Raw genomic sequence first — 57,671 nt, 5'->3', positions numbered from 1 at the left:
TTGTAGTTATTTTATCAAAGAGAGCAAGATCACTTTGGTCTGTTAATAATCCCTCTTTATATTTTGTTAATGAGAGATCATCCCCCAAATCATAATCTGTTTTTTCAGGCGTAATAGAGGTTAGCTCCGCCGTATCAACATCGACTTGATTATGATGAGCAATTAACCGACCGAATCTTCGTGTCGTAAATACTTTTATTTCACTCTGTTCACTTAATTCAGGACGTTTATCTGAGGTCAGATCGCTATTTTCTTTATATTCCAATAAACCTAATGATAAATCAGTAACCACCTCAAACGGCCCATATTGGGAATGTGAAGTTGAGCTACTCTTCTTACGACCCCCTCGACGTTTACCCGGTCTTTTATGCTTTATTGCTGTACCTTCATGGTATTCAATACGCTGACCTGCGGTTTCCTGATTATTAATATGCATACCATCAATAATCAGCTTGCCACCAGCGATAATATGGCTATCAATATTGTTTAAATTATCACCTTTTAAAGTAATATCTTTACCCGCCAATATTAATGCCGGATCACGATGTAATAATTTTGACTCTTCTGTAATTACCTTATATTTAAATTCATAGAAGTCTTTATATTGACGACCATTGATATTTAATAAATGCTCACGCGTATTGATGTTGTACCAGATTCGCTCATCATCAGAATCAAATTTATCGCCGCTATGATCGACACCAAATTGATACATTGGTACTTCAGATACTTTTTCCGGATCACTGATTTTTAAGTAGAGATCGCGGTTATTAATTTCTGAAATATGAGCAAATAAATTTCCACTCGCTTCAATTGATGCACTTTCATTATTTAATACACCAGCGGCAACACTTTCTGACAGATTTTCTGTTTCAAAACCCGCAATAGCCATATCGCCACCACTGTAAATAAGGGCGTGATTACGGTTATTTATTGTATTACTCAATAGCTGTAGATTTTCACGAGAAGCTAATACCGGAGCAATATCTTCAAACGGTGCATGATTATCAAATTGCTGGCTTTTTAGCTGGATATTATCACCATAAATGCGTCCACCCGCTTGGTTATAAATAGCATCAGCCGTTAATGTGAGTGTGCCACCAAAAGCATCAATCAATCCTGTATTTTGCAGTTTTTCTGAAATAGTTAATGTCAGCTGTTTAGCACTAATTTCGCCATTACGTTTTTCATCATCATCGAGACTTCTTTTGCTACGAGTCGTCACCAAATCATCACTTTCTAATGGTGCTACTGGCTCACTGTTATTTAAGTTCGTCGCTTGAAGTGAAAGCCTCTCACCCGCATAAATAAATCCAGCGTTATGAATTTCATCCTCTGAAGAGAGTGTTAAAGAGTGCTGTGCTTTAATTGTGGCATCTTGTTCTAACTTAAAGGCGGTTTTTAATTGAATTTCACTGCCACCCGCCGAAATAATTTCGCCATTACCACTCAGCTTTTCAGCCCATAAACGAAGCTGTTGTGTCACCGCTAATAGTCCCTTTTTATTATCAATCGCTAATTTATTTTCGTTTTTGCCTTCAATGGCTAACATTGCAGCAGATATTAAGCCACGCTGATTATTAAGGTTTTCAGTAGGAATTAATTTGAGTTGTTCACTGGCTTGAATAACGCCTTGATGATTAAGCAAATCGTTTACTGCAATATGAATATTATTGGCTTTTAATCCTAGGTTTTCATCATCTGTTTGCTGATTATCAAGCTGTTGAGCCGTTACAGTAAGTTGTTCTTGAGATTGGATCTGTCCTATCTGGTTATTTAATCCCTGACTGAGCGTGATTTCAGTATTGTTACCCGCAAGAATAACGCCTTGTTGGTTATCAATACTTTTACCGTCAATCAGTAAGTTATTAGCGGATAATAGTGTTCCTTGCTGATTATCTAACTCACTTTGGTTTAACTGAAGATCCAGTTTGTCAGTTGCCTGAATATGTCCTTTTTGGTTATTAAGTCCTGCAATATTAAGTTGGGTTTCAGTCGCACCAATAACTTTGCCATTTAAATTGATCAGATCATTTTGTCTGGTATTTAACTTAAGCTGACTGTCTGATTGCAATAATCCATCGGTATTAACCAACTCTTGAGAATGGATATTTAACTCTTTTTTGGCGTATATAGTGCCTTGATTGTTCTGTAACTCGCCGCTGTTAATAGTAACTGCATTAAGTGCAGTTATTTTCCCTTGCTGATTATCAATATCACCACTGTTTAATGAAATCGCACCCGCAGAAACAAGCGCCCCGTCACGATTAATAAGTGGTGTATTGGAATGGCTAATCGTTAATAAATCGCCAGCAGAGATTTTTCCTTGATAGTTGTTTAACTGTTCTGTTTGTAGGTCTGTTTTTTGACCTACCGTTATTAATCCTTGCTGATTATTTAATTTTTCAGGACTAATTAGTTTTAGCATACTCGCGACAGAAATTAATCCATTTTGGTTGTCTAGCTGTTTAACCGTTGCATTCAGATTATGTTGAGTAATAATGCCCGCTGTCGCTTTGTTATCCGTATTTGTTAACTTACCATCAGCATTAATGGTGAGCGATTTAACGGCGTAAATTAGCCCTTTCGCATTATTTATATTATTGGCATTAATAATTAATTGATGGCGATTACTGGCTATACTGCCTTTTCTATTATCAAGATCAGTCGCGTTAATCGTTGCTTGCTTATTAGTAGTTATTTTTCCTGTTTGATTAACCAGTTGCCCACTATAAATAGTCAGGTTAGTTAATGCGCTTATTAGTCCATTTTGGTTATTAATATTCTGTTTCTGCGTGTCAATAACGACATTTTGACTCGCACTAATCACACCTTTTTTATTATCAAGTTCAGCTGATTTTAAATTTAATCCACCCTGTTTGCTGCCTAATTGTGCTTGGCGATTAATCAGTTTTGCGCTAGAAATATTTAAGTCATCATCAGAAATCACGCGCCCTTGAATATTATTAAGCTCACCACTTTTTAGATCTAATTTTCCTTGGCTAATAATGCCACCCGATAGCGTCTGATTGTTATTTAATGCATAACCTTGTGTATCTAAAGTGAAATTATCTGCTGAATAAAGTGTGCCTTGTTGATTATCTAACGTTTGAGTCGTTAATTTAAAGCCGTTTGCCTGACTAATAACTTCGCCACTACGGTTGCTCATCCCTAAACTATTAAGCAATAAAGATTTAGCAGAAAAGATATAGCCCGATTGATTATTTAAGTTACCTGTCACAAGGTTTAATGCCCCATGACTAATAATTCCTGCTTGAGATAATGTATTGCTATTATCTAATTGATTATTTTCTGTTGTGATATCTAATTGCGTTTTTGCTGTAATAAGACCATTTTGGTTATTAATTGCACCACTTTCGATTAATACCCGTTCTTCAATGCTACCAATCTTACCTTTTTTATTATTAATATCTTCAACAAACAGTGATTGTTTAGCCGTTGATGTAATTTTACCTTCAAGATTATCAATATTACCGGCATTAATTTCTAATTCGCCTTTACTTATAATACCGCCACTTGTTGCCGTATCACTATTATCAATACGCTGTTTACCAGTGTTAATATTTAATGCTGTATTCGCCGTGATCAACCCAGCATGATTTAACAGTTCATGGCTGGCGATAAGTAACTTGCCTGTTTGGCTAGCTAATACACCTTGCGTATTATCTAGTCGCTGTCCGTTGGTATTAATTACCATCTCTTTTAGAGAATAAATTAATCCAGATATATTTTTTATTGATGCTGAATCAATAGAAATAGTGCCATTATCCGCGGAAATGATACCGTTATTATTGGTGATTTGTTGCTGATGCGTATTGATTATTGCGTCATATTTGGCAACTAACTGACCATCTTGATTATTGAGCGCTCCACTATCAATGGTGATATTTTTTTGGCTAACTATTCCGCCACTTTTTAAAGTTTGCGTGTTATCGATAGCATATTTATTTGGATCTAATTTAAGATCACCTTGGGCAGAAATAACGCCGCTACGGTTGTCAATTTGATGTGTATTTAAAGTCAGTGATGATTTCTCACTTCCTAAACGGCCTTGATAGTTAATTAAGTCACCATAAGATAAAACATTCGCACTATTACGAGCAATTATTTTACCTAGCGTGTTATCTAATTTTCCTTGGGTTTCAATAGATAATGCATTATGGCTAGTGATTTTACCTTTAGTATTATTTAATTCACTCCCCGTCGTAAGCGTCATTAATTTATTAGAGGCAAGCGATCCTTGCGTATTATTTATCGCTTTTTTTGTTTCAATTTCTAATGTCTCATGACCACTTATTTCTCCTTGGGTATTGTTTAATTCGCCATAAGTTAAAATATTAACTGAAGCATTACTGATCAACTTTCCTTTGGTGTTATTTAATTCACCCGTTGTCATATTGAGTGCATTTCTACTAAAAATCTGACTATTGGTTTTCGTACTTTGGTTACTTAAACGCTCACCTTGTGTATTAATGATGATGTTATTGGCACTTATTGAGCCATCATCATTAATCAGTTGTTTACTGGTAATTGATAAATCGCTATTTAGGCTACCTAATATGCCTTGTTGATTGACTAAATTGCCACTTTTAACAGTTAACTGATCAGCAGAAACAATACGGCCTTGTGTGCTATCAATATCCCCACTATTGATTGTCAATGTCCCTTTTGTTTCGATCCCCTTATTACCATCAATTGTTTGACGATTAATCAAGTGATCACGCAAAGTTAATTGTAATTGTTGAGGAGAAAACAGATGTCCTTGGCTGTTATTTAGCGATATTCCTTTTAATGTTAAATTGGCTAACTCGCTAAGGATTTGACCTGATTGGTTAGTCACGATGTTAGTTTGTAAATCAACTTGCTGCTTAGCTAGAATTTGCCCTTGTTGATTATTAAGATCACCACTGTGAATATTTAATCCACCTTGACTCACTATTCCGCCGCTTTTTTGTGTTTCACTATTCGTTATTTTTTGCTGGTGGCTATCAATAATGAGATCTTTACCGGTAATAATCAGCCCAGTGTGATTATTTATCGCACCTGTTTTTAACGTTGCGTGATCAGATAATGTTAATCGACCAAATTGATTGATAAAGCCTAATTTAGCTGTATTTAATTGTAATTGACTCGCACTAATATCACCTTGGCTATTATCTAATACTCCCGTATTCAGTCGTAAGTTTTGTGTTGCTTGAATACCTTGACCTTTTTGTGTATCGCGATTAATTAACTGCTGGTTATTTGAATTAATAGTGATATTAAATGCCTGTATTAACCCTGATGTATTATCCCACCCTTGCGTATTAGCGGTAAAATCACCTTGTGTAACGATTTTACCTTGCTGGCTATTAACTATTTTACTCTGGAGATCAATACTATTTTTAGCATTGATAATCCCTTGGCTATTGTTAATGTCACCAGCGTTTAGATGCAATTCTCCTCGACTAATAATACCGCCAGATTGATGGGTATTTTGATTATTTAACTCTCCATCTTGGGTCGATAACCACAAGGATTTTTCTGATTGAATAATGCCTTGGCTGTTATCAACGTTATTTGCCGTTAATCGCAGTCTGTTTTGCGAAATTATTGCACCTTGTTGATTATCTGCATGTCCCGTTAAAGTGATATTTAATCCATTAGCACCCATTTCACCTTTGGCGTTATTTAATGTATTCGCTTTAATTTCACTATTATTTTTGCTAACAATTTTCCCAGCATTGTTATCAAGCTTATTGTTCAGGGTGAGATCAATAGTTTTATCGGCATTAATATTGCCTTGCTGGTTAGTTAATATATTGGCATTAAGTTTAAGAGTATCCGAGGATATCAATGCACCTTTATTGTTAGTAATGGCTTCTATGGCGGTTATATCTAGGTGACTTTGGTTTAAGGTTCTCACTTCACCTTGGGTATTATCTATCTCTTGGGCATTGAGTGTTAATGCACCTTGCGTCTGAATATTACCGCGTTGGTTACTGAGTTTTTTTTCTACGTTAATTGATGTTAGTTCAGTACCTGTTTGCTTTAAATTAGCGTCATTATGGTTAAGATTAACTGCACTAATCTCTATTTTTTTCGCTTGGGTTGTGGCTTTTTCTAAATCTACATATTGCCCTTGCAGAGAAAACTGCCCGGTTGTTAATAGGGAGCCTTCTTTACCTAATAACGTTTCAGTTTTTAGAGTGATGGCACCTTGCTGAGGCAATGATATTGTGCCTTTCTGATTATTTAGCGCCGTTGTTTTAATGATTAATTGGCGGCTAAGACTTTGAATATCGCCATGTTGATTATTCAGATTTTGATGATTTAAAGCGAGATTTCCAGCAGAATTAATCTCTCCTTTTGGGTTATTAAGTGTAACGGAATTGAGTTTTAAATCATGGCTACCTGATTGGCTTAATTTACCCTCACTATTATCAATCAGGTTAGGCGCAATAAGTTGAAGCTTATCAGCGCTGATCTCACCTTTACGATTAATAATCTCTGTTTTAGCATTAAGCATTACTGTATTGGCATTAACTTGGACAAACTCTGTTTTAATTTGCCCTACTGATGCCGTAATGTGTAGATCTTTACTTTGTGTTTTGCTGTTTGAAATATCAACATTTTTAGCCGTTAAATTAATTTTATCGCCACTTAAATGCTGACCTGCAGAAATAATGTCATCCGCTATATTCAAAGTTAGCGAGGCAGGATTAACGGCGTTACCGCTATTATCAATGCCTGCACCTAGTTGGCTCTTGTCTGTTGCCAAATAGCCTTTAGCATCAATTTGAATATTATTTTGAGCGACTATTTTACCTAATGCAGTTTGAGAAACGTTTTCTGTTGTTTTTAGCTGAATATTATTTTTAGCTTGTAGTATGCCACTATTAACAAGATCACCTGTGGTATTTAGCGCTAGGTTTTTATCGCCTGCGATGATACCTTGGTTATTTAGACTTGCCGTATTAATTTGTAATTGTGCTTTAGACTGAATGAGTCCGATATTTATTAACTGACCGTTTTCATTTAGTGTTAAACCACCCGCTTCAGCACCAATTTCACCTGCATTACGCACACCAACACCATGTTCTGTGCCAACCAATTTAATTTTGTTAGCATACATACCACCGATTAGGGCAACATCGACGGCATAATCATTTTGTTTAGCTACTGAATCATCTTGGCTAATCACATTGCCATTATTATCTAGTGTATTATTACCTGTAGTAATTTCTAATTTATTGGCTTGAATGCGTGAGTTAACTTCTACGGCGCGCGCTAAAATACGTGTGTAATCACTTTGGCTATCATTTAGACCTCGATCAGAAATAACTATTTTTCCGTTGTTAATTTCATAACCAGCAATTGCCCCATCTTGCGTTAAAGCTTTACCTGCAACTAAAGTGGTATTTACCGCATTAATAAAGCCACAGCCTTGGCAACTAATACCCGCTGGATTTGCGATAATAATTTCCGCTCGTTTGCCTGCAACTTCAATAAAACCATTAAGTTGGCTAGGATTTTGGCTATTAATTTCATTTAAAATAACATTCGCTTCGCCTTTAACCAACCACGGATTTCCCGTCACCATTCCAGCTAATTGTGTTTGTGTATCTTGTAGGCTGTTATTGAGAATGGCACCTTTATTATCAACATCGAATTGCGTAAATTGGTTACGTGAAACGCCATGTTGATTCGGTTGCTGGATATTAATTTGAGCTATGCCATTGCTGGTTTGTAATACCGTTGCTTGTTGGTTATTTGGAGCATGCTGATCTGCAATAATTTGACTAGCTTGCACAGAAAAACTTATCATGCCTTGCATCAGTAATAAAATAAATGCCACGCTATTTAGCGAACTTTTAATGGGTGATGAAAAAAGAGTATTGCGCTTATTATTTTCACCACAAGATTTCGTTAATTCAGATACGACAACCATTAATTGTCGAGTACGATTATAAATAACGCGATAACATAATTTATTCATGAGTAAGTTCCTTGCCAAAAAGACAATATAAATTTCATTTAATTATTATTTCTTATTTAATATTTGAGTTAATTCTGTATTTTAATAATTAAAGTTAATACTAAATCCTAAATTAACATGATCCGTTTTAAACCCATCGGGTTTAGATAATGGTGTGCCAATAAATGAATCATATTTTATTGTGGAGGAAAATAACGAACCTTTTATACCCACAACACCACCCGCAAGATGTTTACCTAATAATTGAGGGTTATCTGTATTTGTTTTTAACTCGCCATAATCTGCGCCAAGATAAATAAATTGTTCTGATGCAGGATATCGCCAACTTAACGTATTTTGTATAAACCAACCTTCATTAGCACTCAGTGTTCTTTCACCATCAAATCCACGAATAGTCCAACGATTACCTATTGCAAGCTGATCAATGGGTGTTAATGCATCATGTGTCATTTGTTTACGGTAATTTAATTGATATTTGAATTGCTGCTGAGCAATAGATATTGGAATATCTAATTCGGCACGCCATGTTAAAATATCGGCTTTATCTGTTGCATAATAATTATCACGATATTGTTCTTCATACGCTGCAACTGAACCAAACCAGCGTGTTCCTTTTTGGTAATTAATGCTACCTTCCAAAGTTCCAAAGCTAAAATATTGGCGATGAGAAAGATTCATTAACCAATGACTAACGCGTCGGCGTTGGATTTCAATTTCAGTATTATCAATATAATTTCGTAATACTTTAGCTTGAACACCATAGCGTAATGTCGTTTTACTGCTTTGATTACGAAAAAGGGTATATGACATACCTGCATTAATACTGTCACTTTCACCTGAATAGAGAATGTCTTTAATATGGCCAGCGACTGTTTGAGAATAATCGTATTGAGAGGCGTTAATATCAAATAACCAATAGTCAAAAGGAATTGAATAATGCGCCATAATATTTTGATTATTTTTATTCCCAGCAAAGTCTAAATCACGTTCTGTTGATAAATAAAACAAATCACTCAGTGCTAAAGGATTATCTAATGCTAACATTAAACCACCTTGATAACGCCCCGTTGCGGGTGATCCGGCATCATTGATCCATAATGAAGTATGCCAGAAACGAGATTGTTTTCGCTTTATCACAATATCGCTTTCACCCGCATTTACACCAGGCTTAATTTCCATTTCAGCACTCACAACCGGTAATCGCTGTAGGTTTTCTAACCCTTGTTCAATATCTCGTAAATCGAGTAATTGTTTTTTATGCGCAGGCATACTGGTATATAACAAGGCGTATTTATCAGAGTCATCAGTAAATTTAACATTACGAATAATGCCAGGAACTATTGTTAAATATAATGTTCCACAACTAATATCTTGTTCAGGTACAACAATACGCGTGGTGATCCACCCATGCATTAATAGGCGATTTTGCATACGAGTGACGACGGTATTTATTCCACTTATCCCCAAGCATTGCCCTATAAATTCAGACTTAAAAAGGGCCAAATTAACCCAATGAGGAATAACCTCTGCATTCGTTATTTCAATGTGCTCGATGTGAAAACAGAGTTTTTCTTCTGTTTTATTCTCTTTTTCTTCGTATTGGCTAATATCAAAAGATATATTAGGTCTTTCAGGTATTAATTGCTGATAAAGAGCTTCTTGTTGACTTTGATTATGCTGTTGTTGTTGGCTAAAGATTTCAGTTGTTTTTTCAGAAACGTCTGCTGAAGATATGGGAATATAAAATAGTGCAAAAAAAACCCATAACTTTAAAAAGAATATAATTTTTTTCATATTATGCAATAAATAGAGTCTGTGCTTTTAATTGTATTTATTCAAGATACATCTAATCTTTAACATTATTAATATTAAAATATGTAAAGTAAATATCAAAAATTAAATAACAAATAAAATACCGTGACTTTAACAATATAAAGATTAAAAAAATTAACCTATGTTAAAAAATTAGCTGTATATAATAAGAAAAAAACACTTAATAAATTTATTAATGTTAAACTTAATAAATTATAAAAATTAAAATAAATTATATTTTAATTTGAAAAATTTAAAGTAAAACATTTTATTATTGAAATATTTATTTCATGTAAATAAAAACTTAAATAAAAAAATGGCTTCATTACTGAAGCCATTTCTATACTGTTTTTTTATAACAATTTTTATAGCATTACTTTTCTGGCATTTGTGGCATCGGTCGACGGAATCGACGAGTGATCCACACCATATAAAGTATACCAATTGCGCCCCAAACAAGACCTAACTCCATAGAGCCTGGTTCAAGGTTTATCCACAAGACGCCCATTGTCGCGGCACCAATAAGAGGTAATATCAGGTAATTAATATGATCCATTAATCCTTTATTACGGCGCTCACGAATATAAAACTGTGAAATAACAGACAAATTCACGAAAGTAAACGCAACTAACGCACCAAAGTTAATTAATGCTGTTGCAGTCACTAAATCAAAGAACACTGCACCTAAGGCTAAGAAACCGACTAATAGCACGTTAAATGCCGGTGTACGCCACTTAGGATGTACGTAACCAAATGTCTTCTCTGGGAATACTCCATCACGCCCCATAACATAAAGTAAACGAGCAACACCTGCGTGAGCCGCCATACCTGAGGCTAATACAGTCACACATGAGAACACTAATATAATAGACTGGAATAAAGCGCCAGCAACATACAGCATTATTTCAGGTTGTGACTCCTCTGGATTTTTAAATCGTGAAATATCTGGGAAATACAATTGTAAAAAGCAAGAAACTGCAATAAAGATGATCCCACCAATCAGCGCAGTTAAGAAAATCGCTTTAGGGATAACGTTACCTGCATTTGGTGTCTCTTCTGATAATGTACTGATACCGTCAAAACCTAAGAATGAGAAACAGAGTATTGTTGCCCCGGTTATCATTGGTATCAATTCAGCATCCACAGATGCAAACGGTCTAAAGGTCCATAACTCCCCTACACCTTCTCCGTTATAAACACCGTGAATAAGTAATCCAACAAACACAACCATTACTGCAACTTGCACAATAACAATTGCTGTATTTAAGTTAGCAACAACGTTAATACCACGCAGGTTAAAGAACGTCATTAAAGCGACTAAACCAAATACAAAGATCCACGGTTCAACGCCCGGGAATATTGCTTGTAAATAGATTTTCGCCAATAAAATATTGATCATTGGCATAAATAAATAGTCGAGTAAAGATGACCAACCTACCATAAACCCAACATAAGGACTCATGGATTTTTGAGCATAAGTATACGCAGAACCTGCTGAAGGAAAACGCTTAACTAATTTTCCATAACTTACTGCGGTAAATAAAATTGCAATCAATGCAATCGCATACGAAGTTGCTACGTGACCATTAGTAATGCCTGAAACGATACCAAATGTATCGAAAATAGTCATAGGCTGTAAAAAAGCAAGCCCCATCATGACTACCTGCATTAGTGTCAAGGTTTTACGCAGTTGAACTCGATTGTTAGCACCTGTTTGGTTAGTGCCGATAGAGGAGATAACGTTATCTGACATTAGCGAACCCTCCCATAACTTCGGTGTGAGTATTAGATAAACTCAACCGACAGTTACTGGGAAGACTTCGCATCTGCCTATAAACAGAATAGAATGAAGTTTTTAAGGATGTGTATGTGTTTAGGAGACGCCATGCTCCGTAGTCATCGTTGCCCGCAGTGCCGTTAGGCCCGACTGCGAAAGAGAATAATTGTACCATATTAGCATTCCTCTATCATGACAACCCTTTCTCTAAGGGGCTGGCTGCTAATCAAATTATGTTATCTATTCAGACTCAAATGAATCTGACCTCTTGGTGTAGTAATAAGTAAAAACGCAAAAAAAAACCGATGCACTTTAAACGCATCAGTCATATTTTTAGTGGGCGCATTTTGCACGTCTCAGACTTAAATAGCAATACATTTTCATCAAAAAACCCCCTTTTTTTACGATCTTTTTAATTCTCAAACTAAGTCAACATATAACGCTACATTTTATTAACAACAATTGTGCTTTTATCATAACTTTTAAGTTTTAAACATTTCAAAGGTCATACTTCACTGGAAGAACAAAAATATAATGCATTGATAAATAAGAATTAAATATCATATTAAAATTAATTTCGTCAACAAATCATCAAAATAAAACATTTAAAATACATTAATAAGATTAATGCTAATGTTTTGTTAACTCATACTTCTTTTGAACTCTAAAAATAGACTTTTAATAAAAAGTATCTATTTTTTAACAGCCTACTTTATATAAATTAAAAATAAGAGAATAAATTAAGAAAAAAATGACTGGTAATAAGTAGAAATAACAATCTAATTGTCTGAATAAAGCGATGAGTAAGATGAATTATTGAGCTAAATATAAACCTCAATACTTAAACTTTCCAGTGTTAATTCTGATCAAATGTTAGAAAAGCAGAGATAAAAAAAGACTCCGTAAGTGGAGTCTTAATGACACAAACTGAGGGGAACAAATTAGAAGTTATAGTTCAAACCGATATTGTAACGACGACCTTCTAATGTGGTATTAAAATGCTCTTGGTCAATGCGACGATCTAACACATTATAAACACCGCCAATCACATTGAGTTGTTTGGTTAAGCTGTAGCTGGTCCCAATATCAACAAATGCATACGAAGGTGTACCATGTGACATTGATGTACGTGCTAAGTAATCAGAGGTTTTGCCACGGAAGTTAATACGCGCCCATGTTTCCATCTCTGGAGTAGTTTCCCAATTTAAGGTTGCATTCGCCATATGACGTGGTTGTTTATTTAATGGCTTACCTTTGAAATCACCACTTTTTTGTTCAGTATCCGTAAAGGTATAGTTAGCCGCTAAATTCCACTCTGGTGATATTGTCCAATTAAAGGTAGCTTCAACGCCACGCATATTGGCTTTATCAACGTTAGTTCTATCACTCACAAAGTCATATGCATCACCATCATTACTCACACCATCACTTAAATTACAGTCACGGATCCCTGGCGCCATTTTAGAACCATCTTTATTGGTACGACTATCACAACGGCGAACTTCCATAATCTTATCTTTAAAATCGGTATTGAAAAGACCTAAACTTGCTGTCAGGTTTTCACGATTATCCCAAATAATCGAGATCTCTTCAGTGACTGATTTTTCAGGTTTTAAGCTTGGATTACCATAAATAACCGCATCATAATTACCACCGCCAGTACCTTGACCCCATGATGCTGTTGCTTGACGTAAGTCAGGCGAACGATAACCGGTAGATACCCCACCTTTTAATGTCCACTCATCAGTAAGATGCCATACACCATAAACTCGAGGTGTCCAATGCGTACCAAAGTTTTCATCTTTGTCCATACGCAGACCGCCCGTTAAAGCGAAATCATTGGTCATAGCCCATTCATCTTCAGCAAATAGTGCCCAGCTATAACGGTCTAATTTATTGCTAGCTTTAAGTTTATTACCTTCATCTTTTAACTCTTCGTAACGATATTGAGCACCAACACTTAAAGTATGATCACCGAACATTAAAACGGTCTGATTACGCACAGTTGTGTCGTCATAATCCATTTTACGTGATGGATTACGGCTTTCATCACGCTGAACATAAGTATTCATGGTTCCAAAATCATAAATACCATCATGAGTCAGAGCATAATGTGTTAGTTCATAGTCAGTAAAACTACTTTCAGGGGCTTTTCCTCGGCTAGGTAATCCTGATTTAGAATGCCAAACGCGAGAGTCACGATGTTGATTATCTTTTTTAAACTCAAAATCAATCGTATTTTGCTCATCAGGCGTCCAACTTAAAGTACCGCCACCTGTTGCAGTGATCTGGCGGTTATAGCCATTCACAATTTTATCTTCACTACGATGTGAATATTGACCTTGAATTTTTAAACCCAGCACATTATCAATTAATGGACCAGCGGCATAAAAACTACCTTGATTCGTATTACCTGAGTCTTTACGCTCTGTGATAGTGCTGTCTGCACGTAAACTAAAGTTCCACTCTTTTGCGCTTTACGGGTAATAATATTGATAACCCCACCCATTGCATCTGAACCATATAAAGAAGACATTGGGCCACGTACAACTTCAATACGTTCAATCGCAGGCAACGGCGGTAACCAACCTTGTTCAATACCAGCATTATCACTATTAGGGCGCGTTTCACGCGATGCAACACGCTTACCATCAACTAAGATCATGGTATATTTTGCATCCATACCACGAATACTAATATCAGAGCTACTTCCACCGCCTGTGACTAATACACCCGGTACATCTTTTAGTGCATCAGTTACGTCACGATAAGACTTAGTTTCTAATTGTTCACGAGTGACAACAGAAACCGATGCAGGGGCATCTTCGACGGTTTGTTTAAAACCAGAAGCCGTTGTAACAAGCAGTTTTTCTACATTTTCTGCTGTTGCAGTCATAACAAAACTTGATGCAATAGCAGCAACAACGCCAAGCGCAATTTTATTTTTATTTAACACGACCATTCCCGATTCTCCAAGAATATATTCTTTAAGTTTTATATAGATGGATATATCGACAGTTGCTCAAAAACTAAGGTAATAAATTTAATTACCCTTGGTTATTTTAATATTATTTTTTTATCCCTATTTACTGCATTCCTATATTTACTTCTTCTCTCTTTCTCTTTTACTTCTCTATATTTTATCCACTAAACCATCAATAATAATTTGAGGTATTCCTTGTGAACAATATTCCAATCTACCTTGAACACCATAAACATCAGCAAGGCTTTGTGCCGTAATAACCTTATCTGGCGTGCCTTGTGCAATTAATTGTCCCTGTTTCAACATTAATACATGTTCGCCATGTCGCAAGGCGATATTAATATCGTGAACAACCACGACAGTAATAATATTTCTACGCTGTGTTTCTTTAGCGACTAAATCCATTACATGATATTGGTAATTAAGATCCAGCGCGCTTAATGGCTCATCCAATAATAATAAGGAAGGTTGTCTAATTAATGATTGAGCAAGCCCAACTAATTGTTTTTGACCACCCGATAATTCATCTAAATAACGTAATGCTAAATGCTCAATACCTAATTGACGTAATAAGTGCATTACTTGGGCTTCACTATGTTCATTATGTAATCCACCTGAAGCACGCTGCGCCACAATAATGGATTCTAAAACATGTAAATGAACACCCGCTGGTAATGTTTGTGGCAAATAGACTACATTTTGAGCGCGTTGAGCAAAATTCATCGCCGCGAGATCATTACCATCTAAATTGACAATACCTGATGATTTATTTAATCCAGCCAATGCTCTTAGTAATGTTGATTTTCCGCTACCATTTGGCCCCAACAATACGGTGACCTTCCCTTTTGGTAAAGGCTCAACATCCAGTGCCTTAATGATGAGATGTTTAGCATAGCCAGCGCTAAAATCTTGAATTTTTAAGCCTTCAATCATTAGATATTCCCTCTATGACGCAAAATCATGCTGAGGAAAAATGGCACACCCACCAGCGATGTCACAATACCCACTGGAATAATGACACCCGGTATCAAATTTTTAGAAGCAATAGACGCCAATGATAAAACTAAAGCACCGATTAATGCGCTTGCTGGCAGATAGAATCGATGATCTTCACCGAACATCATACGGGCAATATGAGGGGCAACTAACCCAATAAAAGCAATAGGCCCGACAAAAGCAACAGCCAGTGCTGTTAAAATACTGATCCGTAGCAATGAGCCTAATCTTAAGCGTTTTACATCAATACCAAAGCTAATCGCTCTATCTTCGCCTAATCGCAATGCAGTTAATTTCCATGAACTCATCCATGAAATCACCATAATGATAGCAAAGGCACCCGCCATAACACCGAGTTTTACCCATGTTGCACGTGTTAAACTTCCCATAGTCCAGAAAACCAGACCTTGGAGCGTATCTTCTGTTGCAATAAATTGCATCATTGAGACTAATGCATTAAAGGTAAACACCATTGCAATACCAAAAAGCACCACTCCAGATGTAGGAACACGAGTCCAACGCGTTATTGCGTCTAATAATAAAGCGGATAAGAGTGCAAAGAGAAATGCATTCGCTGAAATAAACCATTGGTCAGGAATACCCGGAATACCAATACCCGAAACTATTGCTAATGCAGCACCAAATGAAGCTGCATTTGATAAACCGAGGGTAAATGGGCTTGCTAACGGATTATTTAGAATAGTTTGCATTTCTGCCCCCGCCAGTCCTAGCGACATCCCTACCACCACCGCCATTAAGGCATAAGGTAAGCGGATATCCCATACAATCACTCGCGAACCCGCATCAACAAGCTCAGGTTGAAACAGGGTTGTTAATAATTTATCAAGTGATAAGCCTGAAGGCCCCATGGTGAAATCTAACACCACAGAACCACAAATAATTAAAGCGATAATTCCCAACCATAGCATGCGTTTATTCATCATTTTTCGATAATGGGTTTTCACATTATCTGATGTGTTTTTTTCATGCTCTTGTGTAGTAAGTCTCTCTGATATAATGCTCATATCAATTATGGTACCTAGTTTTTCTTCTACTCTTTTCTGCTCCTGCCAATACGCTCAATAGGCAAAAACATACCGTATAACTCATCAACGGTGTTTTATGTACAAAAAACAAATTATTAATTTGAGACGACTTATTCATAAAGGAGATGGGTCGCACAATAATTATACGGTGGAAGATATTCACTATATAACTTATTATATTTCGATAAGTTATTGGTTGGTGACATTGAGCACTAAAAAAACTAATTCTCATTAGAACCATTACATTAATCATATAAATTACAACCAATAGCGTCATTATTTTATTTTCAACAAATAAATTACACGCTAACAATAAAGCAAATAATAACTATTATCAATGCGATTGGTAATATAATTAGACTTTTTTGTATCTTTTCTATAATTGATGGGTTAAAAAATAAAAAAACGCCCGTTTTATAGTGATTGTCATCACAAAACGGGCGTTTTAATAACTTGATTTATTGGTTATTTTTTATTCGCAATATGTGTTGGAAATTCCATTTCGTTATAACGAATAAAGCGGGTTTTCTTCACAATCTTATAAGTAAACCAAATCAATAAAAATAATGGGATACCAATATAGGTTGCAATTACACCATACCAATCAATCGTATCTTCTAAGAAAGCTTGGTAATTCTGGCCTAATGTAATAATTAAACATAATATAAAGGCAAAAATAGGACCAATTGGGAAGAAGCCGGAACGATAAGGTAAGTCATTTAAATCACGACCTTGTGCAACATAACCTTTACGGAAACGATAATGACTAATCGCAATACCTAACCAGGCAATAAAGCCCGTCATTCCTGACGTGTTTAATAACCACAAGTAGACAGTTTGGTTTCCATACATTGAGCTTAAGAAACACAGGCCCGCAACAACAGTTGTTGCATAAAGTGCATTACGTGGCACACCATTTTTAGACAATTTACCAAAACATTTTGGTGCTTTGCCTTCTCTTGCTAATGTAAACAGCATACGCGTTGATGCATACATACCTGAGTTACCCGCAGAAAGTACCGCTGTTAAGATAACCGCATTCATGATGGCAGCCGCAGACAATAATCCCGCATTTTTAAAGACTAGCGTGAATGGACTAACGCTAATATCACCTACCTCATTACGCAGTAAACTAGGATCAGTGTAAGGGATAATTAAGCTAATAATTAAAATCGCGAAGATATAAAATAATAAGATACGCCAGAAGACTTTACGCACAGCTTTTGGAATATTCTTAGCTGGATCTTTAGATTCACCCGCTGCAATACCAATTAATTCTGTACCTTGAAATGAGAAACCAACAATCATGGCAACACCAATCATGGCGGCAAACCCCCCCGCAAAAGGTGCATCACCAATTTCCCAATTATGCCAACCTGCGTTTTCGGCACCTTTCATAATGCCAGTGATCATTGCAATACCCACAATAATAAAAATAATTACTGTGGAAACTTTGATTAATGAGAACCAATACTCTGCCTCACCAAATCCTTTTACAGAGATATAGTTGAGCAAGAAAATAACGCCCAGAAATAGAGCACTCCAGATCCACCCATCAACATCAGGGAACCAATAGAGCATCACTAATTGTGCAGCAACAAGGTCAACAGCAATGGTAACTGCCCAGTTATACCAATAATTCCAGCCTAATGCGAAACCAAAACCTTCTTCTACATACTTAGAACCGTATGTTGAGAATGAGCCGGAAACAGGCATAAATGCGGCTAATTCTCCAAGGCTTGTCATTAGAAAATAGACCATTAATCCAATTAAAGCATATGAGAGTAATGCCCCACCTGGCCCTGCTTGAGCAACAGTTGCACCTGATGCGACAAAAAGCCCTGTACCAATTGAACCACCAATAGCGATCATCGCTAAATGTCGCGCTTTTAACTCTCGGCGCAAAGTGCGTACTGCGCCCGAACCAGCAGTACTATTTTGTTGTTCTGACATAACATTCCACTTTTATATTCACTTTTCTGACGAGGATTGTAGCAAATCTGTCGTTCGTGAATAGCAAGGATCTAGGATTATAAGATACCTTCATGATCGAGCGTCCATTATTAGCAATTTATGAAAAATTGCCGATTAAGTGTTCAGCGTTACAATACATCAGCAGTTTTTTCAGTGCATCAGAGACATGTTTTTGACGATGATATACAAGATATAAAGTTCGTTGTAAGGTCAGCCCTTCTACTTTTATCTCTTTTAATGAGCCATTATTAATCTGCTCTTCAATAACTCGGCGAGATAAACAGCTGATCCCCATTTCATACATCACAGCATGTTTAATCGCTTCTGAGTTACCTAATTCCATTTCAATGCGGTAACCCGGTAAAGAAGAAAATAGAAGGTGGTTAAGTACATCTCGCGTTCCCGAACCATTTTCTCGTAAAATCCAAGGTGCTGACTGTAAATCAGTTAAAGTCACTTTTGGAATTTTAGCTAACGGATGTTCGGGTGAGCAAAAAACAACCATTTCATCTAAAAGCCATTTCTGGCTAATCAATTCAGAACTTTGGCAAGCACCTTCAATTAACCCTAAATCAACACGGAATTCGCTCACTAATTTAACGACTTCCTCAGTATTTCCAATGCTCATTTCTAGTGGAATATCAGGATAATTACGATGAAAATTCCCCAGCATTTGAGGCAAAATATAATTACCTATCGTTGTACTTGCAGCAATGCGTAAAGCACCATTTCCTGCTTGGAATAACTGCTCCACTTCAGTTGCTCGTTCAAGTAAAGATAATGCTCTGGGATAAAGTAATCGCCCATGTTCATTTGTGACAAGCCGTTTTCCCACCCTATCAAAAAGCTGTACACCTAGTTGGCTTTCGAGATCAGTTAAAGATGCACTGACAGCAGATTGAGATAAAGCAAGCTGTTGTGATGCTTGCGTTGTAGAACCACTCTTGAGAACTTCAGTAAAGACTTCCAGTTGCCGCAACGTAATTCGCATATCCATTCCACCCTTGAGCCATCATTGTAATAACATACTATCCACAAACCAGTAACATACCAAGTACATTTAAGAAAATACACCTATATTAATTTTACTGGTTATTATTATAAAAATAATGAGTTTAATAAATAAGATTGATTGTTATATGCTTATGCAAAATTCATATAAGCAAGGTTTTTCTATGTCAGAGCAAAGTCAATCTATTACATTGGCGAAAAAATGTTTTACTCCAATCTATCGCTGGCTTCCTGGTTTATTACTAACAGGCGTATTAACTGCGCTTGCTATTTATATTGGTGATATTCCTTGGTTTTCTAGCATGGGGTTAGGCGCATTAACGCTAGCAATCCTATTCGGTATTATTGTAGGTAATACCTTTTATCCTGTTGCAAAACCTTATAGTGAAGAAGGTGTCAAATTTGCTAAACACTATTTATTACGTACAGGTATTATTTTGTACGGTTTTAGACTGACTTTTCAGCAAATTGCAGATGTAGGCGCAACAGGTTTAATTATAGATGCGATTATGCTGGCATCGACTTTTCTTATTGCAATGTGGATTGGTCGAAAATATTTCGGCTTAGATGAACAAACTGTGATTTTGATTGGTGCAGGTAGCAGTATTTGTGGTGCTGCGGCTGTTATGGCAACAGAGCCTGTTGTTAAAGCACAAGCAAGCCAAGTCGCTGTTGCGGTTTCTACTGTTGTGATTTTCGGCACTATTGGTATTTTTCTTTATCCTTGGTTCTATCACTTAAATGCGTTTGCAGGCTGGCTACCATTTACAGAAGAAACCTTTGGCATTTTCTCCGGTTCAACAATTCACGAAGTGGCTCAAGTTGTCGCAGTAGGGCACTCTATTAGCCCTGATGCTGAAAATGCAGCAGTTATTAGTAAAATGATCCGCGTAATGATGCTAGCACCGTTCTTAATTATTCTTTCAACTTATTTAAGTAAAAAGAAAAGTAAGGCAAACAATGGCGCACAAGCTGCTGAAAAAAGCCCTATTACAATTCCTTGGTTTGCTGTCTTCTTTATTTTAATGGCTGGCTTTAACTCTTTGAATTTAATTCCAGCATCTATTGTTAATTACATTGTGACTATCGATACCATTCTATTAGCAATGGCCATGGTGGCATTAGGTTTAACTACACATATTAGTGCTATCCGACAAGCTGGTGTTAAACCGTTATTGTTAGCGTTATTCTTATTTTTCTGGTTAACCCTTGGTGGTGCGATGATTAATATCTTTATTCAAACTGTGCTGATGTCTTAGTAGGAATATCAATTAAAAATAATCTCCCTTTAATTTTCGCCTTGAGAAGTATTTTTAGATTGCGCAACTATTTTTAGTTGCGCTTTTTTGCTTTTATCATCTCAATATGATGTTATACGCGGTATGTTTGTTATCATGGTGTAAAATAAATCTAAGGAGAGAAATAATGAAATTTGTTGGCGCACATGTCAGTGCTGCTGGTGGCGTCGATCAGGCGGTATTACGCGCACATGAAATAAAAGCGACTGCATTTGCCCTTTTTACTAAGAATCAGCGTCAGTGGAAAGCCGCACCATTATCCACAGAAGTCATTGATAAATTTAAAAAGAACTGCGAACTTTATAATTATACCCCTTCTCAAATTTTACCTCATGACAGTTATCTCATTAATTTAGGCCATCCTGAAGAAGATGCTCTCGAAAAATCGAGAGACGCATTTCTAGATGAAATGCAACGTTGTGAACAACTGGGTATCGAATTACTGAATTTCCATCCAGGAAGTCATTTAAATAAGATAGATGTTGATAAGTGCCTACAAAAAATTGCCCAATCAATTAATATCACTTTAGAAAAAACTAAAAATGTCACTGCCGTGATTGAAAATACCGCAGGGCAAGGAACAAATTTAGGTTATCGTTTTGAACATCTAGCCGCTATTATTGATGGTGTAGAAGATAAATCTCGTGTTGGCGTTTGTATTGATACTTGCCACACTTTCGCCGCTGGTTATGATCTAAGAACGATTGAAGATTGCGAAAAAACATTCGCTGAATTTGAAAAGATTGTCGGCTTTCAATACTTAAAAGCGATGCACTTAAATGATGCTAAAAGTGAACTAGCAAGTCGAGTTGACCGTCACCATAGCTTAGGCGAAGGTAATATTGGTAAAGTACCTTTTAGTTATATTATGCAAGATAAACGTTTTGATGGTATTCCGCTGATTTTAGAAACCATTAATCCTGACATTTGGCCTGAAGAAATTGCTTGGTTAAAATCACAACAAGCCTAAATTTGGTATTCTTTGCGGTTTACCTCAAAATAAACCGCAAATAGCATTACTTAATTGCGGTTAACTCAATTTTTGTCATCATCTGAGCAAGTTGACTTCTATCTTTAATTCCAACATCAGGCTGACTGACTGATAGCGCAGAAATAGCGGTGGCAAGACGCAATGTATGCTCACTCGTTTGACTCATTAATAAGCCATAGACTAATCCTGCAACCATTGAATCTCCCGCGCCAACAGTGCTTATCACATCACAATATGGTGGTTTTGCCAGCCATGCACCAGATGCATTTACCCATAATGCCCCCCTTTCACCCAGTGAAATAACGACATGTGCAATACCTTTATCTCGCAGTTGATGCGCTGCTTTAATAATATCTGTCATTTCAGTCAGTGAATGCCCAACCCAGGCTTCTAACTCCCTGTGGTTCGGTTTTATTAACCAAGGTGCGGCTTTTAATCCCGCCACTAAAGCATCACGACTACTATCAAAGATAATACAAGGGCACAACTGCCTTAATTTAATCATCCACTGTGTAAAGGCTTCAGGATCAACACCATTCGGTAGGCTGCCGCTAACAACCACCATATCAAAATGCCCCAGCCAATTAAGTGAGTCTGCTACAAAGCGTTGCCAATCTTGTGGTGATACTGTAAACCCTGAAAAATTAAAATCAGTAACCTGCCCTCTTCCTTCAGTCAATTTCACATTAATGCGAGTACGGCCAGATACCAGATAAAAGCGATTGGCCGTCCCATTTTCACTAAAAAAATGCTGAAACTCTTCTTGATTTTCGCGTCCCATAAATCCGCTGACGGTAATATCTATTCCTAAATCACGTAAGACTTTCGCGACATTATTACCTTTACCAGCAGGATTAAGTCCAGCAGTTCGGACTAAATTAACACCACCTACATCAATAGCTGGACAAGCACCAACAAGATCATAAGCAGGGTTTAAGGTGATCGTAGCGACACGGCGCCTCATGCCTTCTCTCCCCAATCATTTTTTATTATGAATATTTTGAGTGATATATATAGCATCAATTAACTTTTTATTCAGTGAAAATGCATCAGTTCTTCTTGACTCTTACTCTTCTCCAAGGACAATAACGCTCATAAAAAATGACTTAGCTATCCGTGATCAATAACTATATAAAAAATAAGGAGCCTAGAATGTCAGTCGTGGTCGGTGTTGGCGTGATTATTGTAAATGAAAAAGGTGAAGTGTTATTAGGAAAACGCTGTGGAACACATGCACCGTATTGGTCAATTTTTGGTGGTCATGTCGATGATGGTGAAACTTTTGAACAATGCGCCATTCGCGAAATAAAAGAAGAAATTGGCATTACTATTACATCACCTCAAGTAATAGGTATTAGTAATAATTTAGAAACTTACCAATTAGAAGGTAAACACACTGTTTCTATTTGTATGATTGCACAATACCAAGGCGATGAGCCAAAATTAATGGAGCCAGATAAATGTTCTGAGATCCGCTGGTGTTCACCGAATAATTTGCCTGAACCTCATTTTGAAGCCAGCCGTAATTCTATTACATTGTGGAAAAACAAACAGTTTTACCAAGGCTAATTCCCCTCTATCACTTTCATTATTCTGAATATCTTTTGTTCAGAATAATGATTTCAACGTTTAATCTTGCTTAAAAAACCATTTATTTAACTCTCAATTTCTTTATCATTTCTGATAATCCTTACTCTAATCTATTGATTTATATGATCACCCTCTTCTACTGTATTATTTTTACTCACTTTTTTCTTTTATAAAGCACAATAACCTCTATTTACACTCTAAATACAAACGTGTATTCTTTACACCATCAAGCTAGTACATTGATTCAATTTAATAAGGACATCCTATGTCAGAAGTCACATCAATAACAAAGCGTCCATCCATACTTGGTGGCGCAATGATCATTGCAGGTACCGCTGTCGGTGCTGGCATGTTTTCCATTCCAATTGTGACTTCTGGTGTCTGGTTTACTGGGTCTATTTTTCTATTAATTTATACTTGGTTTTGCCTATTTATGTCTGGATTAATGATCTTAGAAGTGAATCTTCATTATCCTTTAGGCTCAAGCTTTCATACCATTACTAAAGACTTATTAGGAAAAGGCTGGAGTACGATTAATGGGCTATCTATTGCGTTTGTTCTTTATATTTTAACTTACGCTTATATTTCTGCAGGCAGTTCCATTATCGTGCAAAACTTTGCAGAAGTGATCAGCCTACCCCAAGCTATCGCGGGTTTAGTCTTTGCATTAATTGTTGCTTTTTTTGTTTGGTTATCAACACGTGCAGTGGATAGATTAAGCACCATTTTAATTGGCGGTATGGTAATTGCCTTTGTATTAGCCATTGGTGGCCTATTTACGGAAGTAAAAATGCCCGTGCTATTTAACACCAATGAAAGCAATGCAAGCTACTTGCCTTATGCTTTAGCTGCATTACCTTATTTGTTAACCTCATTTGGTTATCATGGCAATATTCCAGGCTTAGTAACGTATTACCGCAAAGATGGCAAAGCCGTTATGAAAAGCTTGTTGACTGGTACACTGATTTCACTGGCAATTTATATTTTATGGCAGTTTGTTGTACAAGGTAATATTCCTCGTGAAGGATTCAAGCAAGTGATTGCTGATGGTGGGAATATTGGTAACTTATTGGCACAAATGCGCTCAACAACCGCCAATGCCACTGTATCAATGTTATTAGACTTGTTCTCTTATATGGCATTAGCAAGTTCATTCTTAGGCGTTTCATTAGGATTATTCGATTACTTAGCAGACTTCTTTAAGTTTTCAAATACAGGAAGTGGCCGATTTAAATCTGCACTAGTGACGTTTATACCACCGACAATTTTAGCCATTATTTTCCCTGATGGTTTCTTATATGCCATTGGATTTGCAGGACTGGCAGCAACTATTTGGGCTGCAATTATTCCAGCCTTAATGGCAAAGGCCAGTCGCCAGCGTCATCAAGAGCAGAGCTTTAAAGCTCCTGGTGGTATGTTTATGATTGGATTTGTTATTTTGTTTGGCATCATCAATGCTACCGCACATATTTTAGCAAACTTTAATCTTCTTCCTATCTATCGCTAATCGCTTCACTAAAGCCAGCATTGCTGGCTTTATTTTTTCATCAAATCTTATAAAAAATTGCGTGAATAACTTGCCAAGTTTCTGCACTGCGAGTAATTTTGTCGCCATTATCATCAATGTTATTTAATGGAAGGTTTTATATGGCAAAAGCCAATGAAATTAAACGTGGTATGGCTGTTAGTTATAACAACAAGTTATTACTGGTAAAAGATATCGATATCCAAGCACCAAGTGCTCGTGGTGCAAGTACACTGTACAAAATGCGTTTTACTGATATCCGTACAGGCCAGAAAGTAGAAGAGCGATTTAAAGGCGATGATATGATTGATACCATCAGCTTAACGCGTCGCCCTGTTAGCTTTTCTTACATTGATGGTGATGAATATATCTTTATGGACAATGAAGATTACACACCGTATACCTTCAAAAAAGATCAAATTGAAGATGAATTACTGTTTATTCCTGAGGAAGGCTTGGCGGGAATGCAAGTATTAACAATGGATGGTCAAGTTTTAGCATTAGAATTGCCACAAACTGTTGATATGGAAATTGTTGAAACTGTTCCTGGTATTAAAGGTGCTTCTGCAAGCGCTCGTACTAAACCTGCAACGTTGCCAACAGGGCTAGTTATTCAGGTTCCTGAATATCTTTCCACTGGCGATAAAGTTCGCATTCATATTGCTGAACGTCGCTATATGGGCCGAGCAGACTAATCAATAGTCAAAAAAACTACTTATTAGCGTATAACAGCTAATATTACTTTAAATAGGTCAGATAATCGTAAGAAAGCCAATGTGACAAACGATTATTTGACTTGTTTATCTTTTGAACTCTACCTCTGTCTACCCGCAGACGCCTTAAAAATATTGAACGTCTATCACACCATTCTTTTTGGTATTATCCATCCAACGGATCTCAGCCTTGCCCATATCTTGAGGCAAAATAATAGTTTGTTGGGATTTTTCAAAAGACGCAGGAACAATAGATTGAGTAGATGTAAACACTTTGTTGTGTTTGTAACATTGGTATTCAGCTTTATCAAATGTGAAATTCATCTCACATGCAGGATCCACAATCGCACCCCGTAGATAAATCTGCCCTGTTGTTTGCATGGGATCAGATGCCCAAGCCAATGATATCGAACTGGAAACGAGAAGACTGCATACTACGGTCAGATATTTTCTCATAACGACCTCACTTCTTGTTTGCGCTAGCAGGTATGAGGATCACACCTACCCGACATATTTTCATCATAGCAATAAAACATGACATTTATATAGACATAAGAAGAATATTTGATGTCTATCAAATATAAGTGTTCGATATTTATAAATAAGAAATCAACGTTGATTAAACTTAAGTCAAATATTTTTAACTTTAATAACAGTCCTATAAAGGTATTAAATTTTATTTAATTAATAAAATTATTGTTATTATTAGAACTATGGAAAATTAATTATAAACAATGTTCATTATGGCTAAGTTATCATTAATCCATTTAATATCCATAGAACCTTTATTGTTAATCAATTCAGAGCTAAAATGCTTATTCCTTTCTAACTGATATTGAGATTCTTGCATTTTACTTCCATCCCAACAGCTTGTTTTAAAAATGTTTTTATCTGTATCAATTAGACAATTGCCCTCAACAATTGCACCAACAAAAGTTATTGTTACTGAACCAATGACTTTATTTTCCTTAGCAAAAGTAGGTGTACTAAATAATAAAGTCAGACATGTAGCTGCAATATAAATTTTATTCAAAATTAATCTCCTATGATTATTGGGATGTGTGGATTCCACAAGCCAATATGTTATTAAAGTCATAACTAATATCGGCTTGTTACTTTATTTATTTAACTTTCATCTTTAATTTAATAATAGAAAAACATTATGTAATACTCAAATTAAGAGTATCAAAAAAAAATATTCTAAATTTCGGTTAAGTGGGTACAAAAAAATCCAACAGAAATGAAACCAAAGTGTAACAATTGTATGAACAACTAATTGCAAAGATCTATTTTTTTATTTTGGTTATAGTCCTATAATCAAAATTAGACAATTCGTGATCTAGATCACAAAATATACGGAAATTTGTTATTTTATTACTATGAAACTTTCTAATTTTCACCAAAAAGCACTGGCTATCTTTCTACTTAATCTTGCAGGCTTAATTATTTTTTTCTCTTGGTATCTTCCGGCACAACATGGATTTTGGCTATCAACTGATACCCATATTTTTTATTTTTTTAATCAGCATATTTTGCCTGATACTTTTTTTTGCTTCTTTTGTGGCTTATACCAATAATAGAAAGTTTGATTTGGTTATTTTGTTGGTGATGGGTGCACTTTATTACAATACTTTTCGTCAAAAAGATTATAAAGGTAAACGCCATCTTATAATTGTGGGATTAGTGATGGTAGTCTGCGCTGTACTGATTAATCAAATTGGACAAAATCTTCCAATAGAAAGACCCAGCCCAACACTTTATTTTCAAGATGCACATAGAGTGGGTGTTATAACTGGCATTCCAACAAAAGATGCCTCAGGTGATAGTTTTCCTGGCGATCATGGTTTAATGCTACTTATCTTTTGTAGTTTTATCTTACGTTACCTCTCGTTTCGTTCTTTCGTATGCGCGCTGCTCATTACTGTCATATTTTCATTACCAAGAGTGATGGCCGGCGCACACTGGGCATCAGATATATTAGTCGGTTCTGTTTCTTTAACTTTAATCACAACAAGTTGGTTATTAATTACACCATTATCAGACATTATTGTCAGACAATTAGAAAAACATCTCCCTTTTAAAAAATAAAAGAGAAAACACATCTCATTTATTAAAAGAGAATAAGTGTAATATCGCACTTATTCTCTTGGTCATTTTTTTGACAATTAAATGATATTATTATGACAAAATGAGATCTATTTTAAGTATTAGCACTTTATTATCTAATGTTTTGTAAATTAAGCTTCTTTTCTCTCGCCATTTAGTTCCTCTTTCTGTACACTTTTCTAGTTTCCTCATTATTTATTGTTTAATGTGGATATTTACGTGCTTTAGAGCACGTTTTTCGCGAAATAAGGTTGCCAGAGTTAAATTACACTATATTCTCTGGTTATTTGGTGAATATTCATGTGCACTTTTGCACGTAAGGATGTAAGGGAAATCTGTCACAATGAGAACAAAACCGTATATGAGAATGCTTAAGCTCATACCGGCGTTCATTGTTGTAGCTACACTATCGGCATGTAGCTCACAGAACGCAAATTCACGCTTAGCGAATTCAAGCACCGCCCCACTAAATACATCATCAAGCACATCTATTTCCCAAGCATCGCAAGATGAATTTGAATCATTGGTGAAGAATCTCGATATAAAATCCAAGATACTTGACCAATATGCAGACTGGAAAGGCGTTGCTTACCGTTTAGGCGGAAATACTAAAAGAGGCATCGATTGTTCTGCCTTTGTACAAAGAACTTTTCTTGACCAATTTGGTGTAGAACTTCCTCGCTCAACCTCAGACCAACAGTTCTCCGGTACTCAGGTTAATAAATCAAAATTACAAGCTGGCGATCTCGTTCTATTCAAAACAGGCCGTACTATGCGCCATGTTGGAATTTATATTGGTAATGATAAATTTGTACATGCATCCACCAGTAACGGCGTAACAGTGTCAGAAATGTCTAATACATACTGGAATAAACGCTTTTATGCTGCAAGACGTGTTATTGACAAAAATGATACAGCACTTGCTGAAAACACCCTTTCGCAAAATGTATTAAGATAATTAATTCCCTTATATCTTATTACAATAAAAAAAGCCTCATTAATGAGGCTTTTTTTATATTCTTGACTATGCGTAAACCGCAAATTAATTCCATTAGTTTTATAACATTAATAGGTATTATAAATAAGAATATGCAGTTGGGAATGGCTCAGCAATAGCGACTCCCGCGTTTTTTAAGCAACATAATGCAGCACATTCATCGTCGCTATGAAGGAAAAGGCAAGGAGCACCATCCCACTCAATCACAACACTATCAATATGGAGATTACTCAGATACTGACGCAAATTCTGTATTGCTTCATCCAGTGTCATACCATCATGACTTAATAATTTTAAGCCAATTAGCGTATTTTGCTTTCCAGCATCATTTTCAGGCAGTATTTCTACTCTTGTACCTGCAAAACCTGCTAGCCACCGATAACTCAGCGGCAGCTTATGAACTACCGAAAGTTGTACATTATCCACAAATCAATCCTGTTTCATCAACACGTTAATTTAATACATCATCAATACGAGTTTGAACTGACTTGCTCACACGCATATTAGAACCTTGTTAATCATACAACATGAACGTTACAGTTATTTTACAAATAAGCAAAGGGACATATCAAACCATTCATTTAGCTTAGTGTGTTTGCAGATATTCATGTCTGCAATACTTAATCTCTTCAATTATTCTTTCATTTATTTAACATTTTATCAACCATATAAAATAATTGTATAAAATATTACGTATTAAAGTAAAACAATCCATCAATTTTTATCACGATGCTTCATATCGACAAAACAATAGTAGATGAATATTAAAATAAATTTCACTTAATTTAACAAAAAAACAACATCAAATATTGATTCAAATCAAAAAAACGCACTAATTTGAAACGATTCATGAAATATAATAGAGGAAGATGTGATGTTTTTAGAAAAAATAGAAGAAAGAAAAGATAAACACGCTATAAATTTCTGTTATTTATAGCGTGATGTGCTTATTTATAACGACGAGCAAGCAAAATAAAACCCATAGCAAACAGTACACAGAATGCCATAGAACTAACCATTGGCCATTCTGATTTAGCTGGTAGCATAGCAATAGCCGTTCCAACTAAAGCACCCACACCAAAACGCACTGTTCCTGCAAGAGAAGAAACTGTCCCGGCCATATGGGGATAATCATCAAGGATAACGGCCATCGCATTCGATGTGATCATCGCAATCCCTCCCACATACATTGCTACCCCCACAACAAGGAAATAGAAATGTAAATCAAGAGCAACCACCAACAATAAAAAAAGCCCCATACAACATTGAATCGTTAATCCTAGGCGTAACATATTCAACGCACCAAATCGACGAACATATCGCCCATTAATGCTTGTCATCAAAATTAAGAAGATGATATTAAAACCAAAATATAATCCAAATTGATCAAATGGAATGCCATGTAATTCGATATAGACAAAAGGACCAGCACTAAGGAATGAAAACATGCCAGCAAAAGAAAAACCTGAAGCCAAAATATAGCAAAGGACACGACGTGTTCTAAACAGACTAATAAATTGGCTAAATGTCACTCTTAAGCTTAAGCGTTGGCGACGCTCTTTGGGTAATGTTTCTGGAATATAAAAAGCAATTAATGCCGATGCAATCACAGCAGCTATCGCGATACTCCAGAAAATAGCATGCCATGAAAACCAATTCATCACCCAAGCGCCTAATAGTGGTGCTAATAATGGCGCGATGGTCATGACAAGCGCAACAAAAGACATACTTCGAGAGAAGTCATCTCTAGAAAACATATCTCTCATCAATGCATTAATCACAACACTTGCCGCAGCAGCAGCAAAACCATGTAAAAAACGCATGCCAATTAGCATATCTATTGATTCAGATAATGCACATGCACTAGAGGCAAAAGCAAAAACAATTACGCCACCCAAAATGACAGGCTTACGCCCCAAACTATCAGCCATAGGACCATAGACTAATTGTCCAATAGCAAAGCCAAAAATATAGATACTTAATGTCATTTGCACTTTGCCACTAGGCACACCAAAATCTTGCGCAATAGTTGGTAAACTTGGCAAATACATATCTATAGCCAATGGCATAAGCATGGAAATAAGTCCCAATATTAAAATGAGACCAAGGTACGACGAACGTTGCTGTTGCACGCAGATAAACTCCCAAAGACGACAGAACAGATAATAATTATTGAGGTAAGTGAATGCTGTTGATCTCTTCTTCTGTTAATGGACGATATTCTCCCTCAGCTAAAGTCTCATCTAATGTGATATCGCCAATACGCTCACGATGTAATGCACTGACATGATTCCCCACTGCTGCAAACATACGTTTCACTTGATGGTATTTGCCTTCACTAATAGTGAGTTTCACTTCTGTTGGTGTAAGAATTTCTAATTTGGCGGGTTTAGTCAGATCTTTTTCACCATTGAGTTGTACACCTTTTTGGAATTGTTCAGCAACACCCTCTCCAATCGGCTCTTCTAATGTAACCAGATAAGTTTTTTCACAATGATGTTTTGGCGCCGTAATACGATGTGACCATTGACCATTATCTGTTAATAAAACAAGCCCTGTTGTATCAATATCTAAACGACCAGCAGCATGTAATTTATGAGCTAACGGTTCATCAATAAAATAGAGAATAGTTGGATTGACAGGATCGTCTGTTGAACATACATAACCAATTGGCTTATTCAACATAAAGTAACGAGGCCCTAAAATTTGAGTTAAAACCTTACCGTCGTAAGCTACTTCTTGCTCTGGTGCAATTTTAGTTGAACCGCTTTTCACCATTTCGCCATCAATTGTTACAAGCCCAGCTCTTAATTCACGAAGGATCAAGCTACGGCTAATACCCAATTGCTGGGATAAAAATTTATCTAATCGCATGAATTTCTCTGAAAAATGGAAGAATACCATCTGATATGAGGCATCTATTAAAAATGAATATTAACAATAAAACAACTAATTAATTTATAAATAAACTATCACGCTCTATACTCCTCCTTATTCGCGCTACCCATAAAAAAATGTTACGCTGACGCTCCGTTTGATTTCTTATGTAGAGTTATGGCTTTTACACTCAGACCTTATCAACTTGATGCTGTTAGCGCGACCATCTCTTATTTTCGCCAATACAATACACCTGCGGTAATTGTATTACCTACTGGCGCAGGAAAAAGTTTAGTCATTGCTGAACTTGCTAAAAGAGCGCGCGGACGCGTATTGGTGCTAGCACACGTAAAAGAATTAGTAGAACAGAACCATAGCAAATATGAGGCTTATGGTCTATCTGCGGATATTTTTGCTGCGGGCTTACAACAAAAAGAGAGTAGCGGAAAAGTTGTTTTTGGTAGTGTGCAATCTGTTGCCCGTAATTTATCGCAGTTTAATGATACTTTTTCCCTTCTTATTATTGATGAATGCCATCGCATTAGTTTGTCTGAAGATAGTCAATATCAGCAAGTCATTAAACAATTACAATCTATTAATCCACAATTACGGATCTTAGGATTAACTGCAACACCTTATCGTTTACCTACAGGGTGGATTTATCAATATCATTATCACGGTATGATCAAAGGCAATGAAGACTGCTTTTTCCGTGATTGTATTTATGAATTACCTTTGCGCTATATGATAAGCAATCATTTTCTAGTACCCCCAACTCGATTAGATATGCCTATTTTGCAATATGACTTTAGCCAAGTCCGAACAAGTCAAAATGGAATATTTAATGAAGAAGATCTTAATCGTGAAATAAAAAGACAAAAACGTATTACGCCTCATATTGTTTCACAGATTATTGAATATGCAGAAAGCTGTCGTGGCGTCATGATATTTGCAGCCACCGTTGAACATGCAAAAGAAATTCTTTCTCTTTTGCCTCAAGATGAAGCGGCATTAGTGAGCGCGGATACGCCACCTTATGAACGTGATGATCTTATTTCTCGTTTTAAGCAGCAGCAATTACGTTATATGGTCAATGTGGCCGTACTAACAACTGGCTTTGATGCACCTCATGTTGATTTAATCGCTATTCTACGCCCTACTGAGTCTGTAAGTTTATACCAGCAAATTGTAGGGCGAGGATTAAGATTATTTGCAGGAAAAACAGAATGCCTAATTTTAGATTATGCAGGTAATCCTCATGATCTTTATCTACCCGAAGTCGGTACTAAAAAACCCAATCCAAATAGTAAACCTGTACAAGTATTCTGCCCTGTTTGCCAATTTGCTAATACATTTTGGGGAATAGTGGATGCTGATGGCGATATTATTGAACATTATGGTCGACGCTGCCAAGGCTGGGAACTCAATGAACATGGGCAAAAACAGCAGTGTGAATTTCGTTTCCGCTTTAAATTATGCCCCCACTGTAATGAAGAAAATGATATTGCAGCACGTCGTTGTGTTCACTGTGATGAAATATTAGTTGATCCTGATGATATGCTTAAAGCCGCATTAAAGCTAAAAGGAGCGCTTGTTTTGCGCTGTGGAGGCATGCAATTTCAATCTGGGAATGATGCTAAAGGAGAATGGTTAGACATCAATTATTACGATGAAGAAGGCACTTCTGTCTCTGAACGTTTTCGACTAACCACTCCAGCACAACGAAAAGTATTCGAATTAAAATTCTTACGTGAACATCAACGCGCACCAGGTGTCCCTTTTGTTTGGCATAATGCCAACGACATTATTAAACAATTTGATTTGTTACGTCACCCCGACTTTATAGTCGCACATAAAGGTAAAAGAGAGCGCTTTTGGAAGATAAGAAATAAGATTTTTGACTATACAGGCCGCTATCGAAAAGCAGATACCTTGTATTAATCTGGATTTATATTTGCTGTTAGTGGACTTTTTCGTTAAAATGCGCCCCGCTTTATCTATTTTTAGATAAACCAAATCTCGAGCTTGTTGCTGGGTCGCCTGTAACAAGTATGTATTTTCTTTCTTTTTCATAAGAGAAAAAAGATGTTAACTATTAATGCAACTGTACGTAAAGAGCAGGGTAAGGGTGCGAGCCGCCGCCTGCGTGTGGCTAACCGTTTTCCTGCTATCGTTTATGGCGGAAATGAAGAGCCAATCGCTATCGATTTAGATCACAACGAAGTAATCAACCAAGAACACAAATCAGAATTCTATTCAGATTTCGTAAACCTGGTTATCGATGGCAAAGAAACTAAAGTTAAAGTTAAAGCAGTGCAACGTCACGAGTATAAGCCAAAAATTACTCATATCGACTTCCTGCGCGCTTAATAAGCCACCCTTCGAGCTTTATTTTTCGGGACGCCGAGCATGTAACGCCACTTGATGTGGCGTTATTTGTTTCTACTGTTTAATTATTTTTCTGATGCTCTACGTTGTAGCTGATCACGTAAATTAGGCGGTGTACCTTTAATTGTGAGCGTATCTGTTGCTGGATCCCAGAATATTCTCTCTCCTAATAATTTCGCATCAAAATTCACTGTTAATCCACCACCACTTCCCGAGTACTTCATCAGCTGACGTAGCGTACTGCGATCTGCTGGAAATGTTTCAGCTAATTCATAGCCTTTCTCTTCAGTAAATTGAGCAAAGTTTTGATCGCCCAAAGAGGGTAATTCTTCAGCAAGCTCTGTTAAGGCAATTTCTTCGCCCGATTGTAATTGCTCATTACAGTAGCTATATACTTGCTCACGACAAGTTTGACGTTCTTGCTTACCCATTTCTGAGGCTTCACAAAAATCGTCAACCGCTTGTAATAAGCCTTTATTTTGAACTTTAGCGTTTAAACCTTCTTGAGCACCTAAAAAATCCATAAAGAAATCAGAGACTTTACGTCCAACACGACCTTTTAAAAACGTTAAATAACGTAAAGAGTCGGGTGCCGTTTCCCACTCAGTTAAATCGATACGAGCAATAATGTCTGCATGAGGAATATCTAAATAACGTGTTGATGACACATCAAGGCTGTCATTTACCCACATACTGTTACAGCTACTAAGTACAGCAATTAAAAGGTAGTCCACCGCTAAATAACGATAGTGACAAAATAGAACAGTGCCACCTTCAGCAAAAGGGTATTTTGCTAATTCATCTTTTAGTCTCACGGTTGCTGCTCGTGAAAAACCTAAAAAGTTCTCTTCGCCTTTACGTTGTAAGCGCAGTGCTTCTGCTAATTCGCTTTCTTCATTAAACAAACCATAAGCTTTACTTTTTGCACTGTATACACGATGTAACTCTTCAATCATCTCCTGAACAACGGGTTCAATTTCTAAGAGTGAATCACGTAGCACAACTTCTAATGTCTGCTCATCTTGCTTGATAAGCTGATGTAAGACTAACTGACTAATATCTAGACTCATGGCCGTCCTCTTCTATTGCTTCTCTTTCTCGTGCGCGTATTCAAACACTCCCTACTTTCAGTATCAAGGGAAAATTAATTAATTTAATAGCGGAAAAAGGCCTAGCAATACGGTAATATATAGCGTTTTATTCATATAGTAGGAATTCAGATTTTATGCCACAAAAATCCCGTTATAGTGATGAACAAGTTGAGCAATTACTTGCAGAACTTGTCAGCGTTCTTGAAAAACATCATACTCCTACAGATCTTTCTTTGATGGTGTTGGGGAACATGGTGACAAACTTAATTAATACAAGTATTGCCCCTGCTCAACGAATGCTGATTACTGACTCTTTTGTTCACGCATTGCGTGCTTCAATTGATGAAGGCAATATTCACTAATAAACATAGAAAAATTATTTATAGACATGGTAACGAAACCTCAGTCCTATCGTGAAAAAGTTTCCCAAATGATCAGTTGGGGTCACTGGTTTGCGCTATTTAATATTATTCTAAGCTTACTGCTTGGGAGCCGTTACCTGTTTATTTCTGATTGGCCTGCAACTTTTGCTGGTCGTTTTTACGCTATTGTGAGCTGGATGGGACATTTTAGTTTTATTGTCTTTGCTATCTATATACTCATCCTTTTTCCTCTCACCTTTGTCGCGGTCTCCCAACGGCTACTTAGAGTTATTTCCTGTGCTCTTGCCAGTGCAGGATTAACTATCCTTATTTTTGATATCGCCGTTTACCAGCAATTTCAACTCCATTTGACTCAACTTGTTTGGGATCTTGTGATTAATCCAGATGAAGGTGAAATGGCACGTGAATGGCAACTTATTTTCATTGGCATTCCCATCATCTTTCTTATTGAAATGCTTTTTGCAACATGGAGTTGGCAAAAATTACGTAGCTTAAATCGCCAACGTTGGGGTAAACCATTAGCTGGTGTCTTTATTACTTGCTTTATATTATCTCACTCAATGTCAATCTGGGCTGATGCTAATTTCTATCGCCCAATCACCATGCAACGTGCCAATTTACCATTATCGTATCCAATGACGGCGCGTAAATTTCTTGAACGTCATGGTTTTATTAATCAATCAGAATATGAGCAACGTGTTATCAGTGAAGGTAATCCAGCAGCGCAAGGTATCACCTATCCTCTTGCTCCATTAATCTATGCCAAGGACACCTATTCTTATAACGTGCTGATAGTTGTCATTGATGGTTTAGGTAACGAAGAAGTGTCCGATTTACCAAGCTTGCAACAATTCGCACAAAATAGTCTTTATTTTTCAAGACATTATTCATCAGGCATTAATAATGGCACTGCATTATTTGGCCTATTTTATGGTATTTCACCTTCTTATTTAGACAGTGTATTAAGTAGCAGAAAAAACTCTGCACTTTTCGATGCATTAAGTTATCGAAACTATCAATTAGCAATGTTTTCAACTAATGGTTTCCAAACACCATTGTTTAAACAAGCTGTGTTATCAGATTTCTCTCTCCCAACATCACGCAGTGGTGATAACAGTGCCACCATTGATAGTTGGAATAATTGGTTGATCAAAAACAGTCAAACTAGCCCTTGGTTCTCTTTCTTACAAATTAATGGTCACACCAATAATGCATCTCAACGCGCTACGTTAAATGATCAACTAGAAACAATATTTAAGACATTACAAAAAACCAAAACGCTGGATAATACTGTAGTTGTTGTCACTTCTAGCTATCATCAAGACAACAATAAGAAGCAGGTTAATCAGTGGCTGTTAGATAAGACCACTTTTAATTTAAGCCAATCACAAGTGCCATTGATAATACATTGGCCCAATATGACGCCACAAGTTATTGATAGAATGACAAGCCATCAAGATGTTATGACAACCTTGATGCAGCATGTTTTGCATGTCATTAGCCCAGCAGATAACTATTCACAAGGTGAAGATTTATTCGCAAGTACCCGTAATCATCCATGGATTTTTACAGGTGATGACGAGGCATTCGTCGTCTTTTTACAAGATAATACCTTGTTGATAGATAAACATGGTCGGTATGCTTTATTTGATAGATCAGGAAAAGAAATTAGCTCTGCAAAACCTGACTTAAAATTATTACTCCAAGTTCTTGCCGAACAAAAACGCTTTATTGAACGCTAGCGCGATTAGTGATGTATAAAATTACGTCACTTAATTAGCAAAGGGTTGCTTTAGCAGTCAAAAGCAGTAATATACAGGGCACAAACGGCATGTAGCGCAGCCTGGTAGCGCACCGTCATGGGGTGTCGGGGGTCGTAGGTTCAAATCCTATCATGCCGACCAACAATATTTAAGAAAACCAACCATTTACGGTTGGTTTTTTTATGTCTGAAATTTGCCACTGGTAAAACTCTGGTAAAACTCTGGTAAAACTCTGGTAAAACTCTGGTAAAACGACGACAAATCATCTCTCAAAATCCCCCTTTCTTTAGCTGATAAAATTGCCCATTTCTCCTTGCTATTCTATTCGTTACCTTATATAAATCACTGTATAAAAACACAGTTAAATAGGTGATACCATGATTAAGCTTGAAATCAATAATGCGGAATATATTGCTCAGTTAGAAGAGACTCGTTTATCTGCAGACAATCCTTATGGTTACCTGTTTATGGACATTGTCTTTTCTGATCCAAGATAGGTAATAATGTAACAGTTGGTGCTAACTCATATATCATTGGTAATGAGTTACATATTGGTGACAATGTTATGATTGGGGCAATGAGCTTTATTGATAAAGACATACCTCCTGATAGGATCGTATTTACCCCAAAAGAAAAGAACACAATAATAGAGTCTCATATTAAAAACAATTTCATTATATAATACTCGCTCAGATTTGAGCTAATACAGGTATGATACAGAGTCGATTCTAAATTGACAGACTGTTCTGTGCTAGAAGCGGACGTTGGTTATTTAAGAGATTAACAAGAGCATCTGGTTAGGCTTTTTGGCTATTAAATTCAGAGCTAAGCCAGTGGGCAAATGCCATAACCCGTTTTTCGAAGTCTGTTATGCCACTTCGGGGTTTAATGCTAATTTCCAATAGGTAATCCATATCTTCCGCTAGTGCAGGATATCGTGAGTTAAATTTAGCACGATACTCATGTAGAGAGTCAGGCCAGTCATTATCTTGTTCACTACGAAGGATGTTGGTTGCTCTGATAAGTTTTCGCGCAGCCGAGCGCTGAAGCTGTAACTTTTTGTTTTCGTTAGAAGATGTTTTTATTTGAATTACTAGTTTATCCAGAACCTGCATAAAGTCACCATTCACAGCTACTGCAATAGCTTTTGAAGGTTTGAAAGCTTGAAAGTGATGACTCAAATCCTCGCCATAAACGCAGTGACAGTGATGTTTAATCCAGTATCCCCAACTGAGTACATTATTTGGATCGAGAACCTGTCCCAGCAGACCACAATCAAAATCAATTTTACTGATAACGGGATTATTTTTTTCAAGAACAGACTGAACAGTTGCAAATTGTTCTTTAGTAGCCCGATCAAGTTCATGTTTGAAAATGACTGTCATATCCAAATCAGACCTACCTTCCTCTGCTCTGCCTTCAGCTACACTTCCGTATACGTATATACTGTGTATAAGGTCAGGAAAGCAATGAGTTAGATTTGTCACAACGCATTCAATTATACGTGAGAATGCAGGTTGAATTTCCACGTATTTGGGCTGGGATATAAAATCGTTATGATCGGTGGCCATCTATTTTCCTGTTTGCTAATGTTACTTTTCTGGATAATAGGCATTTTGAGCCTGAAATTCTCGCATCCAAACTATTATATCTTAATGTCTGCTTCTCGCTCAAAACAGGCGATCATATTTAGTTATATTTCTACCTACGAAACCTGTTAGCTCAAACCTGAGCTAACAGGTATAAATATGATAGCTGTCGTATCAATAATGATATTTTATCAAGAAGGTATCTCACTTGATTTTCTTAATCGCTAGAATTTGGTTACTTTATTTATGATTTTATTATTTATGGATAAATACAATTCAATATTTTATTTGCTTGTTATTTTGATGGTATTTACATGTGTAATGCTCATTATCAGCGGAAAATTTTTAAGTCACTCAATAGATAACTATATAATATAAATAAATTTAAGATATGATTATTAAATATATGGCATTAATTACTAATGCAACAAAGGATTATTATGATTAACAAATTAATTTTCGCTATTTCTTTCTTCTCCTTATTCATTCTAAATGGTTGTACCCAAAGAGATCGTGATGCTATTTCAGACTTAACTTATGCTCTTACTGGAGTACCTGGAGCTAAACATAAACAAGCTTTACAAAACCAAGAGCAAGGAGTACCAAGTAAAGCAAGGTTAGAGAGATTAAAGCAGATAGAAGAGTTCAAAGCGCGTAGATCGTATTGGGTTGGCAAATCCGTAGATGATCTTGTTATGTCTTGGGGCAGTCCTAGTAACACACATAAAAGAACAGATGGTGGCACACAATACACATGGAAATGGACACAAAATAATGGATGGGGGCAATCGACAATTTGTACAAATAATTTTGTTGCTAATAAAAAAGGGACTATTACAGATTGGAATTATTCAGGATGCTGGGAACACTTATAATAAATTATACCCAAATAATGTAGCAAACTTAATGTTGTATCTTCATACTGTATGATTTCTTATATTAACAAGTGAGTTTTTACATCAATAACTCACTTGTTATAATAATATCTTTTCACTTTATACTTATATACTTATTCCACATATTATAAATTTTTAGAAACTTACAGTATATTCGATAAATAGAACCAAAGATAAACCATCAATAATATAAAAAATGTTGATGATTACATATTACTGAGCCAGTCATTTAATATGATATTTACTCAAGATCAAATAATATTAGAAAGAATTTCTAACCTTTATGATAAGGTTATTAATCTACTGACATTTGAAATTTAATAATAAATTTAATGTAATATTATTTTAACAAGTTAAAACTCGTTATTACGCAATCATCAACTGATACTTTTGTTAAAGTGACTTTATATTACTGCTTGTTACTTTTATCATTTAAAATTCATTAACTTTTTAAAATAAAATCCTTTTTTAGTTTTTGGGAATTTATTTCCGTTATATATTTTCCGCTCATAATCTCTGCCCGCATAGTGATTATCACCATAAAATTGACCATATAATGCGGTTTTGGGGCATATATCATCAGAAAAAAATCTATGATCATTATCCATTTCAATTTTCCTTATTTAATTTTAATTAATTAGATACATCTAAGATAAAATATCTATAAATCGTTATTAATTTATAATATATATAAATTATCCAATACCATACTACTTCTATAAAAATAGATCCAACTTTGCTATTGGTTTTATTTAAATAAAAAAATATAAATAGAATATTTCAAATAAAAGCCATATTAGACAAAATAAAAAAAGAGGGTATGATATAAATATCACACACCTTTTTTACTATAATAATTTATTATCTATATCTTTGTTCGCTATCCCAAACGGGATATGTACAGAAGGAAGTTAATACGAGGATTTTAAATGTAATTTTTGATCATCAAAGAATATATGTGGTTTTAAAATCTTTAACACATTTACTTTATCTACTCCTCCCATAAAAAAGCTTCATTAACAGAAATTCCCCATCCCCTCATGGTATTAATAACTCGCTTATGAGATGGTGCATTTCGTGCAGTAACAATGGAGATCTTAAGTAATGGAACATAAATAGCTCTGAGGTAAGAAAATCTGCACATAAAGTATGAATATAGCAGTGTCACAATATTTCCCAAGAGTTTATTCTCTCCTTTAACACCAAGTGATATTGATTATCATTTGCATTTAAATGTTATCACTATTATGCTAGTGGTTATCACAAGTAAGGAGAATACTCATGGTTAAAAAAACAATACATTTACGATCTCAACATGCTAAGGATTTAATCAATAAAATAAAAAAAATGAAAAGCATTGAGAATGCGATAAATACTAAATCAGAAAAAAGTGATCTCATTGTTATAATTGACAAATTACCAACTTTAGTTTCTATCAACTAAATTATTTTGTTGGTTTTTAATGTGAATAAATAGTGACCATAATCTTAGTGGGTTTGACACATTAAATGATAATGATTATCCTTTATTGCATGAATAGTTGAGTATTTTACTCAGTTTTTCACAACGACATTGCTCACATTGCTTCTAGTATTTATTGACCAACTCTCCTAGCGTTGGTCTCTTTTTTATCTATCATATATTCATTCTCCTTGTACAATAAATAATGAAAACCATTATCTAAAAATACTATTTTCTCATTAAAGATAAAAATAGTTTACAGTGTAATTTCAGTAAGAAAATCATTTTATGTTTGATCTTCTATTCACCATAACAGATTGTTAAACAAGCATTTAAGAATTAAACAGGGACTTTACTTTATGGGTTTTATCTTATTTTTTTTTGAAAGAAAACAAGTTGACATCGTTACAACAATGAGAACAAATAAATAAGAAATATGCACATAATCCCACCGAGCATATCCGTGAAAAATTAATACTTGTTGCTATTGTTTGTCACTAACACAAAGATTTTGGATGTAAATTTCCACAGAACTATATCGACTTTATCACTCGAATTGGTCATGGTGGTGCAGGCTCTTATTATGGTCTCTACGCTTTTGATGACACGATAGATATTTAATTTATCCCCGCCTAGTGCGGGGATTTTTTATCTTAAAAACTCACTTTAATACTGACACATAAAATCATTTATTCTTTCAAAGTAAACATTCTCTTGTTTTATTTTCTCATAGCAAAGACAACATTTTATCTTTTCAAAAAGATAGAAAAACTACTTAATGACCTTCAAAAGGTCATTATTTTATGGTCTTATTGTCAATATCCTATTTAATTTCTATTTATAAGCTTCAAAAGTAATAATTTCTGTTTCGTTATTTGGTTCGTGTAGATATTGATAATTTCCAGAAATTGTTATTTTATCAAAGCCAATAGATTCAAGGATCCGTTTAAATTCATTCACACCAAACCATTTCAATTTAAACACTTCCCATTCACTTTCAATTATTTTCCCATTTCTCCATTTATCATAACGATGATGAGATACTGTTAATTGATTAATATAATCTATTTCAGCATTTACTATCTGTAAGGTAATTAAATCTCCTTCCGGCGTTTCAAATTGTCGACTAGAACATTGGCCTTTAGTAAAAGTATGCGCCAAACTAATGTCAATTAGCAAACGTCCGCCTGGATTTAATGCGTTATAACATTGTTGAAGTGACTGTAGTGCTTTTATTTCGCTATCTAACAATAAGAAAGTCCCTGTCGGAATAATTATTGCATCAACAAGTGTCTCAACTTGGAATGTCAGCAAATTATCTTTAGTCACTTTATCTTGAGAATATCCATTACTTCTTAGATTTTCCATACAGAAATAAAGCATCTCATCTGAAAGATCAAACCCTTCTATATTAAATCCAGCCTTTAATAAAGGGATTAAAATACGCCCAGTTCCTACCGCGGGTTCTAAGATTTTACCATTAACATCCTTAAGACGTTCTTGATAATATTCTGCGTCACCAAAACTACACCCTATAGGTTTATCTAATTGGTAAACTTGGGCTGATAGCGAATGATAACTCTGCATAAATATTCTATTCTCTTTTTGTTGTTTATTTTTAATGATAATAAAGCCATAAATTAAGATATCAATATTCAACTAGATATATTAATCAGGTATAGTTAACTTATATACCTGCTAACTCTATTCTTTTTTCTTATCTTTTTATTTCCATTCTATCTCTTTTGTTTGCATTTTCATTAATCCATATAAACGTAAGGGCTGACAATTTAATTGATAATGATTATCTTTTTTCTTGTAAATAATGAGCAACACATCATGTATTGATGTATTACTCTTTTTTATGTTAATTATAAAAATTGGCTTCACCTGCAGGTCGAGTTTTGAACCGACGATGAGCCCATAAATATTGTTCTGGAGCTCGCATAATTTCTGTTTCAATCAGCTTATTCATTCTATCTGTATCATTTTGAATATCATCAGAAGGATAATTAATCAGTTCTTTACCAATGATTAAACTGTATTTTTTGCCTTTCTGATCTTCATTTCTTACCAAAGTAACAGTTAAAGAAGGCGCTCCTGATAATTTTGCTAATATAGCAACACCTTTGGAGGTTGATGTTTTTTCAACAGAGAAGAATGGAGAAAATGTTGTACCTTTTAAGCCAAAGTCTTGGTCAGGAGCAAACCAAATCGCTTTTCCTTTTTTTAACTCCATAACCATAAACTTTAAGTTACGTCTATCTATCATACCCTTATCGGAACGGCATCTTGCTTTAGTCTGGATAAACTCCATTGCTTTATTATTATGTGGTCTATACATCGCATTCACAGGGAAACAAAGTCCCATAATGCGTCCTCCCAGCTCTAGTGACATAGAGTGTATACCAATGAGTAAAATTCCCGTTTTTTTATCTTTAGCATCAGTAAAATTGGAGAATCCTTGTACTTCAAAGAGATTTTTTAATCGACGATCACTCCAAAACCACGCCATACCTGTTTCAAATAATGCGATACCTAGAGATGATAAATTATTCATAACAAGCTTGTCGATTTCATTTTTATCTTTGTCAGGGAAACATAGTTCTAAATTTTTCTTTATTATTGAGACTCTTCTTTTGACAAAAAAACGAGATAACACCCCAAGGTGTTTACCTAAAAAAAGTAACCAAGAATAAGGAAGTTGCACTAATAAAAAAAGAATAAAAACACCAAACCAAGTTAAGAAATATTTTGGATGTAATAGATGTAATGAAAAAATATTTTTAGCGTACACAAGTTTGTCCTTTAGGAACTAAAAAGCATTTAAGCCATATTGGATTAGACAGTAATTTTTTAAGATAAGTCATTAAATATTAATTTAAATTTTATCTTAAATTATTTTTTTATGATTTATCTGATATCTTTTTATTCTAATAAAACTTTTTTCTTTCTTTTGATTGAGAAGACAATATCTTAATGCCTTTACTTTGCCATTATAAGAATTTATTTATCCATTAATTTATTTCTTTGTAAAAATCATTAGGTATTAAAGTAAATAACTTTCTAAAAATTTAAATAATTTACATTAAATACTTACATAACTTTAATAATGCTATTTTTTATACGTTTTATTAAATACACGTCAAATTTAAATAATACTAGAAATTGATATAAAAAAACCCCACCGAAGTGAGGTTTTCTAGATCTTACTTGTATCAATATTGCATTAAACAATATATACAGTAATAACGGCTCAATAGATTACAGAGCGATTACGTTCGCTGCTGCTGGACCTTTAGCGCCATTTTCGATAGAAAATGAAACTTCTTGGCCTTCTTTCAGAGATTTGAAACTATCGCTTTGGATCGCTGAAAAATGTACGAATACATCTTTGCTACCGTCTTTAGGAGTGATAAAACCAAAACCTTTATCATCGTTAAACCATTTTACTGTACCTGCCATTGTATTAGACATAAGATTTCCTTTAATTAATTATTTTGCCATAAGGCATTGTTTGCGGTTTGATTTCGGATTTTTACTTATGGTCACTATTTGAAGGAATTCGCAACGAAGAGGTATCAGGGATAACGCTAAACGGTGAACTACTTGAAACTGCACTAACATAAATAGGTCTGTACTTCCAAACCAGTGGCGCTATTAAGTCATATAATTCAGTTTATAGCAAATTATTTTTATCTTTATTTTAAAAAAACTTTTCTCACGCAAAATTAGAAAATAATTATAAGATAAAAATAATTATCTATTTTACCTATCTCATTATTTTAATTTAAGAATATGAATAAAAAAGTAGATACTGTTATTTTTTAAGATAACCAGTATCTACTCTATCATTAATGTACTACATCACCTTATTAATTAGCTAGTTCCAATAAAATTTCTTCTGTTTTCGTCCATAGAAGTGAGCCTCCTTCTTCTGGCCATAAATGCCGCTCAGCATTAGGAAAACGTTGAAATAATAAATCCCCAAAGTCTGGTGAATGAACTGTACTGATATCTTTCATTCCATACCATAAGCTGATTGGTGTCTTTATTTCTTCAGGTGAAAATCCCCAAGGTTGCATAGCAATCAGCAAATCTTGCGTATATCAATCATTGCCTTGTTTAAAGGCTTCGGCCATACATTATTGATAAACTGGGAGAAAATCATTTGATTTATAAACAGCCAAATCAACATCGGCACTGTAATTTAGAATAAAATCCATTAACCACTTGGCTGTAATATTTTGCTTAACCCTGCTGGTTAACGAATTGGGTGATCCAACAGCTTGACGTTGCATATTAACAACATCATCTGTTAGCTTATTTTGTGTATCAGGATAATCAAATTGATCTTGTCCTACGACAATAAGTAGTTTATCAACATGATAATAAACACAAAGAGCCATAGCAAAAACAGCACCTTGTGAAAATCCCATTACATTAATACTTTTAATACGAAGATGGTCTAATAAAATATCTTTAGAAAAAGATTTTAACGACTTTTATAACTGATTTATTTTTTTATGATCAACTTATTTGTGTGATAAAAAATGCGTTATTACTTTGTCGATAATAATCGTTTTTATTTTCAAATTTTATTATATTTGCTTAATCTTTTTCTTATAACAAAGAGGACAATAAAATTGTCCTCTTTGTTATTTATAACTGGTTTCTACGTTATTTTACTAATTTACAAGTGCGTCCTTTATCTTCAGCAACACGTCCATTAACTGCATCATCTTCTGAAATCGTTGCTAAATTAAATTCACCTTTTCCTTTACCCCAAATTTGGAAATTCTCACCAACATAACGAGCACCACTAGCCGCAATAGCTTCTTTTAAAACTATAATTTCATCACTGTAATACATAACAGCTAGCTGTTCATTAGGAAAAGAAACTCTGATTTTTTGACCTTCACAGTCATAAGTATCCGTTTTAGCAGCCAAAGCAGGTGCTGTTATTAGTGAAAAAACTAAAGCAATAGTAGAAATAGAAAATAATTTATTCATTTACATCTCCTAAAATAACAAAATAATGTTTTGCTAATAAAATTAGATTAGGATTTCTTTTTTAAAGATAAAATAGGATATCTCCGCATTTTATTAAAGCTTAAAATATAAAAATATTTCAATTTAAGATTAAATCTAATAAAAATTATCAATCATTGATGAAAGAGTTAAAATACAATTTTTTAATTAAAGTCAATTTTAATTCAAATAAATTGCAATACATAACTTTACATTATTACCTGCCTATTTTACTTTATTCAATGTAACTATCATTATACGATATGTAATTATCCTAACACCTATAAATTTATTGTAGTTCAATAAATTAAGTCGATTCTGTTGAGAAACATCGATAGAAAAATTAATAGGAATATTCATGCTACAAGAGAATGTTGTTAAAGATATCATCGTTTGGATTGAGCAAAATCTCGATTCACGTTTATCGTTAGATATTGTTGCTGAAAAATCAGGCTATACAAAATGGCATTTTCAGCGTTTATTTAAAGCGTATACAGGAATATCTTTAGGAAAATACATACTCGCTCGTCGTTTATCTTGTGGCGCCTACGCGTTAAGAATAACACGTTGTAGCCTGTTAGATATTTCATTGAAGTATCGTTTTGATTCCCAACAAACATTTTGCAGAGCCTTTAAAAAACAGTTTAATATCACGCCTTCGGAATATAGAAAAAGACCAGGATGGGATATTAGTGAACTGATTTTCCCTGCATTAGAAACCGTTGAACTGAGCGCTAAATATGAGGTAGTTACACTCTCATCTCAAAAATTAGTCGGTATGTCGCATCATTACAATAAGCCTATTTCAACATGGGATTCAGACAAGAAAAAATTCAGAAAAGAATTTTGGCGTAAATTTTTAAAAGATGTGCATACAATACCCACAGAGCTATATGCAATGCATCGAGCATCTGCAAGTACATTAGAAGATACTATGTATATTTATAGCACTGCCGTTGATAAAGAAAAGTTAGCAAAAACATCAAATGCTTCGGCCATGTCACAACTAGAACTACCTGGTGGCAACTATCTAGCCATTACATTTCATATAAATGAAATCTTAGATTCATTAACTGGTTATGATGACATTATTTATACCGTCTATACCAAAGTACTTCCGAAAATGAATTTATTGCGCAGACCCGGTCCAGACATTGAACGATATACATTAAAAGAGTCAGTAAGTTACGATAAATTACTTGGTCAAAGTGATCATTACGTACAAAAGATTAGCTACTATATTCCTGTTCTTTAATGAGTTTTATCTATAAAAAAGATCCCAGTTTAATTGGGATCTTTCTATTAAAACAGATATCTAAAATACTTCTATCCTATCAATCCTTCTTAGACTTATTAGCAAAGAAAATATCATCTTGAATATCTTTTGTTCTTACTGTAAACAATTCGTTCATTAAGTTTTCAGTTAATTTTTCAGCATCTGCCATAACTCGTAGATTAAATTCATTAAGCATTTTATCTGCGCCAGTTTTATCTTTTTTCACCATAGTGAGATATTTAGCTTCCATTTCTTTTTGCTCTAATGCGGTTTTTGCTTCCCACTCTTGATAAGCTTTTTTCACTATTGGTGCGAGTTTTGGATAATCTGTCATCACTAATGTTTGTAACTTACGATATTTCCAGTAAATAGAATCACTATCTGCTTGATTACTTCCTATTCCATAATGTTGCGGATAAGCTTTTAATCCACTGTAATACGGAACAAATGCAGTTAAATCTGCCATGCCTAAACCAACATAGGTCACTTCACCAATTTCTTGAGGAAGCTCAGGACGAACTTGCATAACATGCGCTTCATAAGTTCTAAATACACTAATTGGACGCCAAGATTCTTGACCATTTAACCCATTGGTATATGGGTCGTGTTTCGTCCCTTCAAAGTGATTACGTAACATCGCTTTAGCTTCTTCCACTGATACTTTTTTTTCTGGCGTTAATAAAGGTGCGAAATTACGACCATCATCCACAGCTTGTTTTAGTGATGGGTTAAATTGTTGCTGGATAACCCATACTCGCGGATCATTATAAGTACGGTCTCGTTCGTCATCTCGTGTATAAGCTTTTGAGAAATTAAATGCCCCCTCTTTTTCAGGATTATAAAGCCCTTTCTCAACAGCAAATTCTACTAGATTTTTAGAGCCTAACACATCATTACTGTTAATATCATAGTGTTGTAATCGACCTTGGTTTCCTGTTGCAAAGTATTTATCTTTAGGTAATTTTTGTGCGATCCAATGATGTCCTGTTCCAGTTTCCAAATACCAAAGCTCATTTTTATCAACAACAGCGACACCAAATCCTTCACCAGCACCTTGTTCTTCAATAATGTTCCCTAATAATTCCACTGCTTCACGAGCTGTTTTTGCTCTTGAAAGTAGGACATCTGGAATATCATCTTCAGTTATCCCTGTCTCTTCAACATAGGGATCAAAAGAGAGTGCTTTAGGTGAAGCAAAAATAGATTCAGTACCACTAACACCCACTCCTAGTTCATTAAATCCTGTTGCACCATGGAGTTGCGTTTTCCAATTCGGCACAGTGGTATAGCGTAATGAATTCTTTGGTAATGGATATGTAAAATTATTAGCACCATTATGTTCTTTGGTACTGTAAATACCCGTTTGATTCGTTTTAGCCGGATGAATAACAAAATGTTGTGCTTTTAATGCATCACTATCTGCGCTACGCGCAATAATCAACGAACCATCATTTGTTGCTTCACTTCCTGCTAACAACGTTGTACAGGCTAAAGCTGAAGACGCTAATGCTATATTAATAGATAAAGCAATAATACCCTTTTTAAATAAAGACATAAAACTCCCCATTTGCTTGTTATTTATAATTTGTAGATCAATTAAGTATCTTTTTAGAATCAAAATAAAAAACCAGATAGATAATTTGATGCGAAATATTAACAATGAAAAAGCGTAGATTTCCGTGATTTATATCTCAATGATTATTATATTTCGAAATAAAAAGGTTAATTATACGTATCATATTAATATCAGTGAGTTTTATAAAAAACACATTTTAAATATAAATAAATCTAGATAAGATTTGTTATTAACGTTATTGTTATGTAATTAACAACGATGTTATTTATGTAAACGGCTATTGATATTAACGACAATAACAACAGATTAAATCCAATAATACTTTATGTTAATTTTGTTGTGTTAGCCTAAAAAAGTTCCACTTTTATTATCTAGAATTATTTCATCAGAAATATTGATTGATTTTTTCTTATATAAATTCAAATAGCTGCTCAAATTCCTCCTTTGATTTAGCAGCTCTTATTAAGACTATTATATAATTATGTCTTTAATGACATTACGTTATAGCCTTTATAATAAAATTTATAAATTACAAATAACATTTATAATCTACGTTTTTACTCTTAGAATATTTCTTATAAAAATCATTTAAATTTTCCTTCATCACTATTATTTAATAATCAACTTATTAACTGTATAATCAAACATAAGATAAACTGACTAAAACAAAAAACACGATGGCAATTAATTTAAAAAGAACTTCTTGGTCAGGAGGATGGGCAACTTTACGTGACCTTGAAATTATACAATCCGTGATCGATCATGGAAGTGTCACTAATGCAGCAGAGCAGCTAGGCATTTCACAACCTGCAGTAAGTCAGTCATTAAATCAGATCGAGAAACGTTGTGGTAAAAAGCTATTTACTCGTGAAAATAATAAATTAATACCAAACTCTGATGCCTTATTACTTTATGAAGAAATCGCCAATATCGCTGAATCTTTCAACCGATTGAGCCATTTTCATCATCAAGAAAAAAAGAGGAGTCTACGAATTCTAGTTCCACCAACATTAGCCTATGGTTTTATCAATCAGGTTACTACTCAGTTTATCAAAAAATATCAGGTCAATGTCCATTTAGAAATATCTAGAAGTGAGCAACTTCTTTCTTTAATAGCAAAAGAACAAGCTGATATTGTTATTACTGATAATATGACCATTAATAGCAATTATAATTTGACTCAAATTCCAATGAGAGAAACTCAAATTATTTGTGCAATCCCTAAAACACATGAGTTATGCACAAAAAATACTATTACACCTGATGATTTACATGAGCAATCTTTTATTGCTTTAGTTAAAAGTAATATTGGGCGTACAGTTATTGATCGGGCGCTCAATAAATCAAAATCTAAGCCAAATATTATTGCTGAAGTTTCTGATCAAGACACAGCAATGACATTTGTAAAAAATGGGTTGGGAGTCAGTTTAATTAACTCCTTTCCTATTATTGAAATAGAAGATATTGTTTATAGAGAATTTATACCCACCATTACGAGTAATATCTGTTTTTTCACTTCGAAAAAAGCCGAACATGAAACACAGCTCTATATTGAGTTTATTAAAGAACATCAACCAGAAACTTCTTTATTTTCAGCGCCAATTAAATAAGTATTAGGGTCTATTTTATGCAATATAAGAAAATAGAATAGACCTTCTTATTATATTTGTATCTCAAGAATAGAGAGTATCCCTTCAGTAAAAAGTGTTAAGCCGATAGAAAGAGCTTCTTCATCAATATCAAATCTTTCTTTATGATGTCCATCACTTTGATTTGCTCCGACTAAAAAGAATATTGCTTTTCCCCCTTTCTCTTGTACTCTTCTTACCATTAATGAAACATCCTCACTTCCTCCTAAAGGTAATACGACATTTAATAAATCGGGATGTACATTAATGACACCTTGCATAACATCTATCATTGCCTGATCGTTTCTGAAAGTTGTTGCTTCACCTGTAATCTCTATTTTTGTTTCTAGTTGGTATGCAGTTGCAACACCATCAACATATTTTTTTATACTATTAAATAAGTATTGTGTTATTTCAGCATCTTGCCCACGAACTTCTAATTGCATTTTTGCCAAACTAGGAATAAAGCTACGATTTTCGCCTGCTAGTAAGGTGCCAATATTCACTCGCGTCATACCTTTGCCATGCCTTGGTGTCGCCAATATTTTATTGGCTAAAAAACATGCTCCAGATAATGCGTTATTTCCTTTTTCTGGTTCATCAACAGCATTAGCGACTTTTCCTTTTAAAGAAATATCTAATTTAGTAGTACAAAGAAAATCAAAAGGATCAAGTGCTATCTCCCCCTTTTTCAAATTACATCCAATATGCATTCCCATAAAATAATCAGTATCATCTAATATTCCGCTGTCACTAATTGCTCTGGCACCTCTCACCCCCTCTTCTGCAGGTTGGAATATTAATTTATATTTTCCACGTAAAACCTGAATGTTTTGTTTTAACCAATGTGCTAGGCCAAGTCCTACTGCAGTATGCCCATCATGGCCGCAGGCATGCATTAATCCAGAACGACATGAAGCAAATCCCTGTTTATTAGGTAGATGAGTATCATCATCTGACTCTTGGACATAGACACAATCAATATCGAAACGAAAGGTAAATGTAGGACCAGGAATTTCTGTATCAATAATTGCCATACACCCTGTTAAACCATTCATTTCATTTAATAAATCAATGCTAATTCCTTTTTCTTCAGCTATTTTGATGGCTTCATTAACTAATTCTTCATCTCTGCCTAAAATACTTTCTCGACAAATAATATGAGGCCCCGCTTTCACTTCAATATTCATCTCTCGCAATACGCTGATTATCGTGCCTGTCGTCACAAATTCAGTCCAGCCAATTTCTGGAAACTGGTGAAAAATTCTACGCCATTCTATTAATTTATTGATTTGGATCGACTTCATTATTTTTCCCTTACAAAAAACACATCTCTTATGAAGAAAAAAGAGAAAATGATAAGTTTAATATTATGCTCATCATAACTTAATAATTATGTTTATAGGTGTGATCTCAACGTCATTTTGCTTATTATTAAAGCAAGTACTCTAGTAATAGAGATCGAAGGCAATAATGAGAAATAATGCAGAAAATCAATTAATAAGGAATATATAAATACAATTTTTTAATAAAATTTCAGGCACAAAAATAGCCACTAAAGCTATTTATTGTTTTAGTGGCTAATTTATTAATCTTTATTCATTTATAAAACGCATTAACTGCTGACGTAATTGCTTATTTTCTTGTTTTAACTGTTCATTTTGATCTAATAAAGTCAGTGCTATGGCTATACCATGCCAATCTAATGCAAGCTCTTTATGAAGTTTTAATGCGCGATGTGTTACCACAACAGCGTTATCATCGAAAAACCACTCTTGAGTTTCAATTTCTAGTGGTTCGATCACCCCAAGAGCGACAAACTCTTTGAGCTCATCATTTGATATTCCCGTATGATGACAAAACTCAGTAACAGTAAATATTGTTAATTGACCCATTATTTATTCTCCCAGTCTTTACGTGGATTATAATCGGTCTGGCTATCTGCAATTTGTTGCCATAATTCGCGCATCTTTTCATCGGGTTTAGGTGGCATCACAATTTTTAGAATTGCATATAAATCACCGCTGACCTTTTTGCTGACTAACCCTTTTCCCTTAATACGTAGCTTTTGTCCTGCCTGACTTCCCGCCGGAATAGTTAACAAGATTTTTTCTTTTATTGTAGGTATAGGAATTTTTGCACCTAATGCTGCTTCCCAAGGAGCGACTGGGACAACTATTTCTAAATCATGACCTTTAATATCAAATAGAGGATGAGGCGCAATACGAATTGTTAGCCATAAATCACCATTCTCCCCTCCATTTTCACCTATTGTTCCCTGACCTTTTAAACGAATACGTTGTCCATCAATAACACCAGCTGGAATTTTAACATTTAAAGTTTTAGGGATCTCTTCTTCCAAAATTCCGAAAACATTATAAACAGGTAAGTGATAGCTAATCGTACGCTTATGTTCTTCCTGTGATTCTTCCAGAAAAACAGCTAATTCTATTTCTAAATCATGCCCGCGCTGTTTAGGAGCATGTTGAGCTCGTCGCCCTTCAAATGGGGAATGTTGACCGAAAAATGAAGTGTAAAAATTATCAAAATCTTCTTGGCTAAAGCTTTCTTGATCCTTATTTGAATGTTGTTGTGTAAATTGCCTAAATTTAGGATCGTTACGATGAGCCCAAAGCTCATCATATTCAGCTCTACGTTGTTCATCTCCTAATATTTCCCATGCTTGAGCAATTTCTTTAAAACGCTCTTCTGCATTTGGCTCTTTACTTACATCAGGGTGATATTTTTTCGCTAAACGACGATAAGCCGTTTTAATCGTTTTAGTATCATCAGTGGGTTTGACACCCATTATGGCGTAGTAATCCTTTAATTCCATAGTGACATCTCAATTATGTTAAATAATGAATTAAATATTAATACTCTAGATTTGATTAATTATAGAACAAAGAAATTATGTTGATGAGTAAAACCCTATAATAACAACAATCGAATGCCTAAATTGAATGCAGAATATTGTTTTTCAATCAGTTATCTATCATCTAATATCCCACTTTTCCTAGTGGATTATTTCTGAACCATACTAAAACAATATCTATTTTTTCGGAAACGGATCGTAATTTAGACTAACTAATAGCTGATGCCCAAATTGTTCGACAAGCAAGTGGGTAATATTGCCTATCCCTTTTCTTGCCCCGCCATTAAAGCAATAACAGCACCACTCAGTGCGTGGATTTTGAATCGCTATTTTTCTTTAGCCAAAGGCCCAAGACCAACAAAAATACGAGTCATGCATATCATTGGTTTTGAATTAAGTTTTGTGAAAATTGATTTACTTATTATTATAGCTATTAGCCTTATTTTAACTTTATTAAGCCAAATACTTTGATTGGCCGAAATGTAGATGAATATAAAAAGCCCTTAAACTCAAGGGCTATATTTAACATTTTTATTTATCTGCTTTCGCCGCCCAAAGAAATTTAGCGCTAGGTAATGTTGTATATTTTTCTATTATCTCTTTATAAGTATTCTCTGGTTTTAATTCTGCAAATTGTTCTGGGTAAATGAAGGTTGCTAAATATTCTAAACCAACAATGTTATATGGATGATTATAGAAATTATGATATATACCATATAATTGCCCATTTTCAACCGCAGCGATTTGATTAAATCCAATTCGACTCTTCAATCGTTTGAAGCCTTCTTGAGTCTCTTTGCTAGATACTCCATAACCAAATGGTGCAGCAATACTATTTTTATTAATCCAGCGAGATCCCGTTACAATATATACATCAGGTTTAGTACTAATAACTTGCTCTAAAGAAATAACACCTGAAGCTCCTGGTAAGAAATGACTACCAATATTGTCACCCCCAACAGCTTGAATCAACCCCCCCCAACCCGCATTATTATGTGTAAAGCAACACCCATCACCATTTGCTCCAGCCTTTGCCTCTACAAATACACGTGGCTTATTTTTAATTTCTTGAGTTTTATTTTTGATACTATCTAGGTGTTGTTGATAAAAATCAGTATATTCTTTAGCTTCACTTTCTTTATTTAAAATGATACCAAGAAGCTCTACACTTTCTTTCGTGTTTTTGACTGGTTCTAAGAAAGTATCAACATAAATAATAGGAATATTGGCTTCTTTTAAAATACTGACAACACCCGATCCTTCTAGTGCGGGTTTGGCTCTGAGTTGCGCAATCACAACATCGGGTTGTTGTGCAATAACTTGCTCTGCATTCACTTCACCTTTGTCATTAAATCCCATATCAGGGATTGAATTTATATTAGATTTCCATTTCTGTTCTAGTAAAGAAACTGTCTGTGGATCCGATTTTTTTAGATTATTATTCCATGCTACAACTCTTTCAAACGGATTATTTCTATCAAGCAAAGCCAGCGTTAAAATATCTCTACCATCTTGTAATACAACACGTTTTGGTTCATGTTTTAACGTTATTTTTTGCCCATCAGTATCCGTAATTGTAACAGGATATGTTGTAGCCAATGCGCTAAAAGGAAGCAATGCAGAAAGAGATATTGCTAATAGGTGATATTTATTTTTCATTGTATACTCTCCATAACAGAGAGTTAATGATAACAATTATCATTAACATCATCAATGAAAATTATCTTTTTATGACTAAAAAATAAATTCGTTTTAATAGTGCGATATCTAGCAATAAAGAAATATTCGAGTCTGATATGTCAGCTTATTTCACTAATGCTGTTAACTATCTAATTAAAAAGCCTTTTATGTCCATTCTAATTACAATACAAAAATAACCCTAACCATAAACTATCATGTGTTCTTGTCACTAGTTTATTTCAAATTACAATAGCAGCGTTAAACAGATAAAGTAACTTCTTTGTTTAACGCTATATTTTGAGGAGACAACCATTCATTTTTGATAATTTTAATTACTAGAAAAATTACTTATCACTTCATACGTTAATGAATTATCAGAACTATTTATAACTTTCAATTTAACATTTTCATAGGAGATAATATTACTTTCTTTAAGATTAAATTGAATGTTGTTACCAAACCCTTGATTTTCTATGTTTGAGCCTATTTTTCTATAACTAACATCTACAATTTGATTATTTATTCCATTAAAAATTAAAGCCTGCTCAAATGAATTACCATCGGAATTATTCAACTTAAGATATTCAATCTTAGCCTTATCACTACAAACAGCAACATTTAAGTCAGTTACAATACAAATCTCATCAGCCTTAGCTCCTTTTTTTATTAAAATTGAACTCCATGGCTGGCCAAGAACCTCAACAACTACAGAACCAGAGTCAATAGTTTGAGTTGGCATATAAAAATCGCCTTTGTCGCTTGAACCAACTTTTTTGAATACACCAGGAATAATTTTATAGGCCAGATCTATTTGTATTGGGTTTAGTACCTTAATCGCTCTTAGTTCACTTATATTACCTTCTCTTACTAAACTTTGACCTATGGTCGCACGATTAACACTCCCTACTTTCGGCTCACTTATTTTATACAAGTCTGGAGTGTAATTATATTCAGTCACAGCACACCCAGATAAAGTAAAAGCACAACCAATTGAAACTAATAAATTTTTCATTTTGATAGAAATCTCGTTACAAACATGAATAGGCATTAAAGATTACATTTACATACAGATTCTAGCAAGTAACTATCTACGACTCTGTTAACAAACTACTCATAACAACCTGTGAAATTAATTAGTTTCCTTTCTGACAGATCATTAACTCCAGCGCATTAATATCAATACCATTAGCTTTAATGGGGACTGGCTACGATTACCACTCTCAGCCTAGATACAACCCACCACTATCAAATAGCTAGCAATCTTTCTCTTTAGATTTACTAGGATCAATTGTTTAACGGTTAGCTTCATTTGGGAGGACTCAAATCATAAGGTATAAATGTACCCTATTTGTACCAGCTAAAGTAGATAGCTTTCAATGGACGTTAGTAGACGTTGGAATGATGGGATTTAGTTGGAATGCTTGATTTACTTGGGATAAGGAAATGCTAGGCGATGATGAAATGGCGGAGGAGGAGAGATTCGAACTCTCGGATGGTTTCCCATCGGCGGTTTTCAAGACCGCTGCCTTCAGCCGCTCGGCCACCCCTCCGCAATGGGGAGCAATATAAACACCTAAGCTTATGTTGTAAAGCCCTTATTGTACTGTTTGCCGTAAAATTAAACGCATTACAAGTCAATGGCTTAATTTATCAACGATTTATGGGTTCTACTTGGGTATTTCCCTTATTTTTGATAAATTAGCAATATTATTTTTGATTGGTTGCTACGCACATGTTTGTATTTAACGGAAAAGAAATCGAGACAGATAGTCATGGTTATTTAAAAAATAGCAATGAATGGAATGAAGATATGGTTCCAATATTAGCTGAATTAGAAGAAATTGAGCTAACAGAACAGCACTGGGAAATTATCCGTTTTGTTCGACAGTTTTATTTAGAATTTAATACCTCCCCCGCTATTCGTATGTTAGTAAAAGCGCTTGCACAAAAATATGGCGATGAAAAAGGAAATAGCCGTTATCTTTATCGTTTATTTCCTAAAGGCCCTGCAAAACAAGCGACAAAACTCGCTGGTTTACCAAAACCCGTTAAATGTATTTAATATTATCTTTAGATAAAAGATAATTAAAAATCATTAAAACAATATTACTCATAATGGTGGATTGAAAAATCTGCCATCTGTTCATATTCACAAGGTGTCGCTGACCAAAATGTAATATTAGCACTTCTTGGTCCACCAGCTTCTAACCAATCTTCAAATTCTTTTAATGCATTCTCTTTCGCGAAAGCCTTTACTCCCACGCTACCGTCATCACGATTCCAAACATACCCTGTTATTGGTTGTTTTTTCATCCATTGATAAGTAAAAAAACGGAATC

Annotated in this window: 46 protein-coding genes, 2 tRNA genes and 3 pseudogenes (2 of these 51 only partly in view); 19 read left to right on the top strand and 32 right to left on the bottom strand. The window is 34.9% G+C overall.

The features are described from left to right. The 8 genes and pseudogenes from CUB63_RS04790 to yieE form a co-directional block, all read right to left on the bottom strand. Positions 1–7,999 carry part of the coding region annotated (locus tag CUB63_RS04790; RefSeq protein ID WP_109847571.1) for a two-partner secretion domain-containing protein on the bottom strand (this coding region is incomplete at its 3' end). Its footprint begins 3,115 nt before the window's first position, so 7,999 of the 11,114 annotated nt are shown. Between the two features lie 81 nt (positions 8,000–8,080). Beyond that, positions 8,081–9,793 carry a ShlB/FhaC/HecB family hemolysin secretion/activation protein gene (locus CUB63_RS04785; RefSeq protein WP_109847570.1) on the bottom strand — a complete coding sequence of 571 codons (1,713 nt, stop codon included), beginning with the start codon at positions 9,791–9,793 and terminating at the stop codon, positions 8,081–8,083. Positions 9,794–10,184: 391 nt separating this feature from the next. Further along, positions 10,185–11,564: an APC family permease gene (locus tag CUB63_RS04780; protein ID WP_109847569.1), complete on the bottom strand. Its 1,380-nt coding sequence runs from the start codon at positions 11,562–11,564 to the stop codon at positions 10,185–10,187. Positions 11,565–12,529: 965 nt separating this feature from the next. Next, positions 12,530–14,550: pseudogene (locus CUB63_RS04770) on the bottom strand (ligand-gated channel protein). Between the two features lie 171 nt (positions 14,551–14,721). Continuing rightward, positions 14,722–15,504, bottom strand: a complete 783-nt coding sequence (locus tag CUB63_RS04765) for an ABC transporter ATP-binding protein (protein ID WP_109847567.1) — start codon at positions 15,502–15,504, stop codon at positions 14,722–14,724. Further along, positions 15,504–16,511 (bottom strand): FecCD family ABC transporter permease, encoded by a 1,008-nt coding sequence (locus tag CUB63_RS04760; protein WP_375804002.1) that lies wholly within the window; start codon positions 16,509–16,511, stop codon positions 15,504–15,506. Before CUB63_RS04760 ends, CUB63_RS04765 begins: the two co-directional genes overlap by 1 nt. Before the next feature lie 567 nt (positions 16,512–17,078). Then, positions 17,079–18,566 carry an amino acid permease gene (locus tag CUB63_RS04755; RefSeq protein ID WP_006537299.1) on the bottom strand — a complete coding sequence of 496 codons (1,488 nt, stop codon included), beginning with the start codon at positions 18,564–18,566 and terminating at the stop codon, positions 17,079–17,081. 118 nt (positions 18,567–18,684) lie between these two features. Next, positions 18,685–19,578, bottom strand: a complete 894-nt coding sequence (gene yieE, locus CUB63_RS04750; protein ID WP_109847577.1) for a DNA-binding transcriptional regulator YeiE — start codon at positions 19,576–19,578, stop codon at positions 18,685–18,687. A 184-nt stretch (positions 19,579–19,762) separates the two neighbouring features. Here yieE and CUB63_RS04745 point away from each other — a divergent pair, with 184 nt between their 5' ends. Both CUB63_RS04745 and nfo read left to right on the top strand, forming a co-directional pair. Further along, positions 19,763–20,857, top strand: a complete 1,095-nt coding sequence (locus CUB63_RS04745; RefSeq protein ID WP_174704106.1) for a YeiH family protein — start codon at positions 19,763–19,765, stop codon at positions 20,855–20,857. Between the two features lie 166 nt (positions 20,858–21,023). Next, the gene (nfo, locus tag CUB63_RS04740) at positions 21,024–21,866 is read left to right on the top strand and encodes a deoxyribonuclease IV (RefSeq protein WP_109847565.1); all 843 of its coding nucleotides are present in this window, start codon (positions 21,024–21,026) and stop codon (positions 21,864–21,866) included. 46 nt (positions 21,867–21,912) lie between these two features. Here the strand turns inward: nfo and fruK are convergent, their stop codons facing one another. Further along, positions 21,913–22,851, bottom strand: a complete 939-nt coding sequence (fruK, locus tag CUB63_RS04735; protein WP_109847564.1) for a 1-phosphofructokinase — start codon at positions 22,849–22,851, stop codon at positions 21,913–21,915. 188 nt (positions 22,852–23,039) lie between these two features. Between fruK and CUB63_RS04730 the strand changes: the two genes are divergently transcribed. The 3 genes from CUB63_RS04730 to yeiP all read left to right on the top strand — a co-directional run bounded on the left by CUB63_RS04730 (position 23,040) and on the right by yeiP (position 25,697). After that, complete coding sequence (locus CUB63_RS04730) at positions 23,040–23,456, top strand: nucleotide triphosphate diphosphatase NUDT15 (RefSeq protein ID WP_109847563.1); 417 nt, start codon at positions 23,040–23,042, stop codon at positions 23,454–23,456. 286 nt (positions 23,457–23,742) lie between these two features. Beyond that, positions 23,743–24,984 carry a tryptophan permease gene (mtr, locus tag CUB63_RS04725; RefSeq protein WP_006537307.1) on the top strand — a complete coding sequence of 414 codons (1,242 nt, stop codon included), beginning with the start codon at positions 23,743–23,745 and terminating at the stop codon, positions 24,982–24,984. 140 nt (positions 24,985–25,124) lie between these two features. Further along, positions 25,125–25,697 (top strand): elongation factor P-like protein YeiP, encoded by a 573-nt coding sequence (gene yeiP, locus CUB63_RS04720; protein ID WP_072062741.1) that lies wholly within the window; start codon positions 25,125–25,127, stop codon positions 25,695–25,697. A gap of 144 nt (positions 25,698–25,841) precedes the next feature. On the opposite strand, the gene CUB63_RS04715 is transcribed toward yeiP, so the two are convergent. Both CUB63_RS04715 and CUB63_RS04710 read right to left on the bottom strand, forming a co-directional pair. Further along, entirely contained in the window at positions 25,842–26,171 is a 330-nt protein-coding gene (locus CUB63_RS04715; RefSeq protein ID WP_109847562.1) for a hypothetical protein, read from the bottom strand. 265 nt (positions 26,172–26,436) lie between these two features. After that, complete coding sequence (locus CUB63_RS04710; RefSeq protein ID WP_072062743.1) at positions 26,437–26,748, bottom strand: hypothetical protein; 312 nt, start codon at positions 26,746–26,748, stop codon at positions 26,437–26,439. 346 nt (positions 26,749–27,094) lie between these two features. Between CUB63_RS04710 and CUB63_RS04705 the strand changes: the two are divergent. Both CUB63_RS04705 and mepS read left to right on the top strand, forming a co-directional pair. Continuing rightward, positions 27,095–27,803 (top strand): annotated as a pseudogene (locus CUB63_RS04705) (phosphatase PAP2 family protein). A gap of 361 nt (positions 27,804–28,164) precedes the next feature. Then, entirely contained in the window at positions 28,165–28,779 is a 615-nt protein-coding gene (gene mepS, locus CUB63_RS04700) for a bifunctional murein DD-endopeptidase/murein LD-carboxypeptidase (RefSeq protein ID WP_006537312.1), read from the top strand. Between the two features lie 117 nt (positions 28,780–28,896). On the opposite strand, the gene CUB63_RS04695 is transcribed toward mepS, so the two are convergent. The 3 genes from CUB63_RS04695 to rsuA form a co-directional block, all read right to left on the bottom strand. Further along, the gene (locus CUB63_RS04695; RefSeq protein WP_072062745.1) at positions 28,897–29,244 is read right to left on the bottom strand and encodes a YejG family protein; all 348 of its coding nucleotides are present in this window, start codon (positions 29,242–29,244) and stop codon (positions 28,897–28,899) included. Between the two features lie 521 nt (positions 29,245–29,765). Further along, positions 29,766–30,950 carry a Bcr/CflA family multidrug efflux MFS transporter gene (locus CUB63_RS04690; protein ID WP_109847561.1) on the bottom strand — a complete coding sequence of 395 codons (1,185 nt, stop codon included), beginning with the start codon at positions 30,948–30,950 and terminating at the stop codon, positions 29,766–29,768. Between the two features lie 37 nt (positions 30,951–30,987). Continuing rightward, positions 30,988–31,692, bottom strand: coding sequence for a 16S rRNA pseudouridine(516) synthase RsuA (gene rsuA / locus CUB63_RS04685; RefSeq protein WP_072062747.1), 705 nt, complete (start codon positions 31,690–31,692; stop codon positions 30,988–30,990). A 180-nt stretch (positions 31,693–31,872) separates the two neighbouring features. Between rsuA and radD the strand changes: the two genes are divergently transcribed. Both radD and rplY read left to right on the top strand, forming a co-directional pair. Continuing rightward, on the top strand, positions 31,873–33,636 hold the full coding sequence (gene radD / locus CUB63_RS04680) for a DNA repair helicase RadD (RefSeq protein ID WP_109847560.1): 1,764 nt from the start codon (positions 31,873–31,875) through the stop codon (positions 33,634–33,636). Between the two features lie 144 nt (positions 33,637–33,780). Then, on the top strand, positions 33,781–34,065 hold the full coding sequence (gene rplY, locus CUB63_RS04675; protein ID WP_006537318.1) for a 50S ribosomal protein L25: 285 nt from the start codon (positions 33,781–33,783) through the stop codon (positions 34,063–34,065). A gap of 83 nt (positions 34,066–34,148) precedes the next feature. Here the strand turns inward: rplY and yejK are convergent, their stop codons facing one another. After that, a complete protein-coding gene (yejK, locus tag CUB63_RS04670; protein ID WP_109847559.1) occupies positions 34,149–35,153 on the bottom strand; it encodes a nucleoid-associated protein YejK in 1,005 nt (334 codons plus the stop codon). Between the two features lie 155 nt (positions 35,154–35,308). Between yejK and CUB63_RS04665 the strand changes: the two genes are divergently transcribed. The 4 genes from CUB63_RS04665 to CUB63_RS04650 all read left to right on the top strand — a co-directional run bounded on the left by CUB63_RS04665 (position 35,309) and on the right by CUB63_RS04650 (position 38,002). Beyond that, positions 35,309–35,536, top strand: coding sequence for a YejL family protein (locus tag CUB63_RS04665; protein ID WP_006537321.1), 228 nt, complete (start codon positions 35,309–35,311; stop codon positions 35,534–35,536). Between the two features lie 26 nt (positions 35,537–35,562). Beyond that, positions 35,563–37,299, top strand: coding sequence for an LPS biosynthesis-modulating metalloenzyme YejM (yejM, locus tag CUB63_RS04660; RefSeq protein ID WP_109847558.1), 1,737 nt, complete (start codon positions 35,563–35,565; stop codon positions 37,297–37,299). Positions 37,300–37,384: 85 nt separating this feature from the next. Next, positions 37,385–37,461: transfer RNA gene (locus tag CUB63_RS04655), tRNA-Pro, on the top strand. A 352-nt stretch (positions 37,462–37,813) separates the two neighbouring features. Next, the gene (locus CUB63_RS04650; RefSeq protein WP_109847557.1) at positions 37,814–38,002 is read left to right on the top strand and encodes an LbetaH domain-containing protein; all 189 of its coding nucleotides are present in this window, start codon (positions 37,814–37,816) and stop codon (positions 38,000–38,002) included. A 115-nt stretch (positions 38,003–38,117) separates the two neighbouring features. Here CUB63_RS04650 and CUB63_RS04645 read toward each other — a convergent pair whose 3' ends face one another. Further along, positions 38,118–38,891 (bottom strand): nucleotidyltransferase domain-containing protein, encoded by a 774-nt coding sequence (locus tag CUB63_RS04645; protein WP_006537325.1) that lies wholly within the window; start codon positions 38,889–38,891, stop codon positions 38,118–38,120. Between the two features lie 458 nt (positions 38,892–39,349). Between CUB63_RS04645 and CUB63_RS04640 the strand changes: the two genes are divergently transcribed. Next, positions 39,350–39,784, top strand: coding sequence for a hypothetical protein (locus CUB63_RS04640; protein ID WP_109400864.1), 435 nt, complete (start codon positions 39,350–39,352; stop codon positions 39,782–39,784). Positions 39,785–40,233: 449 nt separating this feature from the next. Here CUB63_RS04640 and CUB63_RS04635 read toward each other — a convergent pair whose 3' ends face one another. Both CUB63_RS04635 and CUB63_RS17950 read right to left on the bottom strand, forming a co-directional pair. After that, positions 40,234–40,413: a hypothetical protein gene (locus CUB63_RS04635; protein WP_072062756.1), complete on the bottom strand. Its 180-nt coding sequence runs from the start codon at positions 40,411–40,413 to the stop codon at positions 40,234–40,236. A 303-nt stretch (positions 40,414–40,716) separates the two neighbouring features. Beyond that, a pseudogene (locus CUB63_RS17950) lies at positions 40,717–40,949 on the bottom strand (5'-nucleotidase). Between the two features lie 137 nt (positions 40,950–41,086). On the opposite strand from CUB63_RS17950, the gene CUB63_RS17550 reads away from it, so the two are divergent. Beyond that, on the top strand, positions 41,087–41,248 hold the full coding sequence (locus CUB63_RS17550) for a hypothetical protein (RefSeq protein WP_006537328.1): 162 nt from the start codon (positions 41,087–41,089) through the stop codon (positions 41,246–41,248). 852 nt (positions 41,249–42,100) lie between these two features. Here the strand turns inward: CUB63_RS17550 and CUB63_RS04625 are convergent. The 6 genes from CUB63_RS04625 to CUB63_RS04600 form a co-directional block, all read right to left on the bottom strand. Then, positions 42,101–42,853, bottom strand: a complete 753-nt coding sequence (locus CUB63_RS04625) for a class I SAM-dependent methyltransferase (RefSeq protein WP_109847576.1) — start codon at positions 42,851–42,853, stop codon at positions 42,101–42,103. A 280-nt stretch (positions 42,854–43,133) separates the two neighbouring features. Next, positions 43,134–44,063 carry an LpxL/LpxP family Kdo(2)-lipid IV(A) lauroyl/palmitoleoyl acyltransferase gene (lpxL, locus tag CUB63_RS04620; protein WP_109847556.1) on the bottom strand — a complete coding sequence of 310 codons (930 nt, stop codon included), beginning with the start codon at positions 44,061–44,063 and terminating at the stop codon, positions 43,134–43,136. A gap of 467 nt (positions 44,064–44,530) precedes the next feature. Continuing rightward, a complete protein-coding gene (cspE, locus tag CUB63_RS04615) occupies positions 44,531–44,743 on the bottom strand; it encodes a transcription antiterminator/RNA stability regulator CspE (protein WP_109847555.1) in 213 nt (70 codons plus the stop codon). Positions 44,744–45,141: 398 nt separating this feature from the next. Further along, positions 45,142–45,351 (bottom strand): hypothetical protein, encoded by a 210-nt coding sequence (locus CUB63_RS04610; RefSeq protein ID WP_006537333.1) that lies wholly within the window; start codon positions 45,349–45,351, stop codon positions 45,142–45,144. A gap of 60 nt (positions 45,352–45,411) precedes the next feature. Beyond that, positions 45,412–45,705 (bottom strand): hypothetical protein, encoded by a 294-nt coding sequence (locus CUB63_RS04605; protein WP_006537334.1) that lies wholly within the window; start codon positions 45,703–45,705, stop codon positions 45,412–45,414. Between the two features lie 241 nt (positions 45,706–45,946). Next, positions 45,947–46,279, bottom strand: a complete 333-nt coding sequence (locus CUB63_RS04600) for an MliC family protein (protein ID WP_006537335.1) — start codon at positions 46,277–46,279, stop codon at positions 45,947–45,949. Positions 46,280–46,655: 376 nt separating this feature from the next. Between CUB63_RS04600 and CUB63_RS04595 the strand changes: the two genes are divergently transcribed. After that, positions 46,656–47,552 (top strand): AraC family transcriptional regulator, encoded by an 897-nt coding sequence (locus CUB63_RS04595; protein ID WP_109400859.1) that lies wholly within the window; start codon positions 46,656–46,658, stop codon positions 47,550–47,552. Between the two features lie 79 nt (positions 47,553–47,631). Here CUB63_RS04595 and CUB63_RS04590 read toward each other — a convergent pair whose 3' ends face one another. Then, positions 47,632–49,128, bottom strand: a complete 1,497-nt coding sequence (locus CUB63_RS04590) for a C69 family dipeptidase (protein WP_109847554.1) — start codon at positions 49,126–49,128, stop codon at positions 47,632–47,634. Between the two features lie 698 nt (positions 49,129–49,826). On the opposite strand from CUB63_RS04590, the gene CUB63_RS04585 reads away from it, so the two are divergent. Further along, the gene (locus CUB63_RS04585) at positions 49,827–50,759 is read left to right on the top strand and encodes a LysR family transcriptional regulator (protein WP_109847553.1); all 933 of its coding nucleotides are present in this window, start codon (positions 49,827–49,829) and stop codon (positions 50,757–50,759) included. Positions 50,760–50,809: 50 nt separating this feature from the next. Here the strand turns inward: CUB63_RS04585 and CUB63_RS04580 are convergent, their stop codons facing one another. From CUB63_RS04580 to cbpA, 3 genes are all read right to left on the bottom strand, one after another. Next, a complete protein-coding gene (locus CUB63_RS04580; protein ID WP_006537341.1) occupies positions 50,810–52,084 on the bottom strand; it encodes an amidohydrolase in 1,275 nt (424 codons plus the stop codon). A gap of 288 nt (positions 52,085–52,372) precedes the next feature. Next, the gene (gene cbpM, locus CUB63_RS04575; RefSeq protein ID WP_006537342.1) at positions 52,373–52,672 is read right to left on the bottom strand and encodes a chaperone modulator CbpM; all 300 of its coding nucleotides are present in this window, start codon (positions 52,670–52,672) and stop codon (positions 52,373–52,375) included. Next, positions 52,672–53,613, bottom strand: a complete 942-nt coding sequence (gene cbpA, locus CUB63_RS04570; protein ID WP_072062764.1) for a curved DNA-binding protein — start codon at positions 53,611–53,613, stop codon at positions 52,672–52,674. Before cbpA ends, cbpM begins: the two co-directional genes overlap by 1 nt. Before the next feature lie 261 nt (positions 53,614–53,874). On the opposite strand from cbpA, the gene CUB63_RS04565 reads away from it, so the two are divergent. Then, positions 53,875–54,123 (top strand): hypothetical protein, encoded by a 249-nt coding sequence (locus CUB63_RS04565; RefSeq protein WP_109847552.1) that lies wholly within the window; start codon positions 53,875–53,877, stop codon positions 54,121–54,123. A 60-nt stretch (positions 54,124–54,183) separates the two neighbouring features. Here CUB63_RS04565 and CUB63_RS04560 read toward each other — a convergent pair whose 3' ends face one another. From CUB63_RS04560 to CUB63_RS04550, 3 genes are all read right to left on the bottom strand, one after another. Beyond that, entirely contained in the window at positions 54,184–55,311 is a 1,128-nt protein-coding gene (locus tag CUB63_RS04560) for an ABC transporter substrate-binding protein (RefSeq protein WP_072062766.1), read from the bottom strand. Positions 55,312–55,660: 349 nt separating this feature from the next. Next, entirely contained in the window at positions 55,661–56,344 is a 684-nt protein-coding gene (locus tag CUB63_RS04555) for a hypothetical protein (RefSeq protein ID WP_109847575.1), read from the bottom strand. A gap of 450 nt (positions 56,345–56,794) precedes the next feature. Then, positions 56,795–56,882 (bottom strand) — tRNA-Ser (locus CUB63_RS04550). 182 nt (positions 56,883–57,064) lie between these two features. On the opposite strand from CUB63_RS04550, the gene tusE reads away from it, so the two are divergent. Continuing rightward, positions 57,065–57,394: a sulfurtransferase TusE gene (tusE, locus tag CUB63_RS04545; RefSeq protein ID WP_006537349.1), complete on the top strand. Its 330-nt coding sequence runs from the start codon at positions 57,065–57,067 to the stop codon at positions 57,392–57,394. Positions 57,395–57,438: 44 nt separating this feature from the next. Here the strand turns inward: tusE and CUB63_RS04540 are convergent, their stop codons facing one another. Continuing rightward, positions 57,439–57,671 carry the 3' portion of an acylphosphatase gene (locus CUB63_RS04540; RefSeq protein ID WP_006537350.1) on the bottom strand. The gene runs 49 nt beyond the window's last position, so only the last 233 of its 282 coding nucleotides appear in the window; the start codon falls outside the window, past its right edge — the gene reads right to left on this strand; it ends in the stop codon at positions 57,439–57,441.

Source organism: Proteus penneri (genome assembly GCF_003144535.1).
Taxonomy (GTDB): domain Bacteria; phylum Pseudomonadota; class Gammaproteobacteria; order Enterobacterales; family Enterobacteriaceae; genus Proteus; species Proteus penneri.
This window is presented reverse-complemented; position numbering and strand designations above follow the sequence as displayed.

Bases quoted from the DNA above. Each gene is read 5' to 3' on its own strand.
- CUB63_RS04785 (WP_109847570.1), bottom strand. From the start codon at position 9,793: ATGAAAAAAATTATATTCTTTTTAAAGTTATGGGTTTTTTTTGCACTA.
- CUB63_RS04780 (WP_109847569.1), bottom strand. From the start codon at position 11,564: ATGTCAGATAACGTTATCTCCTCTATCGGCACTAACCAAACAGGTGCT.
- CUB63_RS04765 (WP_109847567.1), bottom strand. From the start codon at position 15,504: ATGATTGAAGGCTTAAAAATTCAAGATTTTAGCGCTGGCTATGCTAAA.
- CUB63_RS04760 (WP_375804002.1), bottom strand. From the start codon at position 16,511: ATGATGAATAAACGCATGCTATGGTTGGGAATTATCGCTTTAATTATT.
- CUB63_RS04755 (WP_006537299.1), bottom strand. From the start codon at position 18,566: ATGTCAGAACAACAAAATAGTACTGCTGGTTCGGGCGCAGTACGCACT.
- yieE (WP_109847577.1), bottom strand. From the start codon at position 19,578: ATGCGAATTACGTTGCGGCAACTGGAAGTCTTTACTGAAGTTCTCAAG.
- CUB63_RS04745 (WP_174704106.1), top strand. From the start codon at position 19,763: ATGTCAGAGCAAAGTCAATCTATTACATTGGCGAAAAAATGTTTTACT.
- nfo (WP_109847565.1), top strand. From the start codon at position 21,024: ATGAAATTTGTTGGCGCACATGTCAGTGCTGCTGGTGGCGTCGATCAG.
- fruK (WP_109847564.1), bottom strand. From the start codon at position 22,851: ATGAGGCGCCGTGTCGCTACGATCACCTTAAACCCTGCTTATGATCTT.
- CUB63_RS04730 (WP_109847563.1), top strand. From the start codon at position 23,040: ATGTCAGTCGTGGTCGGTGTTGGCGTGATTATTGTAAATGAAAAAGGT.
- mtr (WP_006537307.1), top strand. From the start codon at position 23,743: ATGTCAGAAGTCACATCAATAACAAAGCGTCCATCCATACTTGGTGGC.
- yeiP (WP_072062741.1), top strand. From the start codon at position 25,125: ATGGCAAAAGCCAATGAAATTAAACGTGGTATGGCTGTTAGTTATAAC.
- CUB63_RS04715 (WP_109847562.1), bottom strand. From the start codon at position 26,171: ATGAGAAAATATCTGACCGTAGTATGCAGTCTTCTCGTTTCCAGTTCG.
- mepS (WP_006537312.1), top strand. From the start codon at position 28,165: ATGAGAACAAAACCGTATATGAGAATGCTTAAGCTCATACCGGCGTTC.
- rsuA (WP_072062747.1), bottom strand. From the start codon at position 31,692: ATGCGATTAGATAAATTTTTATCCCAGCAATTGGGTATTAGCCGTAGC.
- radD (WP_109847560.1), top strand. From the start codon at position 31,873: ATGGCTTTTACACTCAGACCTTATCAACTTGATGCTGTTAGCGCGACC.
- rplY (WP_006537318.1), top strand. From the start codon at position 33,781: ATGTTAACTATTAATGCAACTGTACGTAAAGAGCAGGGTAAGGGTGCG.
- yejK (WP_109847559.1), bottom strand. From the start codon at position 35,153: ATGAGTCTAGATATTAGTCAGTTAGTCTTACATCAGCTTATCAAGCAA.
- CUB63_RS04665 (WP_006537321.1), top strand. From the start codon at position 35,309: ATGCCACAAAAATCCCGTTATAGTGATGAACAAGTTGAGCAATTACTT.
- yejM (WP_109847558.1), top strand. From the start codon at position 35,563: ATGGTAACGAAACCTCAGTCCTATCGTGAAAAAGTTTCCCAAATGATC.
- CUB63_RS04645 (WP_006537325.1), bottom strand. From the start codon at position 38,891: ATGGCCACCGATCATAACGATTTTATATCCCAGCCCAAATACGTGGAA.
- CUB63_RS04640 (WP_109400864.1), top strand. From the start codon at position 39,350: ATGATTAACAAATTAATTTTCGCTATTTCTTTCTTCTCCTTATTCATT.
- CUB63_RS04635 (WP_072062756.1), bottom strand. From the start codon at position 40,413: ATGGATAATGATCATAGATTTTTTTCTGATGATATATGCCCCAAAACC.
- CUB63_RS17550 (WP_006537328.1), top strand. From the start codon at position 41,087: ATGGTTAAAAAAACAATACATTTACGATCTCAACATGCTAAGGATTTA.
- CUB63_RS04625 (WP_109847576.1), bottom strand. From the start codon at position 42,853: ATGCAGAGTTATCATTCGCTATCAGCCCAAGTTTACCAATTAGATAAA.
- cspE (WP_109847555.1), bottom strand. From the start codon at position 44,743: ATGTCTAATACAATGGCAGGTACAGTAAAATGGTTTAACGATGATAAA.
- CUB63_RS04610 (WP_006537333.1), bottom strand. From the start codon at position 45,351: ATGCAACCTTGGGGATTTTCACCTGAAGAAATAAAGACACCAATCAGC.
- CUB63_RS04605 (WP_006537334.1), bottom strand. From the start codon at position 45,705: ATGGGATTTTCACAAGGTGCTGTTTTTGCTATGGCTCTTTGTGTTTAT.
- CUB63_RS04600 (WP_006537335.1), bottom strand. From the start codon at position 46,279: ATGAATAAATTATTTTCTATTTCTACTATTGCTTTAGTTTTTTCACTA.
- CUB63_RS04595 (WP_109400859.1), top strand. From the start codon at position 46,656: ATGCTACAAGAGAATGTTGTTAAAGATATCATCGTTTGGATTGAGCAA.
- CUB63_RS04590 (WP_109847554.1), bottom strand. From the start codon at position 49,128: ATGTCTTTATTTAAAAAGGGTATTATTGCTTTATCTATTAATATAGCA.
- CUB63_RS04585 (WP_109847553.1), top strand. From the start codon at position 49,827: ATGGCAATTAATTTAAAAAGAACTTCTTGGTCAGGAGGATGGGCAACT.
- CUB63_RS04580 (WP_006537341.1), bottom strand. From the start codon at position 52,084: ATGAAGTCGATCCAAATCAATAAATTAATAGAATGGCGTAGAATTTTT.
- cbpM (WP_006537342.1), bottom strand. From the start codon at position 52,672: ATGGGTCAATTAACAATATTTACTGTTACTGAGTTTTGTCATCATACG.
- cbpA (WP_072062764.1), bottom strand. From the start codon at position 53,613: ATGGAATTAAAGGATTACTACGCCATAATGGGTGTCAAACCCACTGAT.
- CUB63_RS04565 (WP_109847552.1), top strand. From the start codon at position 53,875: ATGCCCAAATTGTTCGACAAGCAAGTGGGTAATATTGCCTATCCCTTT.
- CUB63_RS04560 (WP_072062766.1), bottom strand. From the start codon at position 55,311: ATGAAAAATAAATATCACCTATTAGCAATATCTCTTTCTGCATTGCTT.
- CUB63_RS04555 (WP_109847575.1), bottom strand. From the start codon at position 56,344: ATGAAAAATTTATTAGTTTCAATTGGTTGTGCTTTTACTTTATCTGGG.
- tusE (WP_006537349.1), top strand. From the start codon at position 57,065: ATGTTTGTATTTAACGGAAAAGAAATCGAGACAGATAGTCATGGTTAT.